The sequence below is a fragment of the Streptomyces sp. NPDC060049 genome (assembly GCF_042736715.1).
Classification (GTDB): domain Bacteria; phylum Actinomycetota; class Actinomycetes; order Streptomycetales; family Streptomycetaceae; genus Streptomyces.
The window spans coordinates 192926-248467 of sequence record NZ_JBHWVV010000002.1 but is presented as its reverse complement, the minus strand read 5'-3'; the positions used below and the strand labels follow the sequence as shown (position 1 = coordinate 248467).

Sequence of the window (55542 nt, the reverse complement as noted above, 5' to 3'; positions counted from 1 at the left end):
AGAACCGGCCGTCGTGATGGCGCAGGGACGGTGCCCACACGCCCCCGTCGTGCCGGGGCGAGGCGTACGAGGCCTCCGGGCGCAGCCGGTCCAGGGCGTGCCCGGTGATCGTCCAGTTGACGAGGTCGCGGGAGTGCAGCAGGGGGAGCGCCGGCGCACGGCCGAAGCTGGACGCGGTGAGGTAGTAGTCCTCGCCGACCCTCAGCACGTCGGGATCGGACCAGTCCGCGGCCAGGACGGGATTGCGGTACGTCCCGTCGCCCAGGTCCCCGGTGCGCGGCGCGCGCGGCACGGCGCGGCTCATGCCCCGACCGCCTCGCGCACCAGCGCGGCGGCCTCGGCCCGCCCCAGACGTCCGTCGGCCACCACGGTGACCACCCGTCGCACGACGCTCGCTCCGGCCGCTAGGGCCAGCCGCCGGTCAGGGGCGAGGGAGGAGCCCACGCCCGGGTACTCGGCGGCGCGCAGGAACCACGGATCACGCCGGGTCTCCCCGCCGGCGCCGGCGAAGACGAGGGTCCATCCCCGGCCCGCGAGCGCGACCCAGTCGGCACGGGAGCCGTGGACGGCCTCCTCCCCGTCCGCGTCCGCACTGAAGACGACCGGCGCCGCCGCCTCCTTGGGGGCGCGCCAGAAGAAGCCGCCGTAGGCCGCGCCCGGTCGCCCGTTGGTGGCAGGGCTGCCGATGGACAGGGGACGGCCCGACGCCTCGGTGAGCGAGAAGGTGAAGTCCAGGGCCCAGGCCGAGCCGCTCAGTGCCGCGGTCGCCACCGTCCGGCGTTCGCGCAGGAGCACCCGGTCTCCGGCCGTCCAGCTCAGCTCCTCCACGAACCCGTCCGGGGCCATTCGTGTGAAGCCGTCGTGCCGCTGCACGCCGTGGTTGTCGAGAGCGGTCGGCCCCCGGTCGCGTACGAAGGTGCGCCCGCCCCAGAAGTTGTGGCCCGCCACATCGGGGACGGCCACGCCCACGCCGAGGTGGTGCGGGTGGTCCAGGGGCATCCGCTCGGTGACACGGACCCCTTCCAGGGTGGTCACGGGATGCAGGCAGGGCCGGGGGGACCGGTCGCGCGCCATGTCCGCGCCGGCCGTGTAGCGGGCCACCGGGCGGCCGGCGCAGTGCAGGACGAGGTCGGCGTTCACCGGGTCCTCGCCCCGGCCGGCAGCGTCCAGGGGGCGCCGAGTTCGGAGTAGAGGCTGAGCGTGTGGGCACTCGTGTCGACGAGCGCGTCGATCCCGTGGACGATCCGGCGCGGCGTGCCGCGGCCCGGCTCGGTGTGCCAGTAGGCGTCCGGCAGGGCCAGGGGGTCGGGGGCCAGCCGGATCGCCTCGACGACCCGCATGAACGCGCCGGTCTCCTCGGGCGGTACGCACAGGGCCTCGCCGTCGGTCACGTGGCCGACGAGGTTCTCCAGGAGATCGGTCCGGCCGTGGACGGCCTCCTCCGGTCCGTGCCCGGCCCGCTGGAGCAGCACCCGGTCCTGCCGGTACCAGAAGGTGATGCGCCCCCGGCTGCCGTGGACCACGACGTACGGTTCGCAGGCCCGCTCGGCGCACAGGGTCGCCGCGACGGTGATCCGGCTGCCCGCCGTCGTCACGATCCGCACGCAGGAGGTGTCGTCGGACTCGATGGCGTTGGCGCGCACGAGCTCGGCCTCGATGGACTCGACGTCCTCGGCCCGCGTGCTGCCGGCGAGGGCCAGCGCGGTGGCGACGGCGTGGGCCAGCGGGTTGGTCAGGGCCCCGTCGACGACGTCGGTGCCGTCCAGGCGCCGGTGGCCGGCCCAGGGGGCGCGCCGGAAGTAAGCCTCGTCCCGGACCCAGGCGCCGGCCGCGCCGACGCCGAGGAGTTCACCGATCTCTCCCTCCTCGATGAGCCGCCTGATGGCGGGAACGGCGTGCGAGCCGAGCGACTGGAAGCCGATCTGGCAGGCCACGCCGGCCGCCGCCGCGGCGTCCGCCATCCGGCGGAACTCCGCGTACGACGGTGCCGGGGGCTTTTCCAGGAGGAGGTGCGCCCCGTGCCGGGCGGCGGTCAGGGCCAGATCGGTGTGGGTCTGGATCGGCGTGCAGAGAACGGCGATCCGGGCTCCGGTGGAGGCCATCAGCGCGTCGAGGTCCGAGGACTGCTCCGGGGCGGCGAACCCGTCCAGCTCATCGGCGTCGAGCGGGCGAAGCTCGCAGACACCGGCGAGGCGGACCAGTCCGAGGCGTTCGAGGCGGCGGATGTTGAGCAGGTGCGAACGGCCGTGGCCGCGTGCGCCCGCCAGGACCACGGGCAGTGGGGTGCGGCCGGTGCCGTGGGCGTCGCTCATCCCTTCACCGCCCCCGCGCTGAAGCCGGTGACCAGCCATTTCTGGATGAAGGCGAACACGATCACGACGGGCAGCGCCGCGATCACGCCGCCCGCGGCGAGCGCGCCCAAGTCGACGCTGTCCGCGCCCATGAGGGTGTTGAGGCCGACCGGGATGGTCTGCTTTTCCTGGCTGCTGAGGAACATCAGCGCGAAGAGGAAGTGGTTCCAGGCGTGGACGAAGGCGAAGGAGCCCACGGCGACCAGGCCGGGCCGCAGGAGCGGCAGGACGACGATGCGGAAGGCACCGAAGCGGTTGCAGCCGTCCACCCAGGCGGCCTCCTCGAGGGAGTACGGCACGTTCTTGATGAAGCCGCTGATGAGGATCATGGACAAGGGGAGCTGGAAGACCGTCTCCGCGATGATGACGCTGCCGAGGGAGTTGATCATCCGAAGACTGGCGAAGGTCTGGAACAGCGGTACGAGCAGCAGCGCGCCGGGGACGAACTGGGAGCACAGCAGGGCCAGCATGAAGCCCTTCTTGATCCGGAAGTCGAAGCGGGCCAGCGCGTAACCGCCCGTGAGGGCGATCAGCGTGGTCATCACCAGGGTGGCGAGACCGATGAGCAGACTGTTCTGGAAGAACACGGCGAAGCTTCGCTCGGTCCACACCTTGACGAAGTGCTCGGTGGTCACGGGCCAGGGCACCAGCGATGTGGAGCCGGCCGGTCGGACGGCGAAGAGCAGGATCCAGTAGAAGGGGACCAGGGTGAAGAGAAGATAGATGCCGAGCGGCAGGTAGATCTGCCACCGGGGGACCTCGTCCCAGGCACGCCGCCGGTTCATTTGCTCTCGCCTCCGAACTTGCTCAGGCGCAGGTAGACCATCGAGCAGAAGAGAAGGATCACGAACGCCACCGTCGTGAGCGCGGAGGCGTATCCGAAGTTGTGTGCGTCGACACTCGTGTTGGCGATGTAGAGGGGCAACGTGGTCGTCTCGCCCGCGGGGCCGCCGCCGGTGAGGGTGTAGAGGAGGTCCACGTTGTTGAACTCCCACACGGCCCGCAGCAGGGTGGACAGGATGATCGCGTCCCTGAGGTGCGGCAGCGTGATGTGGAGGAACTGCCGCAGCCGACCGGCTCCGTCCACCTCCGCGGCCTCGTACAGGTCCTTCGGCACGGACTGGAGGTCGGCGAGGATGAGGATCGCGAAGAAGGGGACGCCGCGCCACAGATCGGCGACGACCACCGCGGAGAAGACCGTGGAGGTGTCGGACAGCCAGGACGTGCCGTATTCACCGACGCCCATGTCCGCTAGGTAACGGGTCATGCCCGTCTGGGAGTTGTAGATCAGCACCCAGATGGCCGAGGTCAGCACCCCCGAGACCGCCCACGGGGAGAACACCAGGGCCCGGCCCAGGGCGCGGCCCGCGAACGTCTGGTTGACGATCAGCGCGAGGGCCAGGCCGAACAGGAGCTGCAGGCTCACCTCGACGGCGACCCACTTCGCACTGAAGGTCAGGGTCCCCCAGAAGTGCGGGTCGTCGGTGAAGATGCGCGCGAAGTTGCCGAAGCCGGCGAAGCCGTTCCGCCAGGGCTTGGTGGGGTTGTAGTCCTGGAAGCTGTAGTAGAAGACGCTGAGCACGGGATAGGCGATGAAGCCCAGCATCAGCAGCCCGGCCGGGGCGATCAGCAGGTACGGCAGTCGGCGGGGGGCGGCTCCCGTGCGGCGGCGGTGCACCTGGGGTGCCCGGGAGGCCCGGGGGGCCTGCGGGGCCTGAGGGGGTCGGGTCACAGCTGAGGCCATGACGGTGGCTCCGTTCTTGGTGTGCGGAGTGTTCTCGGACGGGCGGATTCGCCGGTCGCGCGGGCGGTCAGCCCGCGTAGGGGTCGGCGGTCGCCCCCGGCCGGGCCAGGAACTCGAAGTCGCATCCCGTGTCGGCCTGGGTGACGTGCTCGTTGTAGAGCGCCCCGTAGCCGCGTTCGTAGCGGACCGGCGGCGGGGTCCACGCCTCCCGCCGGCGCGCCAACTCGTCCTCGGAAACGTGCAGATGAAGCGTGCGCGCCTCGACGTCGAGGGTGATCGTGTCGCCCGTGCGGACGAGGGCGAGCGGGCCGCCGACGTGCGATTCGGGTGCGACGTGGAGCACGCAGGTGCCGTAACTCGTGCCGCTCATCCGGGCGTCGGAGATGCGGACCATGTCCCTCACGCCCTGCTCCAGCAGCTGCTTGGGTATCGGCAGCATCCCGTACTCCGGCATCCCCGGGCCGCCCTTCGGCCCGGCGCCCCGCAGCACGAGCACGTGGTCCGCGGTGATGCCGAGGTCCGGGTCGTCGATGGTCCGCTGCATGGTGCGGTAGTCGTCGAAGACCACCGCCGGACCCGTGTGCTTCAGGAGGTGCGGCTCGGCGGCGATGTGCTTGATGACCGCGCCGTCCGGGCAGAGGTTCCCGCGCAGCACCGCGACCCCGCCTTCGGGCGCGACCGCCCGTTCGCGGTCCCGGATCACCTCGTCGTTGTGCACGCGGGCACCGTCGAGCTGCTCCCGCAACGTGTCGTGGGAGACGGTCGGCCGGTCGAGGTGCAGCACGTCGGTGAGCCGGGAGAGGAATGCGGGCATGCCGCCGGCGAAGTGGAAGTCCTCCATGAGGAACCGCCCGCCGGGGCGGAGGTCGGCCAGCACCGGCACGGTCCGCGCGATGCGGTCGAAGTCGTCGAGAGTGAGTTCCACCCCCGATCGGCCGGCCATGGCGATCAGGTGGATGACCGCGTTCGTCGATCCGCCGAGCGCCAGCACGGCGGCCACCGCGTCCTCGTACGCCTCCCGGCTCAGGATGTCGGACAAGCGCCGGTCCTGCCGTACGAGCTCCACGATCCGCATCCCGGAGGCGGCCGCCATCCGGTCGTGGCCCGAGTCGACCGCCGGGATCGAGGAGGCGCCCGGCACGGTCACGCCGAGCGTCTCGGCGGCGGCGGTGAGCGTGGAGGCCGTGCCCATCGTCATGCAGTGGCCCGGCGAGCGGGCCAGCCCGCTCTCCAGCTCGGCCATTTCGCAGTCCCCGATCAGGCCCGCCCGCTTGTCGTCCCAGTACTTCCACATGTCCGTGCCGGAACCGAGGGTCTCGCCCCGCCAGTGGCCCGGGAGCATCGGCCCCGCCGGCACGAAGACGGTGGGCAGGTCCACCGAGGCCGCGCCCATCAGCAGCGCCGGGGTCGACTTGTCGCACCCGCCGAGGAGGACCGCGCCGTCGACCGGGTAGGAGCGCAGCAGCTCCTCCGTCTCCATCGAGAGGAGGTTGCGGTAGAGCATCGGCGTCGGCTTCTGGAAGGTCTCCGAGAGGGTGGAGACCGGGAATTCGAGCGGGAAGCCACCGGCTTGCCACACGCCCCGCTTCACGGCCTGCGCGCGGTCCCGCAGGTGGACGTGACAGGGATTGATGTCGGACCAGGTGTTGAGGATCGCTATGACCGGCTTGCCCAGGTGCTCTTCGGGGAGGTATCCGAGCTGGCGCGTGCGGGCGCGGTGGCTGAACGAGCGCAGCCCGTCCGTGCCGTACCACTGGTGGCTGCGCAGCTGGTCGGGTCGCAGGCTCATGCCTGCCACCCGGCGGCTATCGCGGCGACCTCGGCCCGTGCGGACACGGGCAGCTCACGGCTGGGCGGGCGGATGTCGCGCCGGCACAGACCGAGCGAGGCGAGGGCCTCCTTGACGACGGTGACGTTGTCGGCGCTGCCGTTGGCGGCCCGCAGCTCCTCGAAGCGGCGGATCAGCTCCCACACCTTCATGGCGGCCGGGTAGTCGCCGGCTCGCAGAGCGGACAGCATCTCCAGGGAGAGCGGGGGGCAGACGCTGACGAGGCCGGACGTGAAGCCCGTCGCGCCTCCCGCGAAGTAGGAGGGGGCGTACGGTTCGGCGAGACCCGCCACCCAGACGAAGCGGTCGAGCCCCGCGTCGCGGGCGAAGCCGGCGAACCGGGCCGCGTCCGGGACGGCGTACTTCACGCCGACCACGTTCGGGCAGTCGTCCCCCAGCTCCGCGACCCGCACTCCGCTCAGCTGCGGGTTGCGGATGTAGGGGACGATGCCGAGTTCGGGCACGGCGTCGGCGATGGCCCGGTGGTAGTCGACCCAGCCGTCCTCGGAGACGTAGGGGTGCACGGGTTGATGCACCATCAGCATCCGTGCCCCGCAGGCTCGGGCATGCCGGGCGGCCGCGATCGCGGTGGGCACGTCGTGGCCCACACCGACCAGGACCGTCGCGCGGTCACCTGCCTCCTCGATCGTCAACTCTGTTACCAGCCGCCGCTCTTCGGGCGTGAGGGCGTAGAACTCGCCGGTGTTGCCGTTCGGCGTGAGCGTGCGCACACCCCCGGCGATCAAGCGGCGGAGCAGGGCGCGGTGTGCCTCGGTGTCCAGATCGCCCGCCGCCGTGAAGGGCGTGACGGGGATGGCCACGACATCGGCGAGCGCGGTCTTCAGGGTCTCGAACGTCATGGTCACTCGCCGTCCTGGGGGAAGGCGCGCCGGACGAAGGAGGCGATGTGGTCGTGGAGGGCCCGGCCGGCCAGGTCCGCGTCGCCGGCGGTGGCGAGGCGCAGGATCTCCTCGTGTTCGGCGGCCTCGCGCTCCCAGGAGGGGACGGCGGCCCAGGCGACGGTGGAGACGAGTGCGGCCTGGTCGCGGACCTCGTCGAGCATCCGGCCGAGCAGGGGGTTGCCGCAGGGCAAGTAGAGGGCCCGGTGGAACTCCCTGTTGGCGAGGGAGCGTTCGGCGGGGTCCTCGGCTCCGGCCGCCCGCCGCAGAGCCTCGCGCGCCGCGTCGAGCGGGGCGCCCGCGGCCACCGTGCGGCGGACCGCCTCGGGCTCCAGGAGCAGTCGTACGTCGTAGACCTCGCGGGCCATGTCGGCGTCCACCATGCGCACGGTGACGCCCTTGTACTGGCTCACCACCACGAGCCCGCTGCCGGCCAGGGTCTTGAGGGCCTCGCGCACCGGGGTCTTGGACACCCCGAAGTGGGCGGCGAGTTCGGTTTCGACGAGGGCCTGACCGGGGCTCAGGACTCCGGTGAGGATGTCGTGCTTGATCGCCTCCAGAACGAACTGGGTGCGGGACGGGATGGGGCTGGGGGCGAAGGCCATGACGCACTCTCAGATCTCGTGTATCGCGTCTCATATATGATGTACGAAGTGCAATGACGAGAAGCTAAGCGTCGGTTGGTGTTTCGTCAATGCTTCGCGCACGGGTCGTAGAAAGCGCTTACTGTCCGGGGGCGTCAGTGCGGCCAGCGCGGCGGGTCGGTGCAGAACCGTCCGCCCAGGTACAGGTCGTCCGGGTCGCCCTCGGCCGGCATTCCCTGTTCGGCGATGAGCCGCCGTGCGAACCGCTCCGAATCGTCCAGCGGTTCGTACCCGATGCTCCGGGCCGAGGAGAGGTCCCACCACAGGCGGGTGTTGGCGGAGGAGCCGTACACGACGGTGTGCCCGACGTTCTCGGCGGTGAGCGCCGCGTGCAGGAGCCGCGCGCAGTCGGCGGGGCTCAGCCACAGCGACAGCATCCGGACCGACGTCGGCTCGGGGAAGCAGGAGCCGACCCGCACCGATACGGTCTCCACCTGGTGGCGGTCCCAGTAGAGCTGTGCCAGGTCCTCGCCGAAGCACTTGGACAAGCCGTAGAAGCTGTCGGGCCGGCGCGGGGTGTCGACGGGGACCAGCGGGTCGTCCCCGCGCGGTCGCGGGGTGAAGCCGACGGCGTGGTTGCTGGAGGCGAACACGACCCGGCGCACGCCCTCTTCGCGGGCGGCCTCGTAGAGGTGGTGCAGCCCGGTGACGTTCGCGGCCAGGACCTTCTCGAAGGTGGACTCCAGGGATATCCCGGCGAGATGGACGACGGCGTCGACGCCCCGCACGGCCTCCCGCAGGGCCTGGCGGTCGCCGAGATCGGCGACGATCGCTTCCGGTGCGCCGTCGACCGGCACCAGGTCGAGCAGCCGCAGCTCGTATCCGTAGCCGGGCAACAGCTCCCGCATGAGGGTGCCGACACCCCCGGCGGCGCCGGTGAGCAGGACGGTGCGGAGCTTCGTGTGCGAGTTTTCCATGCGGAGAACCTAGTCACATACGTGAACGAGCGGGAGGGCGTTTCGAAAGCCCGTCTACGGGAAGGCGGCTGCTTGACGACGTCGAGGACCGGTGCCTACTGTTCGCAACGCTCATGATCCCGGGCTGAGTTCACAGGTCTGAACGCTCCCGAACACAGCACAGGCGGTGAGGTTCCGATGGTGACGGCGACCGGATACGCGTACCCCTGGGACTTCGCCGGTGATCCGGCAGCCGCAGACCGGGCGCGCGAGGCCGGCGTGGAGACCGTGGCCGTCGCGGCGAACTACCACCGCACCCGCGCCGCGACCCCGCTCCACCCGCTCCACCGACTGGTGGACGCCGAACACGCCGCCTGCTACCTCCCGGTCCGCCCCGCCGCCTGGCAGGGCATGAGACTGGTGCCGCGCCTTCCCGACTGGACCGGCCCCGACTCCTTCGCCGTGGCCAGGAAGGCTCTCGTCGCGGCGGGACTTCGGGTCGCCGCGTGGACCGTCCTCACCCACAACAGCGTGCTCGGGCACGAGCACCCGGACCTCGTGCGGCGCAACGCCTTCGACGAGCCGTACAAGTACGCCCTGTGCCCGCGGGCGCCCCAGGTCGCCGACTACTGCGCGACCCTCGTGCGCGAGATGGCGGTGCTCAGCGAGGCCGACGGCCTGATCCTGGAGGCCGCCGGCCCGCTGGGAGTGGACCACGGCGGTCACCACGACAAGACCGAGTTCGCACAGTGGACCCCCGCCCAGCGGGAGCTGCTCTCGCTGTGCTTCTGCGCCTCCTGCCGACGCGACCAGCGGGCGGGTGGCCTCGACCCCGAACACGTCGCGGCCCGGGTCCGCGCGGCCCTGGGGCCGGCGCGCCCGCCGACGGACCCCGAGGACGCCCTCGGGGAGCAGACGGCCGCCGTACTGCGCGCGTGCGCGGGCGCGTCCGCTTCCGCTCTGCACACCCGGCTGGTCACCGCCGCGCGCACCGCGGTTCCCGGTATCCGCGTCACCGTGCACGGCTCCGCGTCCCCCTGGGCCACCGGGGCCTTCGCGCCGCTCGGTCCCACGGTCACCGAGGGCATCGACGCGGTGGTCGCCAACTGCTGGGCCACCGGGCCCGGCGGGGGTCCGGTGGCCGACCTGCGGCGACTGGCGCCACCGGGCACGGCCATCGGCGGCTACTTCCGCCCCGAGACCCTGCCCGCGGACGCGGAGGGCCTCCGTGCGCTGGCCGCCCGCCACGTGGCCGCGGGCCTCGGCGAGGCGCACCTCTACCACCTGGGCCTGGTCCCGCGCGCGGGCCTCGACCGCTTGCGGGACCTCGTCGCGGCCCTGCGGAGCAGCACGTGAGCCGTACGGAACCCGCAGGCTCCGTACGGCTCACGCTCTCAGGACCGGTGCGCTACAGCGCCGGGTGAGCGTTCTTCATGAGCTCCTGGAACTGGGCCGAGAACCACTTGCCGGCGAGCGGCGCGTTCGGGAGGGACCCCGACATGCTGTTGCCGTTGCGCGCGTTCCCGGTGTAGGTCGGGTCGCACATCCGGTCGAAGCCCTTGCCCTCGTCGTTCGGGACCTCCTGGCTCGCCCCGTCCGACTCGCCCGGAGGCTTGACCCACACGTACGCGTCGATGCCCGCGGCCGGCGCCGCCTGCGGCCTCGCACCGAGACCGGCCCCCGACTGGTTGCACCAGTTGCCGAGGTGGATGCGCCGGTCGAAGCGGCCGCCGTTGACGAACGTGTCGACGCTGGTCAGGGCGCCCGGTCCGGTCGGCCGTGCCGTACCGCCCCAGCCGTTGCGGGAGGTGTCGATCAGCATGCCGAGGTTCGTGTCGAAGCCCAGGGACACCAGCTTGGTCCGCATGGCCTGGGCGTACGACAGCTCGTCCGTGTACCGGTTCCAGTCCACCCACTTCGACTGGCGGACGGAGGTGCCGTTGACGGAGTCCTCGATCTTGAAGTGGTCTTCCTTCAGGGCGCTGTAGTTGGCCGTGTTCACGATGAAGCCGTGGACGTTGGAGAGCGTGGAGCCCTCGGCCGTGGCCGCCAGCTTGAACATGTCGGCGGAAGCGCCGAAGTTGTCGTCCCAGCCGAGCCAGCCGTGGTGACCGGCGTCCACGTAGTTGTAGACGTTGGCTATCGAGCCCAGCTTGTTCAGCGCGTAGCCGACGCCCTTGATGTAGTTTCCGTTGGTCTTCATCACATCGCAGTTGGCGGTGGCCGTCGGCCGGCCCGAGACGTTGGTGACGAGGTTCGGCAGCGAGTCGATCTCGACCGTGGTCACGATCCGCAACCCCGCGTACTTGGAGTCGGCGAGGATAGCGGCGATCGGGTCGATGTACTGGGTCTTGTACTTGTCGATCTCGGTGGGGCCCAGCTCGCCGTTGGAGGCGAGCGCGGCGCAGTCCCGTCCCGGCAGGTTGTAGATCACCAGTTGCACGACGAGCTCACCGCTGCCCTTCTGGGCCAGGGCGGCGTCGAGGTGGGCGCGCAGGCCCATCCCGCCGTTCGCGCCCTGGATGGCGGCGGTGCGGTCCAGCCAGACAGCGGTGGGCTGGTTGGACACCTTGCTGCCGCCCGGCTCCGCGGCGGCCTTGGCCGACCACTCGGGGTTCACGTACACCTTGGCGCCGGCGTAGGGGTTGTCGGCCTTGGTGCCGGCCGGCGGAGGGGTCGTGGGCGGCGTGGTCGGCGGCGTCGTCGGGGGAGTGGTGGGCGGCTGGGTCGGGTCGGTGGCGCCGTTGCAGGTCACGCCGTTGAGCTTGAAGGTCGCGGGGACGGCGTTCGTGCCGGTGTGCGAGCCGTTGAACCCGAAGGACGTCGAACCGCCCGTGGCCAGGGACCCGTTGTAGGACATGCTCTTCGCGGTCACCGCGGCCCCGGACTGGGTGATGGTGGCGTTCCATCCCTGGGTGACCTGCTGGCCGTTCGCGTAGGACCACTCCAGGGTCCAGGAGGCGACCGGGTCGCCGGTGTTGGTGACGGTCACGTTGCTGCCGAAGCCGTTGTTCCACTGGTTCGTGACCTGGTAGTCGACCTTGCAGCCGGCGGTGGCGGCACCGGCGGAGGTGCCGAACACGGTGGCGGTGGCGCCGGCGGCCGTGACGAGGCTGAGGGCGGCCAGCAGGGCGGTGCGGCTGGTGGTGCGACTGGTGGTGCGGAGGGTCGTGCGGCTCATTTCGTGGGGGCCTTTCAGTTCAGGGCGCGCAGGTGGTCGCGCAGCCCGATGCCGAATGAGGTGGGTGTGCCGTCGTACGAGGTGATCAGGGCCGGTCCCGAGGAGCAGTTCCAGGTGTTCCAGGTCCAGCCGAGATAGGAGAGGGCGCGGGCGTCGGACCACGCCATGACGCGGTCGATGAACGCGTGTCCGCAGGTGTTCTCGCCGATCTCGCCCGCCACCAGGGGGACGCGGGCGGCGACGGGTGCCAGCGTGCTGTCCCAACACGCTTCGTTGGAGCAGGTGTTGAAGTTGTAGACGTGCCAGGCCGCGGCCAGATTGCCCGTCGGGTCGGTGGGGGAGTGGTTGAGCCACTGACTCAGGTCGTTGGAGTAGGCGATACCGGGGACCAGTACGACATTGCGGGCGCCGGTCGCACGGACGGCGTCGAGCAGGTCCTGCATGCCGGCGACCTCGTAACCGATGCCGGGGCAGGTGCCGCCGTCGCGCCAACAGGCCCATGCCTGCGCACTGGTGGAGGTCGCCCGGTCCGGATACGGCTCGTTGAAGAGGTCGAAGACGACCCGACGGTCGTTCTTGAAGGTGTTGGCCACCGAGGTCCAGAACGCCGGCGTGTACTGGGCGTTCGGCATCGGCTTCTGGCACGAGGCGTGGACGTCGGCGCAGCCCGAGGAATTGCCGGTGTACTGGCCGTACGTCCAGTGCAGTTCGACGACCGGCGTCATGCCGTGCGCCAGGACCCGGTCGACCAGGCCCTTGATCGCCTCGATGTAACTCGCGCCCCGGTACTCGGGCTTGATGTTGTCGAGGCCGAGCCAGCACTCCTCGTTGAGCGGGATGCGGACGGTGTTGGCCTCCCAGTCGGCGATGGCGCGTACCGAGGCGTCGTCGACGGGGCCGTCGAAGATGCCGTGTCCTTGGACGCACATGTACTCGGCGCCGGAGCGGTTGACGCCGAGGAGGCGGCGGGTGGCACCGTTCGGGTCGGTGAGGCGGTTGCCGGTGACACCCAGTTCGGGCGCCCCGGAGACGGGGTCGGGGGGGTCGGTAGGGCCGGTGGGTGTGGGTGTCGGGCCCGTCGGCGAGGGCGTGGGGCCGGTGGGCGTGGGTGTCGGGGTCGTGGGTGACGGATCCGGTCCGGGGCCGCCGCCGCTCTCGCAGGCGACTCCGTTGAGCGTGAACGAGCCGGGCGCCGTGTTGGCGGCCGACCAGGAGGCGATGAAGCCGGCCGTCACGCTCGCGCCGGTGCCCAGGGCGGCGTTCCAGCTCTCGTTCGCGGCCGTGACGGCCGGCCCGGTCTGGGACCACTTGGCGCCCCAGCCCTGACTGACGGTCTGACCTGCGGGGAAGCCGAAGCCGAGGCTCCAGCCGTTCAGTGCGGAGGTGTTGTTGGTGACGGTGACCGAACCCTGGAACCCGCCGGCCCACTGGCCGACGACCGAGTACTTCACCGTGCACGAGGGTGCGGCCGCGGCTCCTGAGGCCGTACCCAAGAGGGCGAAGGCAGAGCTCGCCATCACCAGCGCTGCCCCTGTGAGCAGCGCGGACGTGCGTGGGGGATGTCGCATGAGCGAGTCCTTGCAGCGAGGGCGCGCTGTTGACGGCGCGCCGACTGACGGAATCGCTCCCACTGGTTGGTGCCAGACCGTAGCGGCAACTGACGCCAAGCAAAAGAGGAGTTCACCAAATTCCTCGCAGCGTGCCTTCGACTCTTCACGCGTCTTGACGCCGTCGTGTCACGTCTGCACAGTGGGAGCGCTCCCACTGGTTCAGAGCTTGTGCTCACGCTCTCCGCAAGCCCGCATCCCGCCGAATAGAGAGGAGATATCTCCGCATGACGAACCACCCACCACCCGGCCGCGGTCGACGTCTCGCCGATCCGTGACGCCCGGGACGTCAGAGGCCGGTCCGGCCACGGAGCGTGGCGCCGCGACGCCGATCCCCGTGACCGTCCGCTGCCGGGGGGCATCCGGACGGGTCGCCGCCACCAGCGACGACTCGGGACGGCCTAGTGCTGTGACCTGGAAGGTCCACCGGGTCGCGGCGCCCGGCACGGCACCTCGCCGCGTTGTCGGGCCACGGCGGTACGTCCAGTACGAGCCGTGGCCCTCCGCCTTGCGCTGCACCGCACCGAGCACCGCGACCCGGCACACCTTCCCGGCCACAGCACTAGACGGCGCGCTCCATGCACACCAGCTGATCCCGCTCGTCCCACGAGGGGGCGACGGTGAAACCCCGCTGTTCGTAGAGGGCCATGGCGCCCGTCCGCCACCTCCACACCGACAGCCGCACGGTGGCGACACCGTTCTCCGCACACCAGGCGAGCGCGGCACCGATCAGATCGGAGGCGATGCCGCGGCCGCGGAAGGCCGGATCCGTCCAGAGCCTCTTGACCTCTGACCGTCCTCCGGCGGGGGCGGTCACCACGAGGCAGCCGACCGCGTCCTCCCCGCGGAGCGCCATCAGCACGGCGTCGTCGGCGAACGCGGCCCGCGGAGCCGCGATCTCTGCCCGGTAGCGGTCCGGCAAGCCGCTCACCCCGGCGACGGCAGAGCCCTTCTCCGCCTCGGTCCGCAGATGGTAGGCCGTCAGCAGCTCCGCCATCCCGTCCTCGGGGGAGATGTGTCGACCGGGCCTACGGACGATGGCGATCCCGCGTTGATCCGACATGACGCCAGCATCACACGACCCGTGCGTGACATCGAAGGGCCCTCGTGCCCGCGGGGGCTGCGACAGCGACGGCGAGATGCGAGACGGAGACGGGCTACCCGGTCCCCGGTCGCCGGGCACCCGCGGCCCGGCGACCGGGGGTGGGTACCTAGTGGTGTGAACGGAACGATCCACCAGGCGGGTTGAGTACGGCGACTCATGCCGGGCCGGCCGTGCGCCGCCACTCTGGGGGCATGAAGGACGCACTCCCTGGAGGTTCCGTGATCAGCCGCATCGCCGCCACCCTGGCCCCGGTGTTCGGCCGGATGACCGTCACAGCGGACGCGGCGGGACCGATCCTGGGAGGCGCCATTTTGGTCGCCAACCACACCAGCCTCGCCGACCCGGTCGTCGTGGTCGCCGCGCTGCGCCGGCTCGGAGTCGACCCGGTCGTCATGGCCGCGGCCGGGCTGTGGCGCGTCCCGGTGCTCGGGGCCGCGCTCGCCCGCGAAGGCCACATCCCGGTCCGCCGCGGCACGGCCCGCGCGGCGCAGGCCCTCGACGACGCCGCCGAGGCGCTGGCGGCGGGGCGGTGCGTGCTGATGTACGGGGAGGGCGGGATCCCCGAACGCCGCGACTCGGGGGAAGCCGCACCCCTGCCGTTCCGCAGTGGTCTGGCCCGCCTCGCCCGGTCCACGGGCGCGCCCGTCCGCCCGGTCGGCCAGGCGGGCGCCCGCCGGATCAGCTCGGGGACGGCGGCCAAGCAGATCGCGGGAGCCCTGACGGCCCCGGCCCGCCGCCCGCGCGTCCACGTCCACGTCGGCGCGCCCCTGTCCCTGCCGGAGCACGTCGCGGAGGCGACGGCCGTGGCCCACGGGGCGGTCACGTCGGCCTGGCGCACCGCCGTGGCCGGCCTCGCCGCGTGAAACGGCTCCTCTCGCGTCGGCCTCGCGGGGCGCGGAGCACGGCGATCCCCGTCACGGTCGGGGGACGGGTCGACCGGAGCGGTGGCCAGGGGGCAGACTCGGTGCAGCAGCCGACCCAGGGAGCGTCCGCATGAGCGCGCAGCCGGTTCACCCGCAGGCCGCGGACCGCGTGCCGCGCAATGCCGACGGCATCGCCGCGGCCCTGGCCGGGGAGCGGCGGATGGAGTTCTACCGCGAACTGCTGGCCGCCGCACCGGAGAAGGCGGAGAACGTGCTGCGGCGGTGGTGGCTGGAGGCGACGCTCGTCACCGATCCGTCCGCCGACCGGCGCGCCGATGCCGCACTGGCCGGCGCCACGCCCACGGTCTCGCTCGGCGAACTCGTCTTCATGCGCCGGGAAGCGGGCCTCTCTGTCGAGTGAGCCGCACGGCGAGGCCGACGGCCTGCCGTGCGTGCTGTCCGAGGAAGTCGCCCGGCTGATGATGGATCCGGATCTGCCGCCTGCCGTGTTCGGCGCGATCGTCGCCGCCATGGTCTCGATCAGCGAGACCGCGGGCAGGGCCGCGGGGAGCACGGCTTCCGCGCGACGGCCCGAGCAGCGCCGGCTCGCCCTCGGCGAGGAGGGCGAGCTCGGAATCGCCGAGTACGTCATCGTCGACGACGCCGGCCCGTCGCAGATCCTCATGACCCAGGTCCTGCTGTACTGACCCGGCCGGCGCCCGCCTCGCCGCCAGGGCGGCGAGGGCCCACCTCCAAGGCCTGGTCCGTGCCCGTCGCCCGTCCCCCTATTTGTGTCCGGCCCGGCCCGGTCCGTGCGACCGGCGGGCTCGCCTCGCGACCGGGGTGGCGCGGGCCTACGCTGTTCTCGTTGCCTGGGTCCGCGGACGACAGGAGAGCAGCCGTGAAGCCAACCCGTATCCGGCTGCGCCGGGCCTGCGCCACCGCCGTCGCCGTGGGCGTGCTCATCGCCCCTGCCGTCGCGGGCTCCGCCCACGGAGGGACCGCTCGGGCGCCGTCCACCCCTGCCGCGCCCTCCCCGGGCACCGACTCGGACTTCCCGCAGCTCACACCCGCCGTCGCGGCGCAACTGGACGAGGCCGTCAAGCAGGTCATGAGCGAGACGAAGGTGCCGGGCGTGACCGTGGGGCTGTGGGCGCCCGGCAAGGGGAGTTACCTGAAGTCCTTCGGCGTGGCGGACAAGGCGACCGGGGCTCCCATGGAGGCGGACCTCCACGTGCGCATCGGCAGCGAGACCAAGACCTTCACGGTGACGGCCCTCCTCCAACAAGTCGACCAGGGGAAGATCGGCCTGGACGACCCCATCGGCAAGTACGTCCCGGGCGTTCCGAACGGGGACCGCATCACCCTGCGCGAACTGGCGGGCATGCGCAGCGGCCTCTTCAACTACAGCTTGGACGAGGACTTCATCAAGAAGCTGCAAGCCGATCCGCAACGGCCCGTCACACCGCAGCAGTTGCTCGACTACTCCTTCAAGCACCCCGTGCAGTTCGAGCCGGGCGCGGAGTTCGACTACTCCAACACCAACCTGATCCTGCTCGGCCTGGTGATCGAGAAGGTCACCGGCCGGCCTCTGCACGAGGTCATCAAGCAGGACGTCCTGGAACCGGCCGGGCTCCGCAGCACGATCTTCCCCACGAGCGCGGCCCTGTTGGACCCCTACGCACACGGCTACACCGACCAGACCGCCTCGGGGAAGACCGAGGACGCGACCGACTGGAACCCCTCCTGGGCCTGGGCCGCCGGAGAGATGGTCTCCGACGTGCAGGACCTGCGCAGCTGGGCCCACACCCTCGCCACCGGCACGCTCCTGACGCCCGCGACCCAGGCGGAGCGCCTGAAGACCACGCCGATGAACATCCCCGGTGACGGCTACGGGCTGGGCATCTTCAACATCCAGGGCTGGATCGGCCACAACGGCTCCATCCCGGGGTACGAGGTCCTGCCGGTCTACCTGCCCGAGGCGCAGGCGACGATGGTCATCGTCCTCAACACCGACAGCCAGACCGACGGCCAGGAGCCCAGCACGCTCTTCGGCGAGGCGGTCACGAGCATCGTGACCCCCGACCACGTCTACCCCGGTCGCAAGCCGATCGCGCCCACGGGCAAGGGAGGAACCCCCGGCTGACCGACGTCAGGGGGTCCTGAGGATGACGAGTTGCCGGGTCGCGCGGGTCATCGCGACGTAGCGGTCGACGGCTCCTTCGATTCCCTCGCCGAACGTCTGCGGGTCGATGAGGACGACCAGGTCGAATTCGAGCCCCTTCGTCAGTTCCGGAGTCAGCGACCGGACGCGGGGCGTCGCCCGGACGGTGCCGCCGTCTATGTCGGTGCCGATGACGCAGGCGGTGCCTTCCTCGTGTGCGCCGAGCCAGGTGCCCAGGACCGAGTCCAGGTCCGCGACGGATCCGTGCGTGACGGGTACGCCGTTGCCGCGGATCGACGTCGGCACGTTGGCGTCGGGGAGCGCCGCGCGGATCACCTGCTCTGCCTGCTCCATCACCTCTTGCGGCGTGCGGTAGTTGATGCTCAGCGAGGTGACGTCGATCCGGTCGAGTCCGACCCGTTCGAGCCGTTCCCGCCACGACTCCGTGAACCCGTGCCTGGCCTGGGCCCGGTCGCCGACGATCGTGAAGCTGCGGGACGGGCAGCGGTGCAGCAGCATCTGCCACTCGGCGTCGGTCAGTTCCTGGGCCTCGTCGACGATGATGTGTGCGAACGGGCCGGCGAGAAGGTCCGGTTCGGTGCGGGGCAGCGCGCTCTCGTCGATCAGGGTGTCCTGCAGGTCCCGGCCGCGCAGCATCCCCACCGCGCCTTCGCTCTCGTCGATCAGTACGTTCTGCAGCAGGCCGGCGATGGCGTCGGCCCTGCGCGCGCGTTCGGCGGCGACGGAAGCCTCGTGCCGACGCTTGCGCACCGATGCCTGCGCGTCGCCGAGCCGCTGCCGTGCCGCGTCCAGCAGCGGCAGGTCGGACACCGTCCAGGCCTGGCCGTCCTCGCGCCGCAGTGCGCGTACCTCGTCGGGACCGAGCCAGGGGGCGCACTTGCGCAGGTACGCGGGTACCGACCACAGGTCTGCGACGAGGTCGCTCGCTTCGAGCATCGGCCACGCGCGGTTGAGGGTCGCGATCAGCTCCCGGTCCTGCAGCAGCGACCTGCGGAGCAGCTCGGGCGCGACATCGGTGTCGTCCTTGTCCATCAGGATCGTGAGCAGTTCCTCCCGGATCTGGTCGCGCGCCTCGTTGTGCGGAGTACCCGGTTCCACTGCTTCGAACGCCGCCGCCCAATCGTCGGCGCTCAGCCAGAGGTCGGACCAGTGGCTCGAAACCGTCATCCCCTGCGTGGGTGGCTCCTCGTAGAGGGCGACGGCGGCCTCGATCGCCTTCACCAGGTCCGCGGACGACTTCAGCCGCGCCACCTCCGGGTCGGGCTCGGTCCCCGCCGCGGCTCCCTCGGTGACGAGGTCGCGCAAGGTGCAGGTCTGCACGCCCTCCTCGCCGAGACTGGGCAGGACATCGGCGACATAGGCCAGGTAGGGCTGGTGCGGACCGACGAACAGCACGCCGCCGCGACGGTGGCCGAGGCGGGGGTCGGAGTAGAGGAGGTGGGCGGCGCGGTGCAGGGCGACGACGGTCTTGCCCGTACCCGGGCCGCCGTCGACGACGAGTGCGCCGCGGGACCCCGCCCGGATGACGGCGTCCTGGTCGGACTGGATGGTGGCGAGCACATCGCGCATCCGCGCCGACCGGTTGCCGCCGAGGCCGGCGATGAAGGCGGACTGGTCGTCGAGCGCGGCGTGCCCGTCGAGGCCCTCACTGGTGAACACCTCGTCCCAGTAGTCACTGATCCGCCCACGGTTCCAGCGGTACCTGCGGCGGCTCGCCAGACCCATCGGGTCGGCGTGGGTCGCCGCGAAGAACGGCTCGGCGGCGGGGGAGCGCCAGTCGATCAGCAGCCGGCGCCCCTCGCTGTCGGTGAGGCCGAGGCGTCCGATGTAGACGGGCCCGGAGCCGTCCGCGGGGACGGTGTGTCCCAGGCACAGGTCCAGGCCGAAGCGGCGCAGGGTGCGCAGGCGGCCGGTCAGGCGGTGGATCTCGGAGTCCCGGTCCATCGCCTCCCGGCCGATGCCGCCGGGCGCCTTGCGCACGGCCTCCAGACGGTCGGACAGTTCGGCGATCGCCGCTTCGAGGCTCTCCGAGATGGCCGCGAAGTGCCGCTCGTCGCCGTCGACGAGGGCCGGGTCGGCCTTGGGGGAGAGGTGGTCGGGAAGGTCGAACGCGCTGGTGGTCAGAGGGTTCATGTCCTCAGCTCCGATCCGCGGTCGCCTGCGCGACGGCCGGCGGCGCGCCCACCCGCCGCATCCCCTTACGGAGTGTCCGCACCCGCGGTGCGGGTCCCGCCTCCGACTCGACGTGACTGCACGACCCTTGAACTGACAACAGCAAACGCACTACGCGGATCTCCCGAATCTGCAGGTCCTGGCCTTGGATCCGCGATTCTGCCCGACGGCCGGGCCCTTGCCGCAAGCCCCCCGGTGCGTTATAAATTGAGAGCGGCAAGGGGTGGGTGATTCCTCCTTGCCTTTCTTGTCCGCTCTCGTCGGACGATCCCCTACGCGCAGGACACGCACAGTCCGCGGTAGGTGACCTCGACCCCGGCCACCGTGAAGCCGAACCGTTCCGCGTCCGGGAGGTCGGCCAGGGGGTCGCCGCTCGGGTGGACGTCGCGGATCAGGCCGCAGCCGGAGCAGACCAAGTGCTGGTGCGGGTGGTGTGCGTTGGGGTCGTAGCGCTTCGCCCGGCCGTCGGAGGTGACCTCCAAGACCTCGCCGAGGGAGACCAGTTCGCCCAGGGCGTTGTAGACGGTTGCCCGGGAGATCTCCGGCAGCCGCTCCACCGCGCGGGCGTGCACCTCGTCGGCCGTGAGGTGGACGTGGTCGCCGTCGAGGACCTCCGCGATCACGCGCCGCTGCGACGTCATCCGCCAGCCGCGCCCTCGCAGCCGTTCCAGCAGGTCACTCATATCGGCTCAACCCTTCAGGTGCGGCGGGTCGTCCCGGAACGACCGGCGGACGTCCCGGATCCGACTGGATGCGGATTTGGTGTCTTTCTTGACTTGGATTGCGTCCATCGTAGGATCGGTTCCGTCGATAGCCAAGGGACAGGAAGACTTCAGAGCGGCGGGAGAACTGGACGCAACCGATCTCGACGCCGGCAAGTCCCGCTCGACGGGGGCCCGTTGCCTCGGGTCCCGCGCCCGGAACGTTCCACCGCATGCAGTTCCTGATCACCGCGGCCGCCTGGTCCGGTCCGGAAGGATTCCCATGTCTGAGAACCATGATGCAATCGTCGTAGACGCGAAGGACGAGGGCGCGGGGGGCTGCCCGGTCGCGCACGGTCGCGCCCCGCACCCGACCCAGGGCGGGGGAAACCGCCAATGGTGGCCCGAGCGGCTCAACCTGAAGATCCTTGCCAAGAACCCCGCCGTGGCCAACCCCCTGGGCGGGGATTTCGACTACGCCGAGGCGTTCAAGACGCTCGACCTGCCGGCAGTCAAACAGGACATCGCCGAGGTGCTGACCACCTCGCAGGACTGGTGGCCCGCGGACTTCGGCCACTACGGCCCGTTCATGATCCGAATGGCCTGGCACAGCGCGGGCACCTACCGGATCAGCGACGGCCGCGGCGGCGCCGGGGCCGGCCAGCAGCGCTTCGCGCCCCTCAACAGCTGGCCGGACAACGGCAACCTCGACAAGGCTCGCCGCCTGCTGTGGCCGGTGAAGAAGAAGTACGGCCAGAGCCTGTCGTGGGCCGACCTCATGATCCTGACCGGCAACGTCGCCCTGGAGCAGATGGGCTTCGACACCTTCGGCTTCGGCGGCGGCCGGGCGGACGTGTGGGAGCCCGACGAGGACGTCTACTGGGGCCCCGAGACCACATGGCTCGACGACGAGCGCTACACCGGGGAGCGTGAGCTGGAGAACCCCCTCGGCGCGGTCCAGATGGGCCTCATCTACGTCAACCCCGAGGGCCCGAACGGCACTCCGGACCCGATCGCGGCCGCACGCGACATCCGCGAGACGTTCCGCCGGATGGCGATGAACGACGAGGAGACCGTCGCCCTGATCGCGGGCGGCCACACCTTCGGAAAGACCCACGGCGCCGGCCCGGCGGAAAGCGTCGGAGACGACCCCGAGGCCGCCCCGATCGAAGCGCAGGGCCTCGGCTGGGCCAACTCCTTCGGTAGCGGCAAGGGCGGTGACACGATCACCAGCGGTCTCGAAGGGATCTGGACGAACACCCCGACCCAGTGGGACAACACCTTCTTCGACATCCTGTTCGGCTACGAGTGGGAGCTGTTCAAGAGCCCCGCCGGAGCGCACCAGTGGCGGCCCAAGGAGGGCGCCGGGGCGGGCACCGTGCCCGACGCCCACGACGCGTCGAAGAGCCACGCCCCGACGATGCTCACGACCGACCTCTCGCTGCGCTTCGACCCGGCCTACGAACAGATCTCGCGGCGCTTTCACGAGAACCCCGCCGAGTTCGCGGACGCCTTCGCCCGCGCGTGGTTCAAGCTGACCCACCGCGACATGGGCCCCGTCGTGCGCTACCTCGGCCCGGAGGTCCCGGCCGAGACGCTGCTGTGGCAGGACCCCCTGCCCGCGGTGGACCATGAGCTCGTCGACGCCGCGGACGTGGCCTCCCTCAAGAGCGAGATCCTCGGCCAGGGCCTCTCGGTGTCCCAGCTCGTGTCCACGGCGTGGGCGTCGGCCTCGTCCTTCCGCGGCAGCGACAAGCGCGGCGGTGCCAACGGCGGGCGCATCCGACTCCAGCCGCAGAGCGGCTGGGAGGTCAACGAGCCCGACGAGCTGGCGGCCGTGCTGCGTACCCTGGAGGGCGTGCGCGCGTCCTTCAACTCGGCCCGCGGCGGCGGCAAGCAGATCTCACTGGCGGACCTGGTGGTCCTCGCCGGCGCCGCGGGCGTCGAACAGGCCGCGAAGGACGCCGGTTTCGGCGTGGAGGTCCCCTTCACGCCCGGCCGCGTGGACGCCTCGCAGGAGCAGACCGACGTGGAGTCGTTCGCCGCGCTCGAGCCGACCGCCGACGGGTTCCGCAACTACCTCGGCAAGGGCAACCGACTGCCCGCAGAGTACCTGCTGCTCGACAAGGCTAACCTCCTCAACCTGAGCGCCCCCGAGATGACGGTCCTCGTCGGCGGCCTGCGCGTCCTGGGCGCGAACCACCAGCAGTCGAGGCTCGGTGTCCTCACCACGACCCCCGGGTCCCTGACCAACGACTTCTTCGTCAATTTGCTCGACCTGGGCACGACGTGGAAGGCGACCTCCGAGGACGCGAACACCTTCGAGGCCCGCGACTGCGCCACCGGCGAGGTCAAGTGGACCGGCAGCCGCGCCGACCTCGTCTTCGGATCGAACTCGGAGCTGCGCGCCCTCGCCGAGGTCTACGCGAGCGATGACGCGAAGGAGAAGTTCGTGAAGGACTTCGTCGCCGCCTGGGACAAGGTGATGAACCTGGACCGGTTCGACCTCGTCTGATCAAGCCCTCCGGGCCGGCCACCTCAGGGCCGGCCCGGACGGAGCGGCATTGCGGCCGTGTTGCAGGTTCGTGGCCATCGCGGTGAGTCGGTTCCCGCAGGTGGGGCCGGGCTCCTAGGGTCCGTCGGGAATCGCGAGCAAGGAGTGTCCCGCCATGCCCCTCGACCTGTCGGACGAGAGCCAGTACGACCGTGCGCGCCTGCGGCAGTGGGAGCGCGGCCGCGCCCGCTCGGCCGGAGTGGATCGACGCGACCTGCTCAGGCTGTTCGCGGCCGGGGCCGCCGCGGCCGGCTCCCTGGGCTTGGTCGCCGCCGAGGCCGCCGCGGCCGCCGGCGCCGCGCCGCCCGGGATAGTGAAGGCGCTGCCGCCCGAGCTGTTCACCGTCCGGGGCACCAACGCGGAGACGAATTTCGCCGCCCTGCGCGGAACCGGCCCGCTGACTCCCGTCGACCGGTTCTTCGTACGCAACCACACCGCCACCGTGCGCCTGGACAGGGATGCTTGGCACCTGAAGGTGTGGGGTGACGCCCTGTCCGGCGGGCCGGTGGAGTTCTCGTACGACCGGCTGCGCGCGCTGCCGGCGGTCGAGCGGACGCTGTTCATCGAGTGCGCGGGCAACGGCCGGAGCTTCTACACCACGCAGCAGGGCCAGCAGGTGACCGGGACCGCCTGGACCCTCGGCGCGATCGGCGTGGCCCGCTGGCGCGGGGCCCGGCTGTCCGACGTGCTGCGGCGCGCGGGGGTGACCCGGCGGGCCGTCGACGTCCTGCCCCGCGGCCTGGACGACGAGGTGGTCGCGAACGGGGTGAACCTGGGGCGGGTACGGCGCCCGCTGCCCGTGTCGAAGGCGCTGGACGACGTGATCCTCGCGTACGAGATGAACGGCGAGCCGCTGCCGCCCGACCACGGCGGGCCGGTCCGGGTGGTCGTACCGGACTGGATCGGGATCTCCTCGATCAAGTGGGTCGGGGACATCGAGGTGAGCGGGCAGCCGCTGTACACGCCGTGGAACACCGACCTGTACCGGCTCTTCGGGCCCGACCAGCCTCCGCAGGGCAGCGCTCCGCTGACCCGGCAGACCCTCAAGAGCGCCTTCGAACTGGAGCCGGGTGCCGCCGTCCCGGTGCACCGCGAGCGGCTGCTCACCGGACGCTCCTGGTCGGGCGCGGCCCCCGTGCACCGGGTCGAGGTCAGCACCGACGGAGGCACGCGGTGGCAGCGGGCCCGGCTGCACGACGCCCCGCGCCGGGGGAGCTGGGTGCGCTGGTCGTTGCCGTGGACGCCGCGGACCCCGGGGCCGACGGCCCTGCTGGCCCGGGCCACGGACGCCACCGGGCGGACACAGCCCGCGACGGCGGCCCACAACACGCAGGGCTACCTCTTCGACGCGGTCGTGCGCCACCCGGTGACGGTGGTCTGAGCGCCGGCTCCGGCGCTGCCCCGCACGCCGGGCAGCGCCCGGTCCCTTTCGCCCGTGGGACTGGACGGGGGAATGAGCGGTGCCGGGCCGGTACGGGGTGGTGTCGGCGTCGGGGAGACGTGGTGCGTGGCCGAGGATCGGGGCATGGGCTTCGTACTGCCGGTCCTCTTCGCGTTGTTCGCGGCGCTCAGCAACGCGCTCGCGACGGTGCTCCAGCGGCGGGCCGCGCTCACGGTGCCGCAGAGTGACGGCTTCCGGTTCGGGCTGGTCGTCGACCTGATGAGGCGGCCGCTGTGGATCGGCGGGATCCTGGCGGTGATCGCCGCCGGCGTCGGGCAGGCCGTGGCGCTCGCCACGGGCGCGCTGGCCCTCGTACAGCCCCTGTTCGTGCTGGAGTTGCCGCTCGCGCTGCTCATCGCCTCGCTGGTGGCGCGCAGTCGCATGCCCGGGACGCTGTGGCTCGCGGTGGCGGGCGTGGTGGGCGGGCTCGGGATCGTACTGGTGGCCGCCTCGCCGGCCGGCAACCGTACGGACGTCCCCCTCGACCGGTGGGTCCTGGCACTGGCGGCGTGCGCGGCGGCGGTGGCGGTACTGGCAGCGGTAGGACTGCGGTGGCCACCGGGCCGGATGCGGGCCGGGTGTCTCGGTGCGGCGACCGCCGTCTGCTACGCGCTCACGGCCGCCCTGATGAAGTCGGCCGTGCACGTACTCGACGACGACGGCATCGGCGCATTCCTGACGACTTGGGAGACCTACGCCTTCGCCGCGAGCGGCGTCTGCGCCCTGCTGCTCCTCGAACACGCCATGCAGGGCGGCCCGCTGGTCGCCTCGCAACCCGCGCTGACCCTCGGCGACGCGGGCGTGAGCGTCGCGCTGGGGGTGCTCCTGTACGAGGAACACCTGCGGACCCACTGGTGGCTGGTCCCCCAGGTGCTCGGGCTGGTCCTCATCAGCGCCGGAGTGCTCGCCCTGGCCAGGGGCGGCGAGGGGGCCGCGGCCGGCGCGCCGTGAGAGACGGGTCCCGCGGCCGGCTCGTGGCTCCGCGCCCGACCGTCAGGCCCTCGTCCGGCCGACCTGCGGAGCGTGCGCGCCGGAGCCGTTCGACGGGTGGTAGAGCGTCCGGGCGCGCGCCGGGTCGAAGGGCTGCCCACCGTGCAGGTACAGGAAGTGGTCCAGCTGCCACGCCTGCGCGCCGGCGGCCTGGCGGTTGGTGGTGGTCACCCAGGGCGGGTAGACGCGGAAGGCGCGTTTCCCGCCGATGCCGTCCGCCGATACGACGCCGTGCCGGCGCAGGGCCTCCCGAGGGAAGACGAACTGGCCGAAGTGCTGGTCCTCGCGGCAGCTGATGACGAAGAGGTCGACGGCGTCCGCGGCGTCGAAGGGCTGGATGGGCCCGGCCGCGGACCTCTTCCACACCGTGACGAACTGTCCGGCCTTCGTCGGGGTCGTCCTGGCCGCGCGGAACCGGACGGACAGGCCGTCGAGGGTGAAGGCGTGGGCGGCGTAGTCGGCGCTCTCGGCTTCGGGGACCGGCAGCGAACAGCTGAACCCGCAGGGGTCGTAGACGAGTGCCTTCGCCGCCAGGAGATCGCTGGGGACCGCGGCGGTGGCCGGCCAGGGCGGGGAACCTCCGGGACGGGGGCCGGGTGCGTGGTCGTCGTTCGTCGTCATCCGTTCACCCTGTCACGGTGCCGGGCCCGCGCTGCGCACCCTGTCCCCGCTCCGTCCGGCCGGGAGCGGGCCTTCGGACGCCCTGGGCGTCCGAAGGCCGTGCCCGTCCGCGCCGACGCGTGCCGGTCTTTCAGGAGGCGGGCGTGAACTTCGCCGCCGCGGGCGCCGTCGAGGCCTCCTTCACCACTTTCATGCCGCCCGGGACCGTCGCGTCGGGCTTCATGATCACGCTCTGCCGGGTCGACGGGGCCTGGGGGTCCGAGAAGTCGTGCGTGATGCCGAAGCCGTTGTCGTACGACTTCAGGCCCAGCAGCGCCTTGCGGATGCCCTCGCGGGTCAGGTCCTTGTCGGCGCAGGCCTTCTTCAGCACCTCGCCGAAGAGGGAGCCGGCGGTGAATCCGGCCACCACGCCGTTGTCGAGGCCGGCGTCCGGGTACTCCGCCTTGTACGCGGCGGCGAGGGCGGCCGGACCCGCCTCCGTGGAGCCGATCGGCAGGGCGGAGGAGGCGACGTAGTAGTCCTTCTGCAGTGCCGCGCCCGCCGGGGTGGCCAGCAGCTGCGGAGAGAAGGCCGAGTTGTTGCCGACGAACGGCACGTTCCACCCGCCGGCCGCGGCGACCCCGACGAGCGAGGCGGCCTGACGGGGACCGGCGCTGACGACCACGGCCTTGACCCCGGCCTGCTTGAGGGCGGCGACCTGGGCCGTCATGTCGTTGTCGGTCGGTTTGATCTTCTGTTCGACGATGGTCAGCCCGGCCTCCTTGGCCGCGTGCTTGGCCCCGGTGAGCGCGTTCTCGCCGTAGTCGCCCTCGAAGTAGACGTGCCCGACCTTGTCGCCGGAGGCGATCCGCTTCTCGTCGAGCAGGAAGCCGACGGCGTTGACGGTCTCGATGTCGTACGTCGCGCCCACCGTGCGGATGTACGGACTGCCCAGGAGCGAGGCGGACCAGGCCTGCGGGATGACCAGTCCCTTGTCCTGGCCGTCGATGCGCTGCTCGACGGCGGCGACGAACGGCGAGCCGATGAACTGGGTGAAGCCCAGCACCGTCGGCTCCAGCTCGGTGTAGGCGGCGAGGGCCTTCTGGGGGTCGTAGCCGTGGTCGCGCACGGTCAGCTCGATCGTGCGGCCGCAGATTCCGCCGGCCGCGTTCGCCTGCTTGACCCAGAGCTGCTGGGCCTGGGTGACGCTCTTGCCGAGCGAGGCGTAGACACCGGTCATGTCGGTGAGCGCGCCGAGCCGGATGACGGTGTCACTCACCCCGGTTCCGGCCTTCACACCGCCCGCGGCGGGCTTGTCACCGGCATCGGTCTTGGCCTTGCCGCTGCACCCGGCAGCGCCGGTCAGGACGAGCGCGGCCGCCAGGGCCGCCGTACCGAGCCTTCTTCTGTTCACGTTCGCTCCTTCGGGAGGGGGGACCGGGTCCGGACGATCCGGGTGACGGCGCCGATGCGGGCGAGGCCGCCGGGGAGGAACAGGACGACCACGACGACGGCCGCGCCGTAGAGGTAGCGGGAGGCCTCGCCCGGGGAGACCCCGCCGGTACCGGGCGCGGACACCAAGGGGAGGGTGTCGCTGTACCGGGCGAGGAGCTGGGGCAGCAGGGACACGAAGACCGCACCGGCCACGGCTCCGGCGACCGTGCCCAGACCGCCGATGACGATCATGGCGAGGTACTCCAGGGACAGGACCATGCCGAAGTAGTCCGGCACGGTGCGCTGGAAGACCAGAGCGAGCAGTACGCCGGCCAGCCCCGCGTACATCGACGACAGGACGAAGACGGCGGCCCGCGTCCGGGCGACCGGCACGCCCATCACCCCCGCGGCGATGCGGTGGTCGCGCAGGGCGTTCATGGCGCGGCCGGGCCGGCCGCGCAGGACCCCGCGCGCGAACAGGGCACCGCCGAGGAGGGCGGCGAGGGCGACGTACCAGAGCTTCTCGGCGGACTGGAAGGGGACGGCGGCGACGACCGTCTCGGTGTCGTCGAAGGTGATGCCGAAGAGGGACAGCGGCTCCACGGCGCGGCCGTTGAAGCCTCCGGTGAGGCTCGTGGCGTTGAAGAGCAGGTGCTGGCCGATGAAGATCAGCGCGAGGGTGGCGATGCCGAGGTACGCGCCGCTCAGACGGCCCGCGATCGGACTGAAGAGACCGCCCGCCGCCCCGGCGAGGGCGACCGCGAGGACCGCGGCGAGCCAGCTGGGCAGGCCGAGGCCGACGAGCGTGTGGCCGCCGGCGGTGCTGCCGTCCCCGGCGAGCGCGCAGTAGCCGTACGCGCCCACGGCGAGGAAGAAGGCATGCCCCATGGACAGCTGGCCGGTGGCGCCCGTCAGCAGGTTGAGCCCGATGGCGCCGATGGCCGCGGCCATGGCGAAGAGCCCGGCCTGCAGCCAGAACCGGTCGAGGTAGAACGGCAGCGCGAGCAGCACCGCGCCCGCGACGGCCGCCGAGACGGTCCGGGTCCGGGTGTCAGACACGGGCGAGCTCCTTCGTACCGAAGAGTCCGGCCGGCCGGACCAGTAGGACGGCGACCATGACCACGTACGGCGCGAGGTCGCCGATGCCGCGGCCGAGGAAGGCGAGCTGGCCCTGGTAGCCCGTGGCCAGGGCCTCGGTGACTCCCACGATCAGTCCGCCGGCCAGGGCGCCGGTGGTGGAGTCGAGGCCCCCGAGGATCGCCGCCGGGAAGGCCTTGAGCGCGGCCAGGGAGGTGGCCCGCTCCAGACCCGGCGTGGGGAAGACCGTCAGGAAGAGCGCGGCGACGGCGGCGAGCGCCCCGGCCACCGCCCAGGCGGCGAGCGAGACCCGGCCCAGGCGCACTCCCATCAGGGCGGCGGTCTCGGGCCGTTCGGCTGCGGCGCGCATCGCCACCCCCCAGGAGGTGTGGCGGAACACGAGCAGGAAGACGGTGATCAGCAGGCCGGCGGCGAGGATGGCGGCGATCCGGGTCTGGGCCAGGGTGACGGGACCGAGGTGGACGACGCGGTCGCCCCACGGGTCGCCGAGCGGGAGTACGTCCGTGCCGATGCGCCGGGTGAGGTCGGTGATGAGGAGGATGTCGACGCCGATGGTGACGATGGCCAGCACGCTCTGGTCCTGGCCCCGGTAGCGCCGCATCACCAGGAACTCGATCGCAGCCCCGACCGCGGCCGCCGCGAGGGTGCCGACCGCGAGGGCGGGCCAGAAGCCGAGTTCATCGTGCAGGGCCGCGGTGACGTACCCGCCGGCCAGCAGCAGGGAGGCGTGGGCGAAGTTGACCACCTCGGTGGCCTTGAAGATGATCACGAAGCCGAGGGCGATCAGGGCGTAGACGGAACCCATCGAGATTCCGCCGATGAGCAGTTCGAGGAAGGTGATCACGCGGCCGGTTCCTCCTCTCCGAGGTACGCGCGGACCACCGCGGGATCGTTCTGCACCTGCGCGGGAGTCCCGCCGCCGATGCGCCTGCCGAAGTCGAGTACGGTCACCTCGTCCGCGAGCCGCATCACCACCCCCATGTCGTGTTCGACCAGCACGATCGAGATGCCGAGACCGTCCCGGACGCCCGCGATGACGGCGGCCGTGCGGCGGCGCTCGTCCGCGGTCATGCCGGCGACGGGTTCGTCGAGGAGCAGCAGCCGGGGCTCCGTGCACAGGGCCCGGGCGAGCTCGACGAGCTTCTGCTTTCCGTACGGGAGGGAGCCCGCCGGCGCCGCGAGGTCGCCCTCCAGGCCGACGAACTCGGCTATCTCCCGCACCCGTTCGCGGTGCAGGCGGTCCTCGCGGGCCGCTGAGGGCAGCCGCAGTCCGGTGGCCAGGAACCCGGACCGCGTCAGCCGGTGGCGGCCCAGGAGCAGGCTGTCGGCGACGGTGGTGTGAGGCGGGAGCGCCAGGTTCTGGAAGGTGCGGGCGATGCCCAGGCCCGCGACCTCGTGCGGAGCGAGGCCCGTGAGCTCGGCGGTACCGAAGCGGACGCTGCCCTTCGTGGCCCGGTACACACCGGAGAGGACGTTGAAGCAGGTCGACTTGCCCGCCCCGTTGGGTCCGATGACGGCGTGGACGCTCCCGGGGGCCACGGCGAAGGAGACGCCGTCGAGTGCGGTCAGGCCCGCGAAGCGGACGGTGACATCGGTGACGGAGAGCGGCGGGGGAGGGGAGGGCGCCGCCGCAGGGGAGGGGGAAGGCGGTGGGGGAGGGGACCAGGCCGCGCTCACGCGGACCACCTGCGCAGCTCCCGGGGCGCCCCGGCGGGCGCCGGCACCCGCCCGGCTCCGTCGGTGATGCCGAGATAGCGGCGGCGGACCTCGTCGGAGACGGCCAACTCCGCGGCCGGGCCGTCGAGGGCCACCTCGCCGACTTCCAGGACGTAGGCGTGGGAGGAGAGGCGCAGGGCCACGGCCGCGTTCTGCTCGACGAGGAGCACCGAAGTGCCGGATGCGTTGATCTCGGTGACGGTCTCCGCGATGACGGCGGCCATCTTGGGTGCCAGCCCGAGAGTGGGCTCGTCGAGGAGCAGCAGACGGGGGCGGGCCATCAGTGCCCGGCCCAGGGCGAGCATCTGCTGTTCGCCGCCGGACAGCAGGCCGGCGCGCTGCCGTGCCCGCTCCGCCAGTACGGGGAACAGCTCGTGCACCCGGGCGAGGGACCGGGCCACGTCCGCGCGGGCTCCCGAACGGGCGCCCAGCGCCCCGGCGCGGAGGTTGTCCGCGACGGTCATCCGTGTGAACACCTGCCGCCCTTCCGGTACTTGGACCACGCCGGCGGCGACGACCCGGTCGGGGCCGAGTCCGTCCAACGGCCGGCCGCCGAAGCTGACGGTCCCGCCCGTCACGGCGCCCCGGTGGAACGTGAGCGTCCGGGACACCGCACGCAGCAGCGTCGACTTCCCGGCCCCGTTCCCGCCGAGTACGACGACCACCGCGCCGGCGGGCACGTCGAGCGATACGGAGCGCAGCGCCCGGACCGGCCCGTAGCCGGCGGACAGCGCGCGCACCTGTAGTGAAGCCACGTCCTCTCCCTTCTCTTCGCGGCCTTGTGCTGGCGCACAGACCAGCACCGGGCCGGGCCCGCGTCCACGGCCGGATGCGGAATCGCTGCCGATGACCAGCTGCGGCCCGAGCGCGCTGTGCACACGCACAGACCTCGTGCGGGGGCCGCTGACGGGGGCCGGGCCGGATGGCATCCTCGGCGGCCACGGGCGGACGCGGAACGTGCACGGAAGGCGGTCATGGGCGGACGCAGAACGCGCACGGAACAGGAATGGTCGGTCCTGCTGTCGGCCGCGGACGTGCTGATCGCGAGCATCTCCGGACTCACCGACCAGCTCATCGAGGACCTGGCGAAACACTCGCCCCTCTTCGACCTGGCCGTACCCCGCGACGAGCACTGGCAGCAGGTCAACGAGGCCATGCACTACGGGATCGAGGCGTTCGCCGCGCGCCGGTCCGCGCCGCGCAAGGACCTCCTGTACGCCGAGGAGCTGGGCCGCAGGCGGGCCGAACAGGGACTGCCGCTCGGCCTGCTGCTCTACGCGTACCGCAGGGCGGGCCGCCTCACCTGGGACGCGCTGCTGGACATCGTGACCGAGAAGGACCCCGAGGCGCTGCCGGTGCTCGCGCGCGCGGCCGGGGCCATGTGGGCGGGCATCGAACAGCAGGCGACCGCGACGGCCGAGGCCTACAGGACGGCGGAGCTGGAGATGCGGCGGCGCAGCGACGAGCGCGTGCAGGCCTTGCTGGACGCCCTGCTGGAGGGGGACGCCACGCCCGGGCTGGCCGCCCGGACGGCGCTCGCGCTGGACCTGCCGGAGCAGGGGCGGTACGCGGTGGTGGTGCTGCCGGCGGACCGGGGCGACGAGGTGCACCGCGTGGTCGCGGCGCGCGGGATGCGGCTGTTCTGGCGGATGCGCACCGAACGGGAGCTGGCGGTCGTGGCCTTGGGCGACTCCTCGCCGGCCGACCTGGCGGCTGAGCTGGCGGACCGCTGCCCCGGGCCGGGCGGCATCAGCCCCGCCGTGGACGGGCTGGCGGAGCTGGGCCGGGCGCGGCGGCTGGCGGAGACGGCGCTGCGGACCTGCGGTCCGGACGAGCGGGTGCTGGTGCAGCTGACCGACCGGCTGCCCACGGCCCTGGTCGTGCGTCAGCCGGAACTCTCGGCCGAGCTGGTCCTGTCGGTCCTGGGGCCCCTGCTGGAGCTGGATCCGGCGGACAGGGCGATGCTGCTGGAGACCCTGGACGCCTGGCTGGCCGCGGAGGGCTCGGCCGGCCGCGCGGCCGGCCGTCTGTACTGCCACCGCAACACGGTCTTCAACCGCCTCCGCCGACTGGAGCACTTGACCTCGCGCTCGCTGTCCCGGCCCCGGGACCTGATCGCGCTGACCCTGGCCCGGGACGCGTACCGGCTTTCGGGAGGCTGACCCGACCGGGCCCGCTCCGCCGCGGCCGTCACGGCCGGACCTCGTGCCGCGGGCGGGTCACCTGCCGGCGCCGAGCCGATCGCGCTGGATCCGGTGCGCGAGGGAACGGCGCACGGATGCCTGTGCGGGGGCGGCGGTGGTCTTCGGCGGGAGGTCGAGACCGCGGCTGATCTCGTCGTACGCGGCCTGGTGGCCGGCGGGCAGGTCCGCCCGGTGCAGCCTCAGATCCTCTTCGACGAGGCGCCGCAGCTCGTCGACGTTCTGAGGAGTGAAGCGCTTCTTGCCCCGGGTGAGGGCGTCGACGGAGCGGGTGCAGCGGGCGGATTCCCCCAAGGCCTCGGAGATGTTCTCGGCCAGGCCCCACAGGCGTCCTTCGAGCCAGGGGGCGTCGTGCTGGTCGAGGGAGAGCCCCATCGGGGGCTGGGGGGCGTCGGCCTTGTGCTTCGCCACCTGTTTGGACACGGCGGGCTGGCTCATGTCGGTGAGCTGCGCGATGCGTTCCTGCGTCCAGCCGAGACCGACGAACACTTTGATCATTTCGGCGCGGAGCTTGCGCATCTCCTCGCCCGCGCGGATGACCTCGTTCATGCCGGTGAGCATCCGCTCGGCCTGTTCCTCGGTCAGTGTCCCGGCCGGCGTCTCGGGGATCCGGCGCGTGCTCTCTTCGGCTGCCACGCCCCAGTTATATACCCGGGCACCCGCGCCGCATAACCCGGTTGTATAACTCGGTTATGGCTGACAGGATCCGTCCCATGCCCACTTTCACCGCGCCTGACGGAACCCAGCTCGCCTACCGCGTGAGCGGCCAGGGCGAGCCGGTCGTCTGTATCCCCGGAGGCCCCGCGGACTCCGCGTACCTCGGCGACCTCGGCGGCCTGTCCGCGCACCGCCGGCTGGTCGTCCTGGACCTCCGCGGCACCGGCCGGTCCGCGATCCCCGAGGACACCGCCTCCTACCGCTGCGACCGCCTGGTCGACGACGTCGAGGCGCTCCGCGTGCACCTCGGACTTCCCCGGACGGATCTGCTCGGCCACTCCGCGGGGTCGAACATCGCGATGCAGTACGCCGCCCGGTACCCGCGGAACGTCGGCAAGCTCGCCCTCATCGGCCCCAGCCCCCGGGCCGTCGGCGTGGCGGTCACCCCGCGGACGCGCCGGGAGCTCGCCCGGCTCCGCGGGCAGGAACCGTGGTTCCCGGCGGCGTTCGCCGCCCTGGAGGCGATCACCGAGGGAACGGGCAGCGACTGGGAAGCCATCGCCCCCTTCTTCTGGGGCCGGTGGGACGCGGCGGCCCGAGAGCACCACGAGGCCGCCCGGCCGGGCAACCAGGAGGCCGTCGCCCTCTTCGGAGCCGAGGGCGCCTTCGACCCGCACGCCACCCGGAAGGCGCTCGCCGCCCTCGGGGCGCCCGTTCTCCTCCTCACCGGCGACGTCGACTTGAACAGCCCGCCCGCGACGGTCGCGGAGCTCGCGGAGGTCTTCCCTCACGTCACGCTCACGGTGCAACCCGGAGCGGGCCACTACCCGTGGCTCGACGACGCCGACCGGTTCGTCGCGGCCACGGCGGCGTTCCTCGCCGGATGAGCGGAGCGCGCGGCGCCGACCCGGTGGACCTGGACCTTCCCGGTCACACCTCTAGTTCCGCCGGACGTCCTTGACGAACACGATGCCGTCGCTGTCCGTCAAGTGGGCCGGGGCGAGCGGGGCGTAGCCGAACCAGGGGGATGTGCGGGGCGCGGGCCGCATGTCGCCGAGGGCGGCGGCCAAGCGCCGGGCGTCGACGACGCAGCGGTCCTCGGGGAGCGCGTACAGGAGTCCTTCGACGGTGTCCGGCGGCGGCGCGTCCACTCCCTGGTGCCGGATCGTGCCGAGGGCCGTGGCCACGAATGCGTAGTCCTCGCCGAGCCGTGCGCTCACCAGCGCACCGGCGCTCCACCACTCCAGCGGCATCCCGCCCATCCGCATGGTGCTCTTCTCCCGCTGGAGATGGGAGTTGTGGGCGTAGACCAGCGCGGGGCCCCGAGCGGCGACCGCGAGGAGGTTGTGGGCCATCATCTGGTCCCGCAGGCCCACCAGCCGGGTCATGCGGGCCGGTGAGGCGTCGGCCATCCAGTAGTGGTAACGCAGCAGGCCGGTCGCGGTGCGCCCGTACAGACGTACCCGGTCCAAGGCGTCCGGCGCGGTCACCGCGGCCAGGTGCGGCGTCTGCGCGTCGAGCAGCGCCACCAGGTCGTCGGCGAGCAACCGCAGCCGGCCGGCAGCGGCCGACTGCCCCACGGACCGGGCCGGGTCCCTCATCGCGGCGGGTTCGGTCCACGAGTCGTCAGCGCCGAGCAGGCGGTCGATGGTCTCCGCGGTGCAGGGGAGCAGGTCCGCTTCCACCCGGGCCGAGAGGTAGCTGTGGAGTGCGGTGAGGGCCTCCCGGGGGCTCGCGGCTCCGGTGATCTCCAGCGGACCGTCGAAGCCGGCGAAGCGCAGGCGCTCGGAGGTGGGACGGCCGTCGTTGTAGGCGCGCATCCAGCGCACGAGTTCGCGGTTGGCCGCGGAGGCGCCCCAGCCGCGGCTGAACCCGCGCTCCATGACCCCGTCGAGCGTGCCCGCGCCCGAGGTGACGTAGTCGTCCACGACGAGGCCCGCCACGCAGTCGCTCTCGATCGCGATCGTCCGGTAGCCCTCCTGCTCGACGAACTGCCGGAAGAGTTCGTTGCGCAGGTCGAGCAGAGCGTCCTCGCCGTGGGTCGGCTCGCCCAGGGCGAGCATCCGCGGCCTGGCCGGGAGCAGCCCCATGACGGCGGCAGCCTCGACGGCATGGACGGCGTCCTTGATGTCAGTAGCCATGCCTTCAACGGTATCGTTGAACCTTCGATTGAAACTTTCGCGTGATTTCGGCAGGACAAGGATGCGAAACCTTCAAACCGGTGACCGGCTCAGGCCGATCGATCTGGCGCGCGGCCACGGTCTGTCCACGCAGGCGATCAGGAACTACGAGGAGGCCGGCGTCCTTCCGCCCGCCGGGCGCACGTCCCACGGCTACCGCACCTATGCGCCGCTCCACGCGCGGGCTCTGGGCGCGTTCCTCGCCCTGTTGCCCGGCCACGGCCACCGGAGGTCGACATCGATCATGCGGGCGGTCAACGGGGATGACGTCGATGAGGCGTTGCGCCTCATCGACGAGAGCCACGCCCAGCTCCTCGACGACCGCCGGACGCTCCAAGCCGTGGAGAGCGCCCTCCGCGACCTGGAAGCCACCACTCCGTCCGGGCCCGACGCGGAGTTCCCGTCCGGCGTCACGTTCATCGGACCGCTGGCAGGGCAGCTCGGGATCCGGTCCGCGACACTGCGCAAGTGGGAGCGCTCTGGGCTGGTGCGGCCGCGCCGCGACCCGCGGACCGGATACCGCGTCTACGACGAGGCCGACGTACGGGACGCCCGGCTGGCCCACCAGCTCAGGCGGGGCGGCTACCTGCTGGACCAGATCGCCCCGCTGATCGCCCAGGTGCGGGCGGCCGGCGGGCTGGAGCCGCTGGAGGCCGCCCTCGGCGACTGGCGCGGTCGGCTGACCGCCCGCGGACGCGCGATGCTGACCGGGTCCGCCGAGCTGGAGGCCTACCTGCGCGCACGCAGTGCAACTTCTGCACCAGCAACTTCGTTGCCTTGACCTGAAGTTGAGTTGAGGTCCTACCGTCGATCACGTTGATCACCACCTGACGACAGGGGACGACTCATGGACCTCGGTACCGGAGCCATATCCGACCGGACGCTCGTACTGGGCCCGGGAGGTCTGGTCGGCACGGCATGGATGGCCGGCTTGGCCGCCGGACTGCGCCGCGGCGGGGTGGATCTCGGGGAAGCGGACCTCACCGTCGGTACGTCGGCCGGTGCGATCGTCGGCGCGATGCTGGGCACCGGCCAGGACCTCGACCGGCTCGCCGCCCCGGCACGCGAGCCGGGCCCGCAGACCCCCCGGCGTGAGGTCGACGCCGCCGTGATCGGGTCCGTCTTCGCCGTACTCGGCGAACCCGGGCTGGAACCCGGCGAGGCCCGGCGCCGGGTCGGACGCATCGCCCTCGACCACGCCGAGTCCGACGTGGACCCCGATGCCGAGCGGGCCCTGCTCGCGCGGCGGGGCGCCCTGATCGGATCGAATGCCTGGCCGTCGGAGCGGAGGTTCCTGATCACCGCGGTGGACGCGGCCTCGGGTGAACCCGTGGTGTGGGACCGCACGAGCGGCGTACCGCTGGTGCACGCGGTGGCCGCGAGCAGCGCGTTCCCCGGGGCGGAGCCGCCCGTCACCATCCACGGGCGGCGGTACATGGACGGCGCCCTGCGCGCCGGGGCGAACGCGGATCTCGCGGCCGGGGCCCGCGCGCTGGTCGTCATCGAGCCGCTGGCGCACTTGTCCCCCAGGGAGGGGTTCGAGCAGCAGCCGGCCGCCGTCGGGGCGCAGACGGTCGTGACCGTCAGCCCCGATCCGGACGCGGTGCGGGCCTTCGGCTCGAACCTGTACGACCCGGCGAGCTGGGAGCCGGCGTACCGGGCGGGGCTCGACCAGGCGACCGCTACCGCCGAACGCCTCCGTACCGCGTGGAAGTCCGTCTCCGGCACCGCCTGACCCGCCCCGACGGACGCCCCTTGCCCGCCGCCTCACACGGCGCGTTCGGCCAGGGCGGAGTCCACCGCCGCTTCGGCGTGCAGGCGGGCGGTGGGGAAGACCGGTACGGGGCTGTCCTCGGGGCCGATCAGGAGCTCGATCTCGGTGCACCCGAGGATGACGCCCTCCGCACCTTCGGCGACGAGGTCTTCGACGACCCGCCGGTACGCCGCACGCGACTGGTCTCGGACCACGCCCAGGCAGAGCTCCTCGTAGATCACGCGGTGCACGAGAGCCCGTCCGTCGGCATCCGGGACCCGGACGTCCAGCCCGCCCGCCGCGAGGCGGCCCCGGTAGAAGTCCTGCTCCATGGTGAACGCCGTGCCCAGCAGCCCCACCCGGCGCAGTCCCGCGGCGCGGACGGCGGCGGCCGTGGCGTCCGCCAGGTGGAGCAGCGGCACCGGGGTCGCAGCCTCGATGTGTTCCGCGACCCTGTGCATGGTGTTGGTGCAGAGGAGCAGCAGATCCGCTCCGGCCGCCTCCAGCGACCGGGCGGCGTCGGCCAGCACCGCGCCTGCCTCCTCCCAGCGGCCCTGGGCCTGGAGCTGTTCGATCTCCGCGAAGTCCACGGAGTAGAGCACGCAGCGGGCCGAGTGGAGCCCGCCGAGCCGCTCGCGCGTCCGCTCGTTGAGGATCCGGTAGTACTCGGCCGTCGACTCCCAGCTCATTCCGCCGATCAGCCCGATCGTCTTCATGCTCGTCCCACGCTCCTGCTCCCCGTAGTCACCGTGCACTCGATCATAAGTTCTTCCGTGGAAATATCGCTACTCCATAAGCATTGCTTTGACTGCCTCCCGTAGGGCCTGTCGCGTCGGTGGGAGACGCAGGTCACATTCGTCCGTGTCACAGGGGAGCGGGCTGCCCCGTCTCAGAGGGTGTAGCCACTGACGACCACGAAGGAGCACACCATGGACGCGCGACTCGACTACTTCGCCAGCCCGACCACCGGCAAGGCCTTCAAGCACCTGTTGGCAGCCGGCAAGGTGATCAAGGACTCGTCCCTGCCGGCCGCGACGCAGGAGCTGGTGGCGCTGCGCGTGAGTCAGATCAACGGCTGCGCCATGTGCATCGACATGCACACGAAGGAGGCCGCCGCCGCCGGTGAGACCTCCATCCGCCTGCACCTGGTCGTGGCGTGGCGCGAGGCCACCGTCTTCACCGAGGCCGAGCGTGCCGCGCTGGAGTTCGCGGAGCAGGCGACCCGCGTCGCGGACGCGGCCGGCGGGGTCGGTGACGAGGTGTGGGCGCGGGCCGCCAAGCACTACGACGAGGAGCAGCTCACGGCCCTGGCGGTCCTGGTCTCCTTCATGAACATGGTGAACCGGCTGAACGTCATCGCCCAGCAGCCGGCCGGCGCCTACGAGGTCGGGCAGCTGCACTGAGCGGCGGCAACGGCGGGCTCGGGGTCCGGCTGGGACCCCGGACCGCCGGCCCGGGGGGCGTTGCTCTGACCCCCCGACGGTCCGGATGATCATCAGATAGCCCCTGCGTCGACCAGTACGGCCAGGCGGGAAGGCATCAGTGGGAGGGATTCGGCGTGAGCAAGGTCGAGGAGTTCGAGGATCTGCGGTCGCTGCTGTTCTCGATCGCCTATCGCATTCTGGGCAGCGTCGGTGAAGCCGAGGACGCGGTGCAGGAGACATGGCTGCGCTTCGACGGCTCGACGACCCGTCCCACGTCGACCAAGGCCTTCCTCTCGGCCACGGTGACGCGCATCTCGATCGACGTACTGCGTTCCGCGCGGGTGCGGCGCGAGGAGTACGTCGGCCAGTGGCTGCCCGAGCCGCTGCTGAGCGATCCGTACCAAGATCCCGCACGGTCGGTGGAGCTGGCGGACTCGGTGTCGATGGCGGCGCTGCTGCTCCTGGAGCGGCTCAGCCCCTTGGAGCGGTCGGTGTTCGTCCTGCGGGAGGTGTTCGCCTTCGGCTTCGACGACATCGCCGCGGCGGTAGGGCGTTCCGAGGCGGCGTGCCGCCAACTTCTGGTGCGGGCGCGCCGGCACATGGAGGCAGGGCGACCGCGGTTCGAGGCGGACCGCCGGGAGCGTCAGGAACTGGCGACGCGCTTCTTCGACGCGCTGAAGGACGGCGACGTGGGCGGGCTGCAGGATCTGCTGGCCGCCGACGTGCAGCTCGTCGGGGACGGCGGCGGCAAGGCCCCGCAGCTGGCCAAGGCCGTCACGGGCGCGTCGAACGTGGCCCGGGTGCTGGGCACGGTCTTCCCCTGGCTGATCCGGATCGACGTGTCGTGCGAGCCGCACGAGGTCAACGGCCAGCCGGGCGCCATCTTCCGCGACCGGGACGGCAAGGTGCTCCAGGCCCTGGTCCTGGACGTGCTCGACGGGCAGATCCAGACCATCCGAGCGGTGCTCAATCCCGACAAGCTCGGCCACATCGGGCCGGTAGCCGACGCCTGGGCCATCAAGCACGAGCTGCAGCGGGCGCGGAGGCAGCCGAACTGACGGCGTGGAGAACGGTGACCGCTGGTAGCCGCCGGCCCGGGGGCTCGGGGCGGCCCACCCTCCCCGAGCCCCGTCCGCGGCTTCGACCGTGACGCGGCCGCCCGGCCGGAGCCGTGCGGTTTCGGCTCCCGCGTACCCTCGACCCGTGCCTGCCTCCCGCCCCCACCACGTCGCCGTCCTCGTCCTCGAGGGGGCGAAACCCCTCGACGTCGGCATTCCCGCGCAGGTGTTCACGACCCGCGCGAGCATGCCGTACGAGGTACGGGTGTGCGGCGCGGAGCCCGGGCTCGTGACCGGGGGCGACGGCCTGTCGTACTCCGTCGCCCACGGCCTGGAGGCGCTCGCCTGGGCCGACACCGTCTTCGTCCCCGGCTACCGGCTCCCGGACCGCGACGACCCGCCGCGAGCCGTCGTCGACGCGCTCGTCGCCGCCCACGAGCGGGGTGCGCGGCTCGCCGCCATTTCGACGGGGGCCTTCGCGCTCGCCGCCACGGGCCTGCTCGACGGCAAGCGGGCCACGACCCACTGGCACTACGCGCGGGCCCTCGCGGCGAAGTGGCCGCTGGTGCGGGTCGACGAGAACGTCCTGTTCGTCGACGAGGGCAGCGTGCTCACCTCGGCCGGCGCCGCCTCGGGCATCGACCTGTGCCTGCACATCCTGCGCACCGACGTCGGGGTGGCCGCGTCCAACCACACGGCCCGGCGGCTGGTCGCGGCCCCCTACCGCAGCGGCGGCCAGGCGCAGTACGTACCGCGCAGCGTGCCCGAGCCGCTCGGCGAGCGCTTCGCCGCCACCCGCGAATGGGCGCTGCACCGGCTGGGCGAGCCCCTCACCCTCGAGGTGCTCGCCCGGCACGCGGCGGTGTCCCCGCGCACCTTCTCGCGGCGCTTCGCCGAGGACACCGGGTACACGCCGATGCAGTGGGTGATGAGGGCGCGCATCGACGTGGCCCGCGAACTGCTGGAGCGTTCCGGGCGGAGCGTCGAGCAGATCGCCGCCGACGTGGGCCTCGGTACCGGCGCGAACCTGCGGCTGCACTTCCAGCACATCCTGCGCACCACGCCGAGCGAGTACCGGCGCACCTTCGCCCGGGGCGAGTGAGCCGAGAGCACGGCGCGGCCGCCCGCCCACGACCTTTGGCGCGATCCTTGCGGACCGTGGCGATCGCGCCGCTGTCGTCCGCGGCCGCCGCACGCGAACCTGGTGGCGAACCGAAGGGACACACCATGACTCGTATCGCCATCAACGGATTCGGCCGCATCGGACGCAACGTTCTGCGCGCGCTGCTCGAACGCGACAGCGACCTCGAGATCGTCGCGGTCAACGACCTCACCGAGCCGGCCACCCTCGCGCGGCTGCTCGCCTACGACACGACGTCCGGCCGGCTCGGCCGCCCGGTGACCGTGGAGGGCGACGTCCTCGTCGTCGACGGCCGCCGCATCAAGGTGCTCGCCGAGCGCGAGCCGGCGAAGCTCCCCTGGGGCGAGCTCGACGTCGACGTCGTGCTCGAGGCGACCGGCCGCTTCGCCACGGCCAAGGCCGCCCGCGCCCACATCGATGCGGGCGCCAAGAAGGTGCTGGTCAGCGCGCCGGCGGACGGTGCGGACATCACGCTCGCGTTCGGGGTGAACAGCGACGCGTACGACCCGGCCCTGCACACCATCGTCTCGAACGCCTCGTGCACGACCAACGCGCTCGCGCCGCTGGCCGCGGTGCTCGACGACCTCGCGGGCATCGAGCACGGCTTCATGACGACGGTGCACGCCTACACGCAGGAGCAGAACCTGCAGGACGGCCCGCACCGCGACGCCCGCCGCGCCCGCGCCGCCGCCGTCAACATCGTGCCGACGACCACGGGCGCCGCCAAGGCGATCGGCCTGGTGCTCCCCAACCTCGAGGGCAAGCTCTCGGGCGACTCCATCCGCGTGCCGGTTCCCGTCGGTTCGATCGTCGAGCTCAACACGACCGTCGCCCGTGACGTGACGCTCGAGGACGTGCTGGAGGCGTACCGCGCCGCGGCGGCGGGGCCGCTCGCCGGCGTGCTCGAGTACTCCGACGACCCGCTCGTGTCGTCCGACATCACGGGCAACCCCGCCTCGTCGATCTTCGACTCGGCCCTCACCCGCGTCGAAGGCCGCCACATCAAGGTGGTCGCCTGGTACGACAACGAGTGGGGCTTCTCGAACCGCGTGATCGACACGCTCGAGCTCATCGCCACCCGCTGACCGCGCGGCGCTGCGCCATGAACGGTGTCCCCGTTCGGGCACTCTCCGGACCGGCGCGCTGACCTCGCGCCTCTCCGGATCGTGCACGCGACTCCCGGTACCGGCCCACCGCCGGTACCGGGAGTTCGTGTTTCCGGCGAGCCGGGTGCGGTCCTCGCGGCCGACCAGCCTGCGTGCGTGATCATGACCCGCCGGGGCATGCGCCCTACGTGACCACCATCGGGGCCGCCGAAGCGGTGGGAGACGGCCCGGCGGACACATCCCCCGAAGGCGGCCCACCGGGATGTGACGAGCCCCAGGCGAAGGTGAGGCGCGATCGCCATGCGATTCCAAGACCGACGACAGGCCGGCCGGCAGCTCGCCGCCACGCTGGAGGAGGTCTGCGCGGCCCAGAGCTGGCCCGATCCGATCGTGCTGGCACTCCCGCGCGGGGGCGTCCCCGTCGCCGCCGAGGTCGCCCGGACCCTCGGCGCCCCCCTGGACCTGCTGGTGGCCCGCAAGATCGGCATGCCGGGCCGGCCCGAGGTGGGGATCGGCGCCATCGCGGGCGAGGACCCGCCCCTGTTCGATTGGCGGGCGCTGGAACTGCTGGGCATCAGCCCGGAGGAACTCAGCGCCGACGTGGCACGGGAACGGGCCGAACTGCACCGCCGCGAGGCCCTCTACCGCCGCGGCCGCCCAGCCCCCGACCTGCGCGGTCGCACGGTGATCCTGGTCGATGACGGACTGGCCACCGGAGTCACCGCCCGCGCGGCCCTGCGCCGGATCCGGGCCGAGGACCCGGCCGTCCTCGTCCTCGCCGTACCGGTGTGCGCAGAGGACTCCGCGGGGGACCTGCGCCGGGAAACCGACCGGATCGTCTGCCTCCAGCCCCACCGCGACCTACGGGCCGTCGGCATCTGGTACGACGACTTCCGCCAGGTCTCCGACCAGGAGGTCATCGACATCCTGGAACACCACGCGCGCGAGACCCTCACGATCGGACCGGAGCGCGAGGAGGCCTGAATGAAGGCCGAGAAGGCGCTGAAGCGTTATCACCAACGGCGTGACTTCTCCAAGGATCCCCCGAGGCCGCGCTCGCTCGCCGGGGCCGGCGCCCGCCTGGAGAAGGCGGACGGCCGGCCCGGCCGGTACGACCCCGCACGGCCGCGGACAGGGCCACGGGTCGCGTCCCTGGCCCGGCCGGAGCCCCCGGTCGCCGGTCGGAGCGGCGGAACGATCAGCTCTCCTCGCGGCCGGCGGCCCCAGCCACGGCCCGGCGGCACCACCGGATGACGAGTAGCATCAGGCAGACCAGGGTCAAGACCCATACCGCGGCGAAGGCCCAGATCAGCGTAGGTGAGCTGGTGGCGACGGCGCGAACGAACAGAACCGCGCAGACGACTCCCAGCAGACAGGTGCTCACGCCGAGCCCGTGACGGCGGGACCAGCCCAGGGGAGAGACCCAGGGCCGCAGACCGCGGCGCAGGGTGCGCAGCCGGCGGTCGAGCAGCTGGTCGGTGCGCAGGTCCTGCTCGATCCCCTCGAGAATCATGCGCTCCTGCTGGGAGAGCTCAGGGCCGTCCATACCGAGGCCCCCTGTCCTGTCGGGTTCGCGTTCGCCGTTCGAGGGACGACTACCCGCGCAGCGGCCCCGCAAGCATGGGCCGGAGAGCAGGCGCAGACCCCGAGGAGGATGCCGTCATGGACAGCAGAGGTTCGCCCTTCCGCACGGACCGGTCGGCGTCGACGAACGGAACCATGACGGCGGCTCCCGCGGACACGCGCGCCCCGGCCCGCTCTGCTCCGGGCCTGCGCGGCGTGGTGTTCGACGTCGACGGCGTCCTGACCGATTCGGTGGGCCTCCACGCGGCCGCGTGGAAGGCCGCTTTCGACCCGTGCCTGGAAGCCGTGCCGCCGTCCGGGCTCGCCGCGTGGCAGCTCCACCCCTTCGACGAGTTCAAGGACCTGGGTCTGGTCGACGGGAAGCCCGGATTCGAGGGGGCGCTCGCCTTCCTGGCCTCCCGGGGCCTGCGGCTGCCCGAGGGCCGGCCGGGCGACGCACCGGGCAGCACCACGGTCTGGGCCGTCGCCGCGGCCAAGGAGGCGGCCTTCCTCGCCGCGCTGAGCGAGCGCCCGGTGGAGGCGTTCCCGGAGGTGGGGGCCGTACTGGCCGCGCTGCACGCCTGGGGCGTGAAGTGCGCCGCCGTCTCGACCTGCGGGGATGCGGGCGACATGCTGACCGCGTCCGCGATCCGGGGTCTGTTCGACACGGTCGTGGACGGCACGGAGGCAGATCGGCTGGGCCTCGCGGGCACACCGGATCCGGCGTTGTTCCTCGAAGGCGCGCGGCGCCTGCGCGTACCGCCCGCACAGGCCGTGGTGGCGGAAGACTCCCCGGCCGGGGCGGAAGCGGGCATGCGCGGGGGCTTCGCCCTCGTGGCCGGGATCAACCGCTCCTCCTCGCACGAGCTGGCGGCGCGCATGTACACGCACGGTGCCGATGTCGTGGTCCGTGATCTGGCCGGGGTGCTGCGGGCCGCGCTCGGGCGGTGGGAAGGCGCGTGAGCGCGCAGGCCGTGCGGAGCCGCCGGATCCGCCGCGCCCCGGGGCGGTGCTCGCGTCGCCGGACGTGGCTTATGCCGTGCTCAGGGGGGTAGCCGCACCGTAGGAGGGTTCCCGACGGCAGGAGGAGCCATGACCCGGCGAGTCCACGAGGTGATGACCGGGCATCCGGTGACCATCGAGAAGCTGACGTCCCTGGCCGAGGCGGCGCGGGTGATGCGGGACGCCGACATCGGGGACGTCCTCGTCGTCGACGGTGGCCGGCTGTGCGGTGTCCTCACGGACCGGGACCTCGTCATTCGCGCCATCGCCGAGAACAAGGATCCCGCCGACACCACCGTGTTCGCCGTCTGCAGCACCGAGACCGTCACCGTCGGACCCGGCGACGGCGTCGACCACGCCCTGGACCTGATGCGCCGCAAGGCCCTTCGGCGCCTGCCCGTCCAGACGGAGGACGGCGAACTCGTCGGCATCGTCACCCTCGGCGATCTGGCGGTCGAACAGGATCCGGGATCGGCCCTGGCGGCGATCTCGGCCGCGGCGCCCGACAGCTGAAACCCTTACGAGCCGCCGCCGTCACCTCCGGGCGCGCGCGGTCACTTCCAGGCGAGACGCAGTGCCTCGTGGTGCGCGGCGACCCACGTGGCGAAGTCCTGGAGGGCCGGATTGAGCTCGCGGACGGCGGTCAGGTCGCGCGCCGCCGTGAACCGGTCCTCGCAGTCGGCGTAGTACTGGAACATGTTCCCGGCCTCGTCCGCGCCCGGGAAGCCCTGCGCGCGGAACGCGTCCGGGGACATCGGCTCGTACGCGACCGGTTCGCCGACCGCTTCGGTGAGCGCGGCGGCCATCTCGGCGAGCGTGAGGTGCTCGCCGGCGATGCTGACGGTGGCGGCGATGAGATCGGTGCCGCGTGCGAAGATCGCCGCCGCCGTCTTGCCGACATCGTCCGCGGCCATGCCGGAGAGCCTGCTGCCTCCCATGGGCAGGGACAGTCGCAGGGCCCCGTCCTCGCCGCGGTACGGGCCGAAGGAGCTGTAGAGGTTCTCCCAGAAGAAGGTGGTCCGCAGGAAGGTCGTCGGTACGGCCGCCTCGGTGAAGTAGTGATCGGCCTCGGCCTTGGCGTCGAAGTGGGGGACCTTGTAGTGCTCCTGCAGCGTGGGCATCCGGTCGTCGTCGAGGGGGATGCACGCCCGGGTGTCCTCCAAGGTGGACCAGATGGCGTGCTGCACTCCGGCGTGCGAGGCGGCCCGGGCCAGCGCCAGCGCCTGGGTCTTCTCCCGCTCGGCCGAGGTGTGCTCCCAGAAGTTCGTCACCAGGTAGGCGCCGTACGCGTGCTCGAAGGCCGGTGCCAGCGAGTCCTCGTCGTCCATGTCGGCCCGGACCACTTCTGCCCCGAGCCGTTCCAGCTCCCGGGCCGGATCGGAGTCGGGGTGACGGGTGACGGCCCGTACGGAGAATTCGCCGTCCCGGTCGGCCAGGATCGCCCGTGCCAGGGAGCCTCCCTGCCGGCCGGTCGCACCGAACACCGTGATGACGCGTTGAGCGGCCATGGTTCCTCACCTCACATGCGTTCCGTCTTCGTGCCGCGGTTCATCGGCCGTCCTCGTCGACGATCTCGGCGTCGACGATGTCCTCACCCTGGTCCCCGTCCTGCCCCCGGCGCTCCTCGGAGGCGGTTGGGCCGTCCGGTTCCCGCGCCTTCGAATAGAGCGCGGTACCGATCTTCTGGGCGGCCGAGGCGGCCTTCTCCGTCGCGGAGCGGATCGCGGAGACGTCCTCGCCCTCGAGTTTCTCCTTCAGCTCGGCGAGGGCGGCCCGGACTTCGGACGTGACGTCGGAGGGGATCCTGCCGGCCTCCTGGTCGTCCCTCAGGAGCCGTTCGGTCTGGTAGACGAGCTGTTCGGCGCTGTTGCGGGTCTCGGCCGCCTCCTTGCGGCGCCGGTCCTCCTCGGCGTGCTGCTCCGCCTCGTCGACCATCCGCCGGATGTCGTGCTTGGCGAGGGAGGAGCCGCCGGTGACGGTCATCTTCTGCTCCTTGCCCGTGCCGAGGTCCTTGGCCGTGACGTGCATGATGCCGTTCGCGTCGATGTCGAAGGACACCTCGATCTGCGGGACACCGCGCGGGGCCGGCGGCAGGCCGGTCAGCTCGAACATGCCGAGCTTCTTGTTGTACGCCGCGATCTCGCGCTCGCCCTGGTAGACCTGGATCTGCACGGACGGCTGGTTGTCCTCGGCCGTCGTGAAGATCTCGGAGCGCTTGGTCGGGATCGTGGTGTTGCGCTCGATGAGCTTGGTCATGATCCCTCCCTTGGTCTCGATGCCGAGGGACAGCGGGGTCACGTCGAGGAGCAGGACGTCCTTGACCTCACCCTTGAGCACGCCCGCCTGGAGGGTCGCGCCGAGGGCGACGACCTCGTCCGGGTTGACGCCCTTGTGCGGGTCCTTGCCGGTGAGGGACCTGACGAGCTCGGACACCGCGGGCATGCGGGTGGAGCCGCCGACGAGGATGACGTGGTCGATGCCGGAAACCTTGATCTTGGCGTCCTTGACCGCCTGGTGGAACGGAGCCCTGCAGCGCTCCAGCAGGTCCGCGGTCAGCTCCTCGAACCGCGCCCGCGTGAGCTTCTCGTCCAGGTGCAGCGGGCCGTCGGCGGACGCGCTGACGTAGGGCAGGTTGATGGTCGTCTCGGTCGCGGAAGAGAGTTCGATCTTCGCCTTCTCGGCGGCCTCGCGGAGCCGCTGGAGCGCCATCTTGTCCTTGGACAGGTCGATCCCGTGGCCGTTCTGGAACTGCTTCACGAGCTGGTCGACGACGCGCTGGTCCCAGTCGTCACCGCCGAGGTGGGTGTCACCGTTGGTGGCCTTCACCTCGACGACGCCGCCGCCGATCTCCAGCAGGGACACGTCGAAGGTGCCGCCGCCGAGGTCGAAGACGAGAACGGTCTGGTCGTCCTTGTCGAGGCCGTACGCCAGGGCGGCGGCGGTCGGCTCGTTCACGATGCGGAGCACCTTGAGCCCTGCGATCTCGCCCGCTTCCTTGGTGGCGGTGCGCTGGGCGTCGTTGAAGTAGGCCGGGACGGTGACGACGGCGTCCGTGACGTCCTCGCCCAGGTACGCCTCGGCGTCGCGCTTCAGCTTCTGCAGCACGCGCGCCGAGACCTCCTGCGCCGTATAGCGCTTCCCGTCGATGTCGCCGCTCTGGGGGAACCGCCAGTCCGCCTCCCCGATGTGCCGCTTGACCGAGCGCGCGGTGCGGTCCACGTTCGTCACCGCCTGCCGCTTGGCCAGCTCCCCGACCAGGACCTCGCCGCCCCTGGCGAAGGCGATGACGGAGGGCGTGGTCCGGGCGCCTTCGGCATTGGGGATGACCGTCGGTTCCCCGCCCTCCAGGACGGCCACCACGGAGTTCGTCGTTCCCAGGTCGATCCCGACTGACCGAGACATCTCAGCCTCCTTCAGCCACACGAGTCGCTACCTGTCGGCTTCCCGCAGTCCGACCGTGTATGCCGCGGCGCGGGTCAGGCCGGTGTCGCCAGGAGCTCCTCCGCCGCGAGCACGGCGTCGTAGGCGGTGCGCCGGTCCATGAGGACGCACAGCGTGTAGGCCGCGTCGTCCATGGCGCGCAGGGCGCCGGGATCCGCGGGCGTGGCTGCCAGGCGGGCCTGGCAGCCACGCAGGCGTGACAGGACCTCTTCGGCCCGGGTGCGGCTCGGCAGGACCGCGGTCCGTGCCGTCTTCGCCCGGACCGGGGTCCGCGCGGCCCTGACGGCCTGGCGCAGTGCGCGTTCGAGGCGCACGGGCACCGGCGCGGCGCCAGGTCCGGCGGTCATCGCCGCCGCCACGTCCATGACGTTCACGTTGGCGAGGTCGGCGGCCGTCGCCAGGATCCGCTCCGCGTCGCGGACGGAGCACGGTGTCGCGGCCATCAGCATCCCCACGGCTCGCGCGGCCGTCGGCCGCACGAGGAGCGGTTTGCCCGGAGAGCCCTGAGCATCGGCAGTCTGAGACATGGGGTTCCTTCGGTCCAAGGCAGCGAGGAGCGTTCGGGCGGAGGGGCGCAGGCGGGTACGGGAGGTATGCCCCCGTCCCACCGTCCGGTACACGCCCGCGTCCGGGGTGTTCGCCGCCCCCGCGCGCGGAGGTCTCGCGGGGGCTCGGGGCGGGCGCGGGCGAGCGGTCGCGCCGGTGTCCTGCCCGTGGACCGGGTGTCCCGGGCATTGCTACCGGTTGCGTCGAACCTCTCCCTCGCCCCCCTTGTCCTGCGGGTTCGGGCCGGTCCAGTGCTCGCGCCCGGTCCGCGGGCCCGGCTTGGGACTCGGCTGGTCGAGGCGGCTGGCCTCGTCCGTGTCGGCGGCTTCCGTCGTTCCCTCGTCGCGGCGCAGGAGGCGTCGCGCTTTGGGCCGGGATCCGTGTCCGTCCGACGGAGGCACGCCTCCGGCACCGCCCTGATCGTCCATGGCCGCCTCCTCGTGCTCGTCTTCCTCGTCTACCTCGGACGTCTCTTCGGCGGCTGCCCGGCCCCTGAGCGGCGAAACCCGCGGACCGGGCCGCGGCTCCTGCTCACGGTCCGGCACGGCGAGTCACTCAGGTGCGGGCGTCTTCGAGGTCGAGGGCGCGTGCCCGCTCGGCGCGGCCTTCGATCAGGTGGCGGAAGCCGGCCAGGGCGAAGCGCTCGCCGGTCGAGGAGCCGGGTCCCGGGATCCCGGCGACGGCGGCCATGAGCTGCTGGGGTTGTGCTTGCCAGCCGACGGCCAGGACGCGCAGGCCGAGGCATTCGGCCCGCCGGTGCAGGTCCAGGAGGAGCAGCAGGCCGGCGGTGTCCATGTACGGCACGTGGTGCAGGTCGACCATCAGGACCGTGATGTCGGCGGTGATGTCCCGCAGGGCCTGGTGCAGCGCCGGTGCGGCGGCGGAGTCCAAGTTCCCCAAGACACTGATCAGAACGGTGTTGCCGCGGCGCTCGGTCTCGGTGGTGAACGAAGCAGTCACGGTGCCCCTCTCCTTGACGGCCCGGCCGGGGTCCTGGGCCTGAGGCCCCCTATCCTCGCGCGGGGCACGGCCGGACGGAGGTACGGCACGCCAGGAACGGATGCGCGCTGCGACCCCGGGGACCGAACGCGCGAGCGGGTCCGCTCTTCGGCCGGGTATCGGGGCCGCCCCCGCGGCGCCGCGCGGGCGCCGCGCCGCGTCGGCCGGGGCGTGGCGGGGCACGACGTGGGTGCGTCCTCTCGGGGACTGCCGAACGCACCCGACGTCTTGCACCAATGTGCCCGATGCCGCCCGGCCTGCCCGTCATGCGCGGCCGACGGGAGCCGATCGATACCGCACCGGACGCCGGCCGGGGCGAGGCCGGTCCCGTTCCCGCGGGCCCACTTTGCAAAAAAATCTCTGCAAAAATACTTTTGGAATGTTCGCGGTCCGTTCTAGCCTCCCGTCATGGACAGCGAAGACCAGCGACGCGTACTCGACCCCGAGCAGGACGCGGCAGCCCTGAAAGCCCTCACGCATCCCCTGCGCATCCGGCTGCTCGGGATGCTGCGCCAGGACGGCCCGGCCACCGCGAGTGAACTCGCGGTCAGGACCGGGGAGTCGTCCGCATCCACCAGTTATCACCTGCGGGTGCTCGCGAAGTACGCCTTCGTCGTCGAGGCGGAGAACCGCGACGGGCGGGAGCGTCGTTGGCGGGCGGTGCACTCCGTGACCTCCTGGAGCAACAAGGCCATGGAGTCCACACCGGGCAGCCGCGCCTGGATCAGCCTGTCGCGCAGGGCCCAGATCGAACACCTGGAAGCCACCCTCGTCCGGCACGAGGCGGACGTCGCCGACGGGCGGCTGGGCAAGGAGTGGGTGGAGCCTTCCGGGATCAGCGACCTGATGCCCCGCCTGACCCCCGGCTCGCTCTGCGAACTCTGGGAGACGATCGACCGGAAACTTGAGGAACTGACCAGCCGCGACGCGGGAGATCCACGGGCCGCGCAGGTCATGCTCCTCACCGCCGGACTGCCGCTGGCCCCGCGCGATCCCAACGCGGAACCGGCAACCTCCGCCCCCGCGGCGACGGAAGCCGAGGACGCGTCGTGAGCGGCCCGCTGGACATACGTACCGCACGCCGCCGCTACGTCACGGTCTGCGTGCTGTTCTGGCTGCCGCTGGGACTGACCATCGCCCCCCTCATCCTGCTCTTCACCGAGCGCGGCATGGCCCTGACGGCCATCGCGGGCTTCTTCGCCGCGCACTCCCTCACCGCCGCCGCGCTGGAACTGCCCACCGGAGGGCTCTCGGACGTCCTGGGACGCCGCGTCGTCCTGGCCGCCGCGGGCCTCTCGAACCTGGCCGCCCTGACCCTCGTGGCCCTGGGCACCACCGGCTGGCTCCTCGGGCTCGGCATGGCCCTGTTGGGGGCGGGCCGTGCCCTGTCCAGCGGACCGGCCGAAGCCTGGTACGTCGACACCGTCCACGCCCACTCGGGCCCCGACACCGAGCTGCGCACCGGATTGGCCCGCGGCTCCTCCGCGACGTCCGCCGCTCTCGCCACGGGCACCCTGCTCGGCGGCGCCCTCCCCTGGCTGCTCGGACTCGGCCCCGACCTCGGCTCCCGACTGAGCGGGGCGACCTCCGCACTGGTGCTGCCCCTGTCCGTCCCGCCGCTCCTGGGCGCGGCCGTCGAGATCGCCTTCGTGCTCTACGTCCTGACGGCTCTACGGGAGGCGCCCCGGCCGACGGCCACCCTGCGCGACGTGATCCGGGGCATCCCCGCGACGGTCGTGGGCGGACTGCGCCTGGGCGCGCGCGACGCACTGGTCCGCCGGATCCTCCTCAGCGCGGGGGCCGCCGGCAGCGCCCTGGCCGCGGTCGAACTCCTCACACCGGGCCGGGCCGCGGCCCTCACCGGTGCGTCCGGGTCGGGCGCGGTGCTGTTCGCCGCACTCGCCTGCGCGGGATTCGTCTGCTCCGCCGTGGGCAGCCACCTCGCACCCCGGACCGCCCGGCTCGCGGGAAGCGGCGAACGGGCCGTCATGATGAGCCTCGGCGCCAGCGCGGGCGGCCTGCTTCTGCTCGGTGCCACCGCGGCCGCCGCGGGAACGGGTTCCATGATCCTCGCGGTGGTCGGCTACGGCCTGGTCTACCTCGGGCTCGGCGCGGCGGGACCGAGCGAGAACGACATCCTGCACCGCCGCGTCCCCAGCACGGGCCGGGCCACCGCGCTGTCCGTCCAGTCCCTCACCCTGCAACTGGCGGGAGCCCTCACGGGCCTGGTCGTCAGTGTCCTGCCGGCAGGACCGCTGCCCTGGCTGCTGGGAGGCACCGTACTGCTCGCGGGAACGCTCCTCTGGATCCACCGCGGCAAGGTCCCGGCGTCCGCGTGCCCGGCCCCATGAGGTGAGGGCGGGCGCCGGCCCGGCTCCCGGGGGAGGCGGGCCGGCGCGCGTTGCCGTGGCGAAGGGTCAGGGGCAGGTGACCAGCAGGACGGAGACGGCCGTGCAGGTGGCGGTCGCGCTGTCGTTGAGGGCGTTGGGGTCGGCCGGCGCCGACACCGTACGGGTGCCGGTCACCGAGATCTTGCCCAGCGAGAGCAGGTGCAGCGGTACGCGGAACGTCTTGGCGGAGCCGGCGCCGGCGGCGATGGCGCCGTACGCACAGGTCACGGTGGTCCCGCTGCCGGTGCATCCCGGGGAGAGTCCGGTGGCGGAGGAGCCCGGCGGCAGACTCGCGGTGAGCGTGGCCGAGGTGACCGTGCCGGGGCCGGTGTTGCGGGCGGTCAGCGTGTAGGTGAGGTAGGGGACCAGCAGGCTCAGGTTCGGCTGCGCGGTCAGGTCGACGTCGATGTCGGCGGGCGGAACCTGGTACGTGTAGCGGCCGGCGCCGACCACGGCGCTGGTGCCGCCGGGCGTCGTGACCTGGACGTCGACGGTGCCCGCGGCATGGGCGGGCGCGGTGGCCGTGCACGCCGTGGGGGAGCAGGAGAAAGCGGTGGCCGGGCCGCCGGGGCCGAAGGTGAGCGCGGTGGCGCCGCCCAGGCCGGTGCCGTTGACCGTGACGACGGTGCCGCCGTCCGTCGTGCCGGCGGAGGGGCTGAGCGAGGTCACCACGGGCACCGGAACGTAGGCGTACCGGGCGGCGGGGGAGAGGGCGCTGCTGCCGCCCGCGGTCGTGGCCTGGACGTCGACCGTCCCGGTCCCGGCCGGAGCGGTAGCGGTGCAGGACGTCGGGGTGCAGGTGACGTCGGTGGCGGGGTTGCCCGGACCGAAGGTGATGGCGGCGCCCGCCAGGTCGGTTCCGGTGACCGTGACGACGGTGCCGCCGGCCGCGACGCCGGAGTCCGGGCTGACGGAGGTGACCGTGGGCGCGCCACGGGTGAAGGCGAACACGATCCGGCCGTCCGCGGCGTTGGACCCCTCGGTCAGGGTGACGGGTGAGCCGGGTACCGTCCCGGAGACCAGGCTGGATCCTCCGCCCCCGCCTCCGCCGCCACCCCCGGTGGCGCCGAATCTGCCGCCGGCTCCGCCCCGGCCCCCGCCGCCGTACCCCGCTCCGCCGCGCCCGCCGGCGCCCGTCGGACTGAAGACGCCCTGGGCGGCGGCGCCGCCCGGACCGTTCGGGTAGGCGCCCGGGGAACCGTCCGGGCCCTCGTTGTCCGCGCCGGGCCCCCCGGTGCCGGCGGCCCCGCCGGCGATGCCGGTGCCAGGGCCTCCGCCCGTACCGCCCTGCGCGTCGGCGGCCAGACCGTTGCCGTCGGCGCCCGCGCTGCCGCTGTCACCGCCGGCCGCTCCCCGGTATGCGGGGGATCCGATGCCCGGGCCGCCCGCCCCGCCGCCCGAACCGGCGGTCAGCAGCGGAGCGTTGGCGGCAGTGGTCACCGCGACCAGGGCCCCGCCGAAGCCGGGCACGCCGAACTGCGTGCTAGCGGCGGCGTTGGCACCCCGTCTGCCGACGCTGACGTTGAACGTCTGCCCTGGCGTGGCGGGGACGGTCGCGACGAGGTGCGCGCCCTTGCCGCCCGGCGTGCCGTCGCCGGCGTTCCCGCCGCCGGCGCCGTCGAGGGTCACCACACCGCTGGAGACTCCGTCGGGCACGGTGACCGTTCCGGAGCCGCCCGCCGAGCAGGTGATCGTGGTGGTGGCTCCCGCCACGACAGGGGTGGCGCACACCCCGTCCGCGGACGCCGGGGCCGCCAGAACGGTCAGGCCGCCCGCGGCCAGCGCGCACGACGCGGACACCGCGAGCAGCCGGGTGCGCCACTGGGCGCGCGAACCGTTTAACACAGCTTTCGAAGACATCGAAGTCTCCCCCTCTCGCCTCCGCCCGGCAGCGGCCGGAGGCGAAAACTCCTGGGAAGCCACGGCCGGACGCTCCAGTACGACGGACCGGAGCACGCCGCTCCCCGTCGGTGGTCCGTCCCTGCGCCGGTATCCCCGGGACCCGTTGGAAGGACGGCGGCCCGGTCATACCGGCGGAAGCATCGCAGCGAGCGGCCCGTGACGGGCGGCGAATGCCGGATCGTCGTGCGGAACCCGCCGGGAAAAGCCGAACCGGGGACCGGAGTCGTACGAACGTCCGAGCGGAGGCGGGCCGTCAGGCGCTGGGGTCCAGGAGGTGGGGGCCGTTGTTGCGGACGCTGTTGACGGCGGTGGAGACCGCCGTCGCGGTGAGGCGTCCGCCGGCCGGCGTGTGCAGGAGGGCGCGGAGGTCCGTGGTGTCCTCGTGGGACGGGTCGAGCCAGGCTTCGTAGTCGCCGGGGTCGAGGGCGAGGGGCATCCGCGGGTGGACCCGGCCGGCCGCGTCGGTGGCTTCGGTGGTGATGATCGTGGCCGTGGTGAGCCAGGCCGCCGGGGCGTCCCGGTCGGCGACGGCCGGGTCGCGCCAGAACTCGTACAGCCCGGCCATCGCCATCACGGAACCGCTCTCCGGCCGGATGAAGTACGGCTGCTTGTAGGCCTTGGCCGATGCGGTGGCCGGTACGGCGATCCACTCGTAGAAGCCGTCCGCCGGCAGTAGGCACCGGCGCTTGGCCAGGGCTCGCCGGAAGGCCGGCTTCTCGTGGACGGTCTCCACCCTCGCGTTGATCATCCGCGACCCCACCGCCGGGTCCTTGGCCCAGGACGGCACCAGGCCCCACCGGATCGGGCGCAGCTGCCGACGGACCTCCCCGGTGTCCCGGGCGGCACGTTCGAGGACCGCCCACACCTCGTCGGTGGGCGCGACGTTCCACGAGGGTCCCAGGACCCGGTCGGGGTCGAGCTGGGCGTCGAAGAGGCCCGCGAGGTCTTTCGGTGCCCGTGAGGAGGCGTATCGGCCGCACATGCCGTCCACTGTCGCACCCTTCCCGCGCGGTCCGGGCGAGCACGCCGGTCCGGGAGCCGCCGGCCCCGTCGCTACGCCGGCGGTGCGCGATCCGTGCGGCGGACATCGGCGGGAGGCGACGTGGCGGGGCGGCCCGCGGCAACGGCGCGGGGCATGGTGGTGGCCATGGACGTGGACGCGGTGGTCTTCGAGCTGTACGGGGTGAAGCCGGTGGAGTTCACCGCGGCCCGCGACGCCTACGTGGCCCGGGCCCGCCGGGAGAAGGACACCGACGCGGCGGCCGCGATCGGACGGCTGCGCAAACCGAGGCTGGCCGTGTGGGCGGCGAACCTCCTGGCCCGGACCCGCCCCGACGAGGCCGAGGCGCTGCTGCGCCTCGGCACGGAGCTGCGCCGCGCCCATCGGGAGCTGGACGGCGGGCAGCTGCGGGCGTTGACGCACGAGCAGCACCGGGTGATCGGCGCAATGGCCCGGGAGACGGGAAAACTGGCGGCCGCGGCGGGCGAGCCGCTCCGGGAGACGGTGCTGCGGGAGCTCGAGCAGCTCTACCGCGGGGTGCTGGCCGACGAGGACGCGGCGGGCGAATGGGCGGCGGGCCGCATGGCCACCGCGCCGACCGGGGCGGTCGGGTTCGACGGCCTGGAGCCCGCCCCGGGCGCCGCACCCCGTCCGGCCGCCCCGGCACCCGGCCCCGCCGCACCCCCGCCGGCCGCTCCCGCCTCCCGCCGCGCGTCCGCCGCGACCCCCGCGCGGGCGACGGACGACCGCGAGGATCCGCGGGCCCGGCGGGCCGCGGAGAAGCGCCGGGCCCGGCTGGCGGCCGCCCGTGAAGAGGCCGCGGACGCGGCGGCGGCACTGCGCCGCGCCGACGAGCACCTCGCCGAGGCGGCGGCGGCCCGGGACCGGTCCGAGGGCGAGGAGGCCGCGCTGCGCGATGAACTCGCCACCCTGCGGGCCCGGGTGGAGGAAGCCCGGCGAGCGGCGGTGGAGGCGAAGCGCCTCCACCGCCAGGCCGACCGGGATCGCGCCGAAGCCCTGAGGACGGCGGAGAGCGCTGCGCACCGGCTCGAGGAGCTGGACCGCGGAGCGGACCGGACAGCGCGGTGACGGCGCGGAGAGCGCATCCCTGCGGGAGGGGCGCCCGCGCTCGGGCCGTCTCTACCGGGCGCGGCTGGAGACGGTGACGTG

General features: G+C 72.5%; 54 protein-coding genes (2 of these 54 only partly in view). 22 read left to right on the top strand and 32 right to left on the bottom strand.

The genetic code is table 11. The features are described 5' to 3' along the window. The 9 genes from ACFWBY_RS03915 to ACFWBY_RS03875 form a co-directional block, all read right to left on the bottom strand. Positions 1-304 carry the 5' portion of a family 43 glycosylhydrolase gene (locus ACFWBY_RS03915; RefSeq protein WP_385342245.1) on the bottom strand. 1346 nt of this gene lie to the left of the window's left edge, so 304 of the gene's 1650 nt are visible here — the first part of the coding sequence; it begins with the start codon at positions 302-304; its stop codon lies off the left edge, out of view. Then, positions 301-1140, bottom strand: coding sequence for a PmoA family protein (locus ACFWBY_RS03910; protein ID WP_385342246.1), 840 nt, complete (start codon positions 1138-1140; stop codon positions 301-303). Before ACFWBY_RS03910 ends, ACFWBY_RS03915 begins: the two co-directional genes overlap by 4 nt. Continuing rightward, positions 1137-2312, bottom strand: a complete 1176-nt coding sequence (locus ACFWBY_RS03905; protein ID WP_385342248.1) for a Gfo/Idh/MocA family protein — start codon at positions 2310-2312, stop codon at positions 1137-1139. Before ACFWBY_RS03905 ends, ACFWBY_RS03910 begins: the two co-directional genes overlap by 4 nt. Further along, positions 2309-3136: a carbohydrate ABC transporter permease gene (locus ACFWBY_RS03900; RefSeq protein ID WP_385342249.1), complete on the bottom strand. Its 828-nt coding sequence runs from the start codon at positions 3134-3136 to the stop codon at positions 2309-2311. The genes ACFWBY_RS03905 and ACFWBY_RS03900 overlap by 4 nt, the downstream gene beginning before the upstream one ends. Then, positions 3133-4095 (bottom strand): carbohydrate ABC transporter permease, encoded by a 963-nt coding sequence (locus tag ACFWBY_RS03895; RefSeq protein ID WP_385342250.1) that lies wholly within the window; start codon positions 4093-4095, stop codon positions 3133-3135. The genes ACFWBY_RS03900 and ACFWBY_RS03895 overlap by 4 nt, the downstream gene beginning before the upstream one ends. A gap of 67 nt (positions 4096-4162) precedes the next feature. Beyond that, complete coding sequence (gene araD / locus ACFWBY_RS03890; RefSeq protein ID WP_385342252.1) at positions 4163-5884, bottom strand: L-arabinonate dehydratase; 1722 nt, start codon at positions 5882-5884, stop codon at positions 4163-4165. Then, positions 5881-6783 (bottom strand): dihydrodipicolinate synthase family protein, encoded by a 903-nt coding sequence (locus ACFWBY_RS03885; protein WP_385342253.1) that lies wholly within the window; start codon positions 6781-6783, stop codon positions 5881-5883. Before ACFWBY_RS03885 ends, araD begins: the two co-directional genes overlap by 4 nt. A gap of 2 nt (positions 6784-6785) precedes the next feature. Beyond that, complete coding sequence (locus tag ACFWBY_RS03880; protein ID WP_385342255.1) at positions 6786-7427, bottom strand: GntR family transcriptional regulator; 642 nt, start codon at positions 7425-7427, stop codon at positions 6786-6788. A gap of 134 nt (positions 7428-7561) precedes the next feature. Beyond that, positions 7562-8383 carry an NAD-dependent epimerase/dehydratase family protein gene (locus tag ACFWBY_RS03875; protein WP_385342257.1) on the bottom strand — a complete coding sequence of 274 codons (822 nt, stop codon included), beginning with the start codon at positions 8381-8383 and terminating at the stop codon, positions 7562-7564. 177 nt (positions 8384-8560) lie between these two features. On the opposite strand from ACFWBY_RS03875, the gene ACFWBY_RS03870 reads away from it, so the two are divergent. Next, on the top strand, positions 8561-9718 hold the full coding sequence (locus tag ACFWBY_RS03870; protein WP_385342259.1) for a hypothetical protein: 1158 nt from the start codon (positions 8561-8563) through the stop codon (positions 9716-9718). Positions 9719-9770: 52 nt separating this feature from the next. Here ACFWBY_RS03870 and ACFWBY_RS03865 read toward each other — a convergent pair whose 3' ends face one another. From ACFWBY_RS03865 to ACFWBY_RS03855, 3 genes are all read right to left on the bottom strand, one after another. Next, complete coding sequence (locus ACFWBY_RS03865; RefSeq protein ID WP_385342260.1) at positions 9771-11543, bottom strand: glycoside hydrolase family 6 protein; 1773 nt, start codon at positions 11541-11543, stop codon at positions 9771-9773. A 14-nt stretch (positions 11544-11557) separates the two neighbouring features. Further along, entirely contained in the window at positions 11558-13111 is a 1554-nt protein-coding gene (locus tag ACFWBY_RS03860) for a cellulase family glycosylhydrolase (protein WP_385342261.1), read from the bottom strand. A gap of 601 nt (positions 13112-13712) precedes the next feature. Beyond that, positions 13713-14213 (bottom strand): GNAT family N-acetyltransferase, encoded by a 501-nt coding sequence (locus ACFWBY_RS03855; protein WP_385409624.1) that lies wholly within the window; start codon positions 14211-14213, stop codon positions 13713-13715. A gap of 260 nt (positions 14214-14473) precedes the next feature. Between ACFWBY_RS03855 and ACFWBY_RS03850 the strand changes: the two genes are divergently transcribed. The 4 genes from ACFWBY_RS03850 (at position 14474) to ACFWBY_RS03835 (ending at position 17264) form a co-directional block, all read left to right on the top strand. Then, a complete protein-coding gene (locus ACFWBY_RS03850) occupies positions 14474-15118 on the top strand; it encodes a lysophospholipid acyltransferase family protein (protein WP_385344528.1) in 645 nt (214 codons plus the stop codon). Positions 15119-15248: 130 nt separating this feature from the next. After that, the gene (locus ACFWBY_RS03845) at positions 15249-15539 is read left to right on the top strand and encodes a hypothetical protein (RefSeq protein ID WP_385344526.1); all 291 of its coding nucleotides are present in this window, start codon (positions 15249-15251) and stop codon (positions 15537-15539) included. A 31-nt stretch (positions 15540-15570) separates the two neighbouring features. Beyond that, positions 15571-15825: a hypothetical protein gene (locus ACFWBY_RS03840; protein ID WP_385344523.1), complete on the top strand. Its 255-nt coding sequence runs from the start codon at positions 15571-15573 to the stop codon at positions 15823-15825. A gap of 194 nt (positions 15826-16019) precedes the next feature. After that, the gene (locus ACFWBY_RS03835; RefSeq protein WP_385344520.1) at positions 16020-17264 is read left to right on the top strand and encodes a serine hydrolase domain-containing protein; all 1245 of its coding nucleotides are present in this window, start codon (positions 16020-16022) and stop codon (positions 17262-17264) included. 6 nt (positions 17265-17270) lie between these two features. Here ACFWBY_RS03835 and helR read toward each other — a convergent pair whose 3' ends face one another. Continuing rightward, positions 17271-19436 carry an RNA polymerase recycling motor ATPase HelR gene (gene helR, locus ACFWBY_RS03830; protein WP_385344517.1) on the bottom strand — a complete coding sequence of 722 codons (2166 nt, stop codon included), beginning with the start codon at positions 19434-19436 and terminating at the stop codon, positions 17271-17273. 311 nt (positions 19437-19747) lie between these two features. After that, positions 19748-20158, bottom strand: coding sequence for a Fur family transcriptional regulator (locus ACFWBY_RS03825; protein WP_385344514.1), 411 nt, complete (start codon positions 20156-20158; stop codon positions 19748-19750). A 301-nt stretch (positions 20159-20459) separates the two neighbouring features. Here ACFWBY_RS03825 and katG point away from each other — a divergent pair, with 301 nt between their 5' ends. From katG to ACFWBY_RS03810, 3 genes are all read left to right on the top strand, one after another. Continuing rightward, positions 20460-22691, top strand: coding sequence for a catalase/peroxidase HPI (gene katG, locus ACFWBY_RS03820; protein WP_385344511.1), 2232 nt, complete (start codon positions 20460-20462; stop codon positions 22689-22691). A gap of 154 nt (positions 22692-22845) precedes the next feature. Next, a complete protein-coding gene (locus ACFWBY_RS03815; RefSeq protein ID WP_385344508.1) occupies positions 22846-24111 on the top strand; it encodes a sulfite oxidase in 1266 nt (421 codons plus the stop codon). A 144-nt stretch (positions 24112-24255) separates the two neighbouring features. After that, positions 24256-25122: a DMT family transporter gene (locus tag ACFWBY_RS03810; protein ID WP_385344506.1), complete on the top strand. Its 867-nt coding sequence runs from the start codon at positions 24256-24258 to the stop codon at positions 25120-25122. A 42-nt stretch (positions 25123-25164) separates the two neighbouring features. On the opposite strand, the gene ACFWBY_RS03805 is transcribed toward ACFWBY_RS03810, so the two are convergent. The 6 genes from ACFWBY_RS03805 to ACFWBY_RS03780 form a co-directional block, all read right to left on the bottom strand. Beyond that, positions 25165-25782, bottom strand: a complete 618-nt coding sequence (locus ACFWBY_RS03805; RefSeq protein WP_385344503.1) for a MepB family protein — start codon at positions 25780-25782, stop codon at positions 25165-25167. Positions 25783-25912: 130 nt separating this feature from the next. Beyond that, positions 25913-27175, bottom strand: a complete 1263-nt coding sequence (locus ACFWBY_RS03800; RefSeq protein ID WP_385343875.1) for an ABC transporter substrate-binding protein — start codon at positions 27173-27175, stop codon at positions 25913-25915. Then, positions 27172-28254, bottom strand: a complete 1083-nt coding sequence (locus ACFWBY_RS03795; RefSeq protein ID WP_385343873.1) for a branched-chain amino acid ABC transporter permease — start codon at positions 28252-28254, stop codon at positions 27172-27174. The genes ACFWBY_RS03800 and ACFWBY_RS03795 overlap by 4 nt, the downstream gene beginning before the upstream one ends. Continuing rightward, positions 28247-29137 (bottom strand): branched-chain amino acid ABC transporter permease, encoded by an 891-nt coding sequence (locus ACFWBY_RS03790; RefSeq protein ID WP_385343870.1) that lies wholly within the window; start codon positions 29135-29137, stop codon positions 28247-28249. The genes ACFWBY_RS03795 and ACFWBY_RS03790 overlap by 8 nt, the downstream gene beginning before the upstream one ends. Beyond that, positions 29134-29979, bottom strand: a complete 846-nt coding sequence (locus ACFWBY_RS03785) for an ABC transporter ATP-binding protein (RefSeq protein WP_385343868.1) — start codon at positions 29977-29979, stop codon at positions 29134-29136. Before ACFWBY_RS03785 ends, ACFWBY_RS03790 begins: the two co-directional genes overlap by 4 nt. Continuing rightward, complete coding sequence (locus ACFWBY_RS03780; RefSeq protein ID WP_385343865.1) at positions 29967-30764, bottom strand: ABC transporter ATP-binding protein; 798 nt, start codon at positions 30762-30764, stop codon at positions 29967-29969. Before ACFWBY_RS03780 ends, ACFWBY_RS03785 begins: the two co-directional genes overlap by 13 nt. Before the next feature lie 219 nt (positions 30765-30983). On the opposite strand from ACFWBY_RS03780, the gene ACFWBY_RS03775 reads away from it, so the two are divergent. Continuing rightward, positions 30984-32171: a PucR family transcriptional regulator gene (locus tag ACFWBY_RS03775; protein ID WP_385343862.1), complete on the top strand. Its 1188-nt coding sequence runs from the start codon at positions 30984-30986 to the stop codon at positions 32169-32171. Between the two features lie 57 nt (positions 32172-32228). On the opposite strand, the gene ACFWBY_RS03770 is transcribed toward ACFWBY_RS03775, so the two are convergent. After that, a complete protein-coding gene (locus ACFWBY_RS03770) occupies positions 32229-32846 on the bottom strand; it encodes a sigma-70 family RNA polymerase sigma factor (RefSeq protein ID WP_385343859.1) in 618 nt (205 codons plus the stop codon). 77 nt (positions 32847-32923) lie between these two features. On the opposite strand from ACFWBY_RS03770, the gene ACFWBY_RS03765 reads away from it, so the two are divergent. Continuing rightward, positions 32924-33754 (top strand): alpha/beta fold hydrolase, encoded by an 831-nt coding sequence (locus tag ACFWBY_RS03765; protein WP_385343856.1) that lies wholly within the window; start codon positions 32924-32926, stop codon positions 33752-33754. Between the two features lie 51 nt (positions 33755-33805). Here ACFWBY_RS03765 and ACFWBY_RS03760 read toward each other — a convergent pair whose 3' ends face one another. Further along, entirely contained in the window at positions 33806-35008 is a 1203-nt protein-coding gene (locus ACFWBY_RS03760) for an erythromycin esterase family protein (RefSeq protein ID WP_385343853.1), read from the bottom strand. 61 nt (positions 35009-35069) lie between these two features. On the opposite strand from ACFWBY_RS03760, the gene ACFWBY_RS03755 reads away from it, so the two are divergent. Together ACFWBY_RS03755 and ACFWBY_RS03750 are read left to right on the top strand one after the other, a co-directional pair. After that, a complete protein-coding gene (locus ACFWBY_RS03755) occupies positions 35070-35828 on the top strand; it encodes a TioE family transcriptional regulator (RefSeq protein ID WP_385343850.1) in 759 nt (252 codons plus the stop codon). 66 nt (positions 35829-35894) lie between these two features. After that, the gene (locus tag ACFWBY_RS03750; RefSeq protein WP_385343847.1) at positions 35895-36782 is read left to right on the top strand and encodes a patatin-like phospholipase family protein; all 888 of its coding nucleotides are present in this window, start codon (positions 35895-35897) and stop codon (positions 36780-36782) included. Between the two features lie 32 nt (positions 36783-36814). Here the strand turns inward: ACFWBY_RS03750 and ACFWBY_RS03745 are convergent, their stop codons facing one another. Then, a complete protein-coding gene (locus ACFWBY_RS03745) occupies positions 36815-37516 on the bottom strand; it encodes an aspartate/glutamate racemase family protein (protein ID WP_385343845.1) in 702 nt (233 codons plus the stop codon). A gap of 213 nt (positions 37517-37729) precedes the next feature. Between ACFWBY_RS03745 and ACFWBY_RS03740 the strand changes: the two genes are divergently transcribed. The 5 genes from ACFWBY_RS03740 (at position 37730) to ACFWBY_RS03720 (ending at position 42513) form a co-directional block, all read left to right on the top strand. Then, positions 37730-38203, top strand: a complete 474-nt coding sequence (locus tag ACFWBY_RS03740) for a carboxymuconolactone decarboxylase family protein (RefSeq protein ID WP_385343843.1) — start codon at positions 37730-37732, stop codon at positions 38201-38203. Between the two features lie 155 nt (positions 38204-38358). Beyond that, on the top strand, positions 38359-39282 hold the full coding sequence (locus tag ACFWBY_RS03735; RefSeq protein ID WP_385343840.1) for an RNA polymerase sigma-70 factor: 924 nt from the start codon (positions 38359-38361) through the stop codon (positions 39280-39282). 145 nt (positions 39283-39427) lie between these two features. Continuing rightward, on the top strand, positions 39428-40384 hold the full coding sequence (locus ACFWBY_RS03730) for a GlxA family transcriptional regulator (protein ID WP_385343838.1): 957 nt from the start codon (positions 39428-39430) through the stop codon (positions 40382-40384). 125 nt (positions 40385-40509) lie between these two features. Continuing rightward, entirely contained in the window at positions 40510-41508 is a 999-nt protein-coding gene (gene gap / locus ACFWBY_RS03725) for a type I glyceraldehyde-3-phosphate dehydrogenase (protein ID WP_385343835.1), read from the top strand. Positions 41509-41829: 321 nt separating this feature from the next. Continuing rightward, positions 41830-42513: a phosphoribosyltransferase gene (locus ACFWBY_RS03720; protein WP_385343832.1), complete on the top strand. Its 684-nt coding sequence runs from the start codon at positions 41830-41832 to the stop codon at positions 42511-42513. 214 nt (positions 42514-42727) lie between these two features. Here the strand turns inward: ACFWBY_RS03720 and ACFWBY_RS03715 are convergent, their stop codons facing one another. Continuing rightward, entirely contained in the window at positions 42728-43075 is a 348-nt protein-coding gene (locus ACFWBY_RS03715; protein ID WP_385343829.1) for a hypothetical protein, read from the bottom strand. Positions 43076-43191: 116 nt separating this feature from the next. Between ACFWBY_RS03715 and ACFWBY_RS03710 the strand changes: the two genes are divergently transcribed. Both ACFWBY_RS03710 and ACFWBY_RS03705 read left to right on the top strand, forming a co-directional pair. Further along, a complete protein-coding gene (locus ACFWBY_RS03710) occupies positions 43192-44055 on the top strand; it encodes an HAD family hydrolase (RefSeq protein WP_385343826.1) in 864 nt (287 codons plus the stop codon). A gap of 129 nt (positions 44056-44184) precedes the next feature. Then, positions 44185-44607, top strand: a complete 423-nt coding sequence (locus ACFWBY_RS03705) for a CBS domain-containing protein (protein WP_385343823.1) — start codon at positions 44185-44187, stop codon at positions 44605-44607. A 41-nt stretch (positions 44608-44648) separates the two neighbouring features. Here ACFWBY_RS03705 and ACFWBY_RS03700 read toward each other — a convergent pair whose 3' ends face one another. The 5 genes from ACFWBY_RS03700 to ACFWBY_RS03680 form a co-directional block, all read right to left on the bottom strand. Beyond that, complete coding sequence (locus ACFWBY_RS03700) at positions 44649-45602, bottom strand: NmrA/HSCARG family protein (protein ID WP_385343821.1); 954 nt, start codon at positions 45600-45602, stop codon at positions 44649-44651. A gap of 40 nt (positions 45603-45642) precedes the next feature. Beyond that, complete coding sequence (gene dnaK, locus ACFWBY_RS03695) at positions 45643-47496, bottom strand: molecular chaperone DnaK (protein WP_385409623.1); 1854 nt, start codon at positions 47494-47496, stop codon at positions 45643-45645. Between the two features lie 74 nt (positions 47497-47570). Continuing rightward, the gene (locus ACFWBY_RS03690; RefSeq protein WP_385344864.1) at positions 47571-48062 is read right to left on the bottom strand and encodes a DUF5133 domain-containing protein; all 492 of its coding nucleotides are present in this window, start codon (positions 48060-48062) and stop codon (positions 47571-47573) included. Positions 48063-48272: 210 nt separating this feature from the next. Further along, positions 48273-48509: a hypothetical protein gene (locus ACFWBY_RS03685; protein ID WP_385344866.1), complete on the bottom strand. Its 237-nt coding sequence runs from the start codon at positions 48507-48509 to the stop codon at positions 48273-48275. A 127-nt stretch (positions 48510-48636) separates the two neighbouring features. Then, positions 48637-49041, bottom strand: coding sequence for an STAS domain-containing protein (locus ACFWBY_RS03680; RefSeq protein WP_385344869.1), 405 nt, complete (start codon positions 49039-49041; stop codon positions 48637-48639). 447 nt (positions 49042-49488) lie between these two features. Between ACFWBY_RS03680 and ACFWBY_RS03675 the strand changes: the two genes are divergently transcribed. Together ACFWBY_RS03675 and ACFWBY_RS03670 are read left to right on the top strand one after the other, a co-directional pair. Then, a complete protein-coding gene (locus tag ACFWBY_RS03675) occupies positions 49489-50133 on the top strand; it encodes an ArsR/SmtB family transcription factor (RefSeq protein WP_385344871.1) in 645 nt (214 codons plus the stop codon). Beyond that, positions 50130-51431 carry an MFS transporter gene (locus tag ACFWBY_RS03670; protein WP_385344874.1) on the top strand — a complete coding sequence of 434 codons (1302 nt, stop codon included), beginning with the start codon at positions 50130-50132 and terminating at the stop codon, positions 51429-51431. Before ACFWBY_RS03675 ends, ACFWBY_RS03670 begins: the two co-directional genes overlap by 4 nt. A 66-nt stretch (positions 51432-51497) precedes the next feature. Here the strand turns inward: ACFWBY_RS03670 and ACFWBY_RS03665 are convergent, their stop codons facing one another. Then, complete coding sequence (locus tag ACFWBY_RS03665; RefSeq protein ID WP_385344877.1) at positions 51498-53330, bottom strand: IPT/TIG domain-containing protein; 1833 nt, start codon at positions 53328-53330, stop codon at positions 51498-51500. Between the two features lie 295 nt (positions 53331-53625). Further along, entirely contained in the window at positions 53626-54354 is a 729-nt protein-coding gene (locus ACFWBY_RS03660; protein ID WP_385344880.1) for an SOS response-associated peptidase, read from the bottom strand. Positions 54355-54519: 165 nt separating this feature from the next. Here ACFWBY_RS03660 and ACFWBY_RS03655 point away from each other — a divergent pair, with 165 nt between their 5' ends. Continuing rightward, a complete protein-coding gene (locus tag ACFWBY_RS03655) occupies positions 54520-55461 on the top strand; it encodes a hypothetical protein (protein ID WP_385409622.1) in 942 nt (313 codons plus the stop codon). A gap of 51 nt (positions 55462-55512) precedes the next feature. On the opposite strand, the gene ACFWBY_RS03650 is transcribed toward ACFWBY_RS03655, so the two are convergent. After that, positions 55513-55542, bottom strand: partial view of an SGNH hydrolase domain-containing protein gene (locus ACFWBY_RS03650; RefSeq protein ID WP_385341266.1) — the 3' end only. It continues 2976 nt past the right edge of the window; the window shows 30 of its 3006 coding nt (coding positions 2977-3006); its start codon lies beyond the right edge, outside the window — the gene reads right to left on this strand; its stop codon occupies positions 55513-55515.

Bases quoted from the DNA above. Each gene is read 5' to 3' on its own strand.
- ACFWBY_RS03765 (WP_385343856.1), top strand. From the start codon at position 32,924: ATGCCCACTTTCACCGCGCCTGACGGAACCCAGCTCGCCTACCGCGTG.
- ACFWBY_RS03815 (WP_385344508.1), top strand. From the start codon at position 22,846: ATGCCCCTCGACCTGTCGGACGAGAGCCAGTACGACCGTGCGCGCCTG.
- ACFWBY_RS03745 (WP_385343845.1), bottom strand. From the start codon at position 37,516: ATGAAGACGATCGGGCTGATCGGCGGAATGAGCTGGGAGTCGACGGCC.
- ACFWBY_RS03880 (WP_385342255.1), bottom strand. From the start codon at position 7,427: ATGGCCTTCGCCCCCAGCCCCATCCCGTCCCGCACCCAGTTCGTTCTG.
- helR (WP_385344517.1), bottom strand. From the start codon at position 19,436: ATGAACCCTCTGACCACCAGCGCGTTCGACCTTCCCGACCACCTCTCC.
- araD (WP_385342252.1), bottom strand. From the start codon at position 5,884: ATGAGCCTGCGACCCGACCAGCTGCGCAGCCACCAGTGGTACGGCACG.
- ACFWBY_RS03875 (WP_385342257.1), bottom strand. From the start codon at position 8,383: ATGGAAAACTCGCACACGAAGCTCCGCACCGTCCTGCTCACCGGCGCC.
- katG (WP_385344511.1), top strand. From the start codon at position 20,460: ATGTCTGAGAACCATGATGCAATCGTCGTAGACGCGAAGGACGAGGGC.
- ACFWBY_RS03900 (WP_385342249.1), bottom strand. From the start codon at position 3,136: ATGAACCGGCGGCGTGCCTGGGACGAGGTCCCCCGGTGGCAGATCTAC.
- ACFWBY_RS03905 (WP_385342248.1), bottom strand. From the start codon at position 2,312: ATGAGCGACGCCCACGGCACCGGCCGCACCCCACTGCCCGTGGTCCTG.
- ACFWBY_RS03715 (WP_385343829.1), bottom strand. From the start codon at position 43,075: ATGGACGGCCCTGAGCTCTCCCAGCAGGAGCGCATGATTCTCGAGGGG.
- ACFWBY_RS03655 (WP_385409622.1), top strand. From the start codon at position 54,520: ATGGACGTGGACGCGGTGGTCTTCGAGCTGTACGGGGTGAAGCCGGTG.
- ACFWBY_RS03870 (WP_385342259.1), top strand. From the start codon at position 8,561: ATGGTGACGGCGACCGGATACGCGTACCCCTGGGACTTCGCCGGTGAT.
- ACFWBY_RS03775 (WP_385343862.1), top strand. From the start codon at position 30,984: ATGGGCGGACGCAGAACGCGCACGGAACAGGAATGGTCGGTCCTGCTG.
- ACFWBY_RS03750 (WP_385343847.1), top strand. From the start codon at position 35,895: ATGGACCTCGGTACCGGAGCCATATCCGACCGGACGCTCGTACTGGGC.
- dnaK (WP_385409623.1), bottom strand. From the start codon at position 47,496: ATGTCTCGGTCAGTCGGGATCGACCTGGGAACGACGAACTCCGTGGTG.
- ACFWBY_RS03710 (WP_385343826.1), top strand. From the start codon at position 43,192: ATGGACAGCAGAGGTTCGCCCTTCCGCACGGACCGGTCGGCGTCGACG.
- ACFWBY_RS03755 (WP_385343850.1), top strand. From the start codon at position 35,070: ATGCGAAACCTTCAAACCGGTGACCGGCTCAGGCCGATCGATCTGGCG.
- ACFWBY_RS03665 (WP_385344877.1), bottom strand. From the start codon at position 53,330: ATGTCTTCGAAAGCTGTGTTAAACGGTTCGCGCGCCCAGTGGCGCACC.
- ACFWBY_RS03825 (WP_385344514.1), bottom strand. From the start codon at position 20,158: ATGAGTGACCTGCTGGAACGGCTGCGAGGGCGCGGCTGGCGGATGACG.
- ACFWBY_RS03690 (WP_385344864.1), bottom strand. From the start codon at position 48,062: ATGTCTCAGACTGCCGATGCTCAGGGCTCTCCGGGCAAACCGCTCCTC.
- ACFWBY_RS03660 (WP_385344880.1), bottom strand. From the start codon at position 54,354: ATGTGCGGCCGATACGCCTCCTCACGGGCACCGAAAGACCTCGCGGGC.
- ACFWBY_RS03720 (WP_385343832.1), top strand. From the start codon at position 41,830: ATGCGATTCCAAGACCGACGACAGGCCGGCCGGCAGCTCGCCGCCACG.
- ACFWBY_RS03705 (WP_385343823.1), top strand. From the start codon at position 44,185: ATGACCCGGCGAGTCCACGAGGTGATGACCGGGCATCCGGTGACCATC.
- ACFWBY_RS03860 (WP_385342261.1), bottom strand. From the start codon at position 13,111: ATGCGACATCCCCCACGCACGTCCGCGCTGCTCACAGGGGCAGCGCTG.
- ACFWBY_RS03805 (WP_385344503.1), bottom strand. From the start codon at position 25,782: ATGACGACGAACGACGACCACGCACCCGGCCCCCGTCCCGGAGGTTCC.
- ACFWBY_RS03885 (WP_385342253.1), bottom strand. From the start codon at position 6,783: ATGACGTTCGAGACCCTGAAGACCGCGCTCGCCGATGTCGTGGCCATC.
- ACFWBY_RS03740 (WP_385343843.1), top strand. From the start codon at position 37,730: ATGGACGCGCGACTCGACTACTTCGCCAGCCCGACCACCGGCAAGGCC.
- ACFWBY_RS03685 (WP_385344866.1), bottom strand. From the start codon at position 48,509: ATGGACGATCAGGGCGGTGCCGGAGGCGTGCCTCCGTCGGACGGACAC.
- gap (WP_385343835.1), top strand. From the start codon at position 40,510: ATGACTCGTATCGCCATCAACGGATTCGGCCGCATCGGACGCAACGTT.
- ACFWBY_RS03700 (WP_385343821.1), bottom strand. From the start codon at position 45,602: ATGGCCGCTCAACGCGTCATCACGGTGTTCGGTGCGACCGGCCGGCAG.
- ACFWBY_RS03810 (WP_385344506.1), top strand. From the start codon at position 24,256: ATGGGCTTCGTACTGCCGGTCCTCTTCGCGTTGTTCGCGGCGCTCAGC.
- ACFWBY_RS03895 (WP_385342250.1), bottom strand. From the start codon at position 4,095: ATGGCCTCAGCTGTGACCCGACCCCCTCAGGCCCCGCAGGCCCCCCGG.
- ACFWBY_RS03845 (WP_385344526.1), top strand. From the start codon at position 15,249: ATGAGCGCGCAGCCGGTTCACCCGCAGGCCGCGGACCGCGTGCCGCGC.
- ACFWBY_RS03855 (WP_385409624.1), bottom strand. From the start codon at position 14,213: ATGTCGGATCAACGCGGGATCGCCATCGTCCGTAGGCCCGGTCGACAC.
- ACFWBY_RS03760 (WP_385343853.1), bottom strand. From the start codon at position 35,008: ATGGCTACTGACATCAAGGACGCCGTCCATGCCGTCGAGGCTGCCGCC.
- ACFWBY_RS03865 (WP_385342260.1), bottom strand. From the start codon at position 11,543: ATGAGCCGCACGACCCTCCGCACCACCAGTCGCACCACCAGCCGCACC.
- ACFWBY_RS03675 (WP_385344871.1), top strand. From the start codon at position 49,489: ATGGACAGCGAAGACCAGCGACGCGTACTCGACCCCGAGCAGGACGCG.